The following is a 53,519-nucleotide window of genomic DNA, read 5'->3' on the forward strand; positions in this document are numbered from 1 at the left end:
AGAAGGTTACCGGTTCCCATTCCGATACCCTGGATCAGATGATGGACTTTTTTGAAGTGGTAAACATTTCTCCCCGGAATAGGTTGATGATGCACAGGCTAAAATTGTACAATTTTATACTGCGTAGAATTGATTACATCGCAGAACTGCTTCGGGAACAGGAAAAGTTATACCACAAGCCGACCCACGATATGCTAAAAAGTTTATTTGACGGAACTGCGATGAATAAAAAACAACAGCCAGCCATAGAAGAGCCTAGGTACAAAGAGCGGAAACAAGAGGAATTAGAAAATATTGAGCCTAAAGTTTCTCTGGAAAAATATAACTTGCTCCATCAGGACTTACAACGCGAACGACGAGAGTTTTTGAAAGTTTTAAACAGCATAAGCCAAGTGAAACCACACTTTGGAAAATCCTATTTTAAAATTGAAATGGACACAACGAAGCTTAGTATCCTTAAAAGAAGGTTGGAGAATTGAATTTTTCTTTCATCAGCAATATTTGAGGATTGGTTTTGGACGCATTTTCAAACCTACCAAATTGAGGATTAGTTGGTTTAGCGTTATTATTAGGAAATAAAACAGCTTTAAGTTGTATATTCGAAAATTATCGAAACGCAAAATATACAATATACAAGATGAGTTTTATGATCAGAATAAACATGCTAATATGAAAAATATTGGCTTACTTATTATTTTGCTATCGGTAATAATCTCCTGTGCAAAAAATAATAAGAGCGAAGGATATACTATCAATGGGGCACTTAGGAACTTGCCGGATAGTACTTCCGTAGTAATGTACCTTGATATGGATACCGTTTTGGATTCAACTATAGTAATGAACGAGAAATTTCGATTTAAAGGAAAGATTGAAAGACCACGAAGGGTGATGTTACGGATAGAAAGCACCAAAGAAGGTAGGTTGTTTTGGTTGGAGAATAAAATGATTGACATTACCGGGGAAAAAGGCAATATACAGAACAGTCAAATCGAAGGCTCAACAACCCAAGACGAGGCAGAATTACTTTTATCCCGAAAGGATTCCATTTATGAAAAAATGGAGAGCCTTCGAGATATGATTACCGATGCCAATCGGGATTCACTCTTTCTTGTTCATGAGAAAATGATAGATCAAGAAGTTGAAATTAATAAAGAGTTCATCAAGGATTATCCCAATTCATACGAGAGTATTACTGTTCTAAACGATGGTACCATGCAAAGGTTGGGGCCTCTGGAAACCGGCAAACTTTTTTCCTTAATGAATGATAGCTTGCGTTCCACAAAGGAGGGTAAAACTATAGCGGATTTTATAAAATTACCTGCTAGTCCAAAAGTTGGAGAACAATATGTTGATTTTAAACAAAAGAATATGGAAGGCCAATCGGTTAAATTTTCTGAAGTTATAGGGAAATATACATTACTTGAATTCTGGGCCTCCTGGTGCGGCCCTTGCAGATCATCCAATCCCGAATTGATCCAGCTATATGAACGGTATAAAGACAATGGTTTTACCATTGTGGGAGTTTCATTGGACACCAACAAAGAGAAATGGATAAAAGCCGTTCAACAAGATGGGCTAAACTGGCAAAACCTCAGTGATTTAAAAGGCTTTCACAGTAAACCAGCGGAAGTTTATGGAGTGACCGCCATTCCGGAAAATTTTCTAATAGATGAAAATGGAATTATAATAGCTAGGTATCTTAGAGGGAATAATTTAGAGAAGAAGCTTAAAGAGTTATTGGAGAAATGAGTCATATAAAAGTTAGCACCCCGCTATTGTGATTAAATAATTTCACTTTTCTAATGACAAGGCGTTATAATGATAGGGTTTTTTATCCAGACAATACGGCCGCCCTTAAAGCCATAGAAGACTTGCACCATTAAGAGAAATATTATATCTTAGGATACATAAAAAATGTCCGTTCCGGACTCATATATGATTCTAATGTGTGTCCTGCGGTGCACGCACCATAGCCAAATTATTGTTAGCCATTCTTATATAAATCCAATCCTAAAAATGAAAGCACCACTTCAATCAATTCTAATAGCCTGTTTTGTAGTTTTCATAACTGCTTGTAGTGAAAAAGAAGAAAAAGCGGAAAAATTTACAATCTCTGGGCAAGTAAGTGGATTTCAAGATGGAACTAAATTCTATTTGCGAAATTTGGCCACTGATGCAGTTTTCGACAGCACAACGGTCGAAAAGAACAAGTTTCGATTTGAAGGACATTTATCTAACCCACCAGAACAAATTTGGTTAAATGCAATGGTTGACCAAAAATTTATCTACACAAATTTACTCATTGGCAATGAAGATATTAAGGTCAAGGGAGATATTTCAGATTTTCCTTGGAACGTTGATATTACAGGTTCAAAAATTCAAGAAAATTTTAATTATTTACGGGATATAACGAAAAACTACGATATTAAAAGAGACTCCCTGGTTCAATCATTTATGAAACTTCCGCAGAATAAGAAACAGGAAATAGGTACAGAAATTTGGAGGGAAATTGGAAAGATTGATAGCGTTACTACTGCTCTCAGAATTGATTATGTAAAATCTCATCCCAATACTTATACAAGCGTAATAGAGCTCGGTTATATGAAAAATCAGTTGCCTAAAGATACTATTCAGAAAATATATGATAAATATTCTTCGGAAATTAAAGAAAGTAAATATGCCAAAGTTGTTGAGGTTTTTCTAAGGGAGAATATTTCAGAGGTTGGAGATGAATACCACGATTTTCAAGGTCTAAACCAAAGAGGAGAAAATATAAAATTTTCAGATATCAAAGGAGAATTTACTTTACTAGACTTTACAGCTGCTTATTGCGGACCCTGTATTCAGGCAGCAGATGAATTAGTAGAGATTGATAAAAAATACTCCGATTCATTGACCATTGTCAGTTTTTCCCTGGATCCTAAAAAAGATGTATGGCTAAAATCACTGGAAAGAGACAAAGTAGCTTGGAATAGCATTTGGGATGGAGCAGGCAGATATAGCGAGACATCGATAAAATATGGAGTTCAAGGTATCCCGACTTTTGTACTAATCAATCCAAAGGGAATAATAATTGACAAATGGTCTGGTTATGGAAAGGGTAGTCTTTTAAATCATTTGGAAAAAAACTTATCAAGTAAATAGCAATCCAACGAAAACTAAGCGTTTCCTCGAAAAACATGTCAAGTTTTTTTTGGGCGATCTAATGTCCTCCACTCCCTGAATAACGGAACAAGAATTACTTGTATGCTGTAGATTCCCAGTTCATGATTTCGTCTATCCTGTCATAAAACTCATGATTCCCCCCTTTAAACCTGCCTATTATTCTCTTCTGTTTATCAATAATAAATTTGGTGGAACTAATTAAAAGAGCGCTAAAACTAACATTAATTTCTGAATTTTATTTCGCAATTAGTTTGTCATAAAGAGTCTAAATTTACTATTAATATAGATCTAAGGCTAATTTAAAAGTGAAATTGACCGCAGGTAGCTTTAAATTTATGGAGCATCAGGTTTGATCAAAACATTAGTATTTAGTCAATTAAAGTTAAAAGTTCAGTTGCTTTATGAAAATCGAAATTTACCCGCTTTTTGTTTTTATCAAATATCATCTTAGTAGGAAAAAAAACAATGTTGTAATCAGCTTCAATTTTTGAATTTGCTCCTGCATAAAGGTTTATCCAATCAATTTCATCTTTTTCAGTTGCCCTTTGCCATTTCTTCATTCCGTCATCTACATTAATTGCTATTATTTCAATACCGTGCTCTTTTAACTTTTTGTAATGTGCTTTACTTTCTCTGTTAAATGTTCTGCAAGGCCCACAACCCGACCACCAAAAATCTAAAACCGTGTATTCATTAGCGGAAACTACATCAGATAATCGAATTTCTTCTCCTTCGATATTAGGTAATGCAAAGTCCATAAATTTCTTTCCAAATTTAGCGTCGTTCATTCTTTTTATATGTGAACTTACTACGGTGTAATCTGGTGAACTGGTATAAGACGTATCAATGTTATTAAAATAATTAGTTATAGATTCCTTTTCTTCATCGGCCATATCTTCAAGAATAAAAACAAAATTATTGTCGAACATATTTCTTAGATTATTTAAGCCGATAATTGTATTAGTTTTATCGTTGAACAATTTTTCGTTTACGCGGATTACATTTTTACGAATTGTAGGAAAAGCATATTCTTTCAAACTATCCATAAGCACTTTGTCGCTAGGATTAAAGCTTAATCCATCATAAGCCTTCCAAAACTCGTCTATATTTTGATGATAGTAGCTATTTACCCCACCGTCTTCAAATGAATTGTCTGAAAAATAAAAATTTCCGTCTTTTTCATTTACTGTAGCATTTATTTTTAGGGTGTCATTCGTTAAAAAAACAATGTAGGAGGCATACATCCCATCAAACTCTTCTAACTCCTCATCAAATGCAACTTCCGCTCTTTCCGGATTTGGTAAAGTACCTTTAAATTCAAATTTACCATCCACAATTTCAGAAGTCAGTCTTTTATCCATTCCTAAACTGGGGATGTAGAGACCTAGTTTCTTTCCGTTCCCATTTTTAGCTGTACCCTGAATAACGAACTCAACTTCAGAATTTTCTTTTTGCTCCTCTTTATTTTCTTTTTTACAAGAATTTATAAATACAGAAAAAATTATTAATGTTATGGTAAAAATTTTTCTCATAATCACTGTTGATCAGTTATTAAAACATTAAAATTAACATTAATTTCTGAATAGCTGTTGAGGTACAGGTTTAATCTTTTAAGGATTTGGCTCTAATTTTTTAATCAGAATTTTATTTTAAAGTTAATTTGCTGTAACTTACCAGCAAATTGATTATTATGGCAGTTGAAGATAAAAAAATAGTCAGCAAATCTTTTAATCCAAAAAAAAGTATTCAACGAGCTAGGGCGCGTGGAAAAATAAAAAGACAAAGCTGGACTATAAAAACTCCCGAAGACTCCTATACCTGGAGTAGTAAGATGGATAGAGTATCACTTATAAGAGAAGGCCTACCCTATGAATCCATAGAATTTATTAGTAATAAGTCAAATTTATCTATTAAACAGGTATTGCATTTATTGGATTTACCGCAAACTACTTATAATAAAAGAAAAAAAGATCAACAGCTTTTAAGCGGTAGGGATAGTGAAATTGTTTTGGTGTTAACAGAATTACTTGAATTTGGTCTTACAGTTTTTAATTCTGAAAAAGAAAAATTCCAACGTTGGTTACAAAAGCCTAATATTTCCCTGGGTGGAGCAACGCCTATAAGCTTGTTCGATTCATTGACTGGAATCCAGGAAGTTAAAAATAGTTTGAATAGGCTTGAATATGGAAATTTAGCTTGATGAAGGTATATAGAATAGAAAGAAAAAAATATCTTGACACCACATTAAAAGGAATTGGAGCTGCCCGCACCGAAGGCTACAGGTGGAACAGTCTTAATACATATTTAGTATACTCGGCGGCATCAAGGGCTTTGGCCACTCTGGAAGTCTCTGTGCATCTCGATCTCAACGAAGATTTACCAACAGATAGGTATTACGTGGAAATTGATATACCAGATGATATAGAAATACTTGAATTAAAATATAAGGATTTACCTGAAAATTGGGATGCAAAACCTCCGATTCTCGAAACACAGTTTATAGGCGATGATTTTGTGGCAGACGGCGAAGCTGCGGTTCTAAAAGTACCCAGTAGTATTGTAACGCCTGAATTTAATTATTTAATCAACCCAAATCACCCAGAGTCTAAAAGGATTACGGTAATTTCGAAAAATCCTTTAAAATTTGACGAACGTTTTAAACAAACTAAAGAGAATTAATAAGGGGAAGCTGGTGTCATCTACACTCGATTATATAGAGTGTTTATTTTTCAGATAGCTTATTCCTTACTAACTCTTGAAAATCATTAAAGGAAGAAGAAACAGAAATAATATTTCCTTTACCGTCAATTGCAATATAATTCGGTAAAGATTTTATATCAAAACTCTTTGCAAATTCACTATCAAATTCTTTTGAACCAACATGTAATTTTAAACCTTTTAAATTAAATTTTTCTATTGAACTAATCCATTTATTCTTGTCTTTATCCATTGATACTGATAAAAACACAAATTCATTACTGTTTGAATAGTCTTCTATTAACTTATTCCATTTTGGAAAAGATGAAATACAGGGCCCACACCAACTTGCCCAAACGTCAATGAACATTAATTTATTTTCAAAATCGGATGACTTATAAAGTTTTCCTTTCAAACTTTCTAATTCAAAATCAGGAGCTTTTTTCCCTGCTGAAAATTTCGAAATTAAACTTTCTAATTGCCGTAATTTCTGTTCTAAAATTGGAAGATTTTCATTCGCGTATCTACTATTTTTCAACTTTTCTATTTTTTTCTGAAATTCAGAAAATTTTAAAGGATTTCTAAAAGCTTTTGCATTAGAAATTAAATGATTTATAAAAATTATCTTTTGTATTTTCCTTAAATCTGGATTTTTAAACCAATTATCAATTATAATCATTCCCTTATTTAAATAGAGCTCATAGGATGAAAGATTTTCATCAGGGTTTTCAAATCTAACTACATCCATTATTACGTTGTTTATAAACTCTCGGTAATATTGATTAGAGAATAAACTCTTATCTGAAAAACTCACTTTATCTGAATATGTTAAAGTTTCACTTGAATTCCTATCTGATTTTTGATAAAATTTTAATCGTTTTACAATATCACTTTTTTGGCCGCTCATCCGATAATATAAGTTCGAGTAGATTAAGGAATTTTTCTCTGAAATTATAAAATCTTCTTGATTTATAATTTTTGAATTTTTAAAATACTTTTCCAAATACTTTATTCTCAAATTAGTTATCGTGTCCTGAATTTTATGAAAATTAATGGTCTGATTATTTCCAGCAGCCAATTCGGGATGCTTGTCAGACATTTCTTCATAAAGAGTTACCCAAAAATTTTGTTGATCCAGATAAAATTTAATTAATGAAGCTTGTTCCCCTTTAATTTTTATTAAATCAGGTTCTGAAAAATCCAAAACAATTTTTATTGAACTATCGAGTGTGGTTGGAATAGTTAATCTTACCGGCCTTTCCTCATTAAAAATCAGTGATGAATTAGCTTTTAGAGGTTTATTTTTAATGCTAAAATTTCCATTAATATCTATATTTACAGTGTCAATAATATTTGATATTCCAATTCCGGTAGTGTCTTGAACAAAAAGAGCATAGTCTTTTGAATTGTTCGAAACTTTTCCTTCTATTACAAATTGTTTTTTTTCATTTTGACAAGCCGTTAATAAACAAGAAAAAATTAAGAAGATAATTATGTTTTTCATACGTTGATTTCCATTATACATAATTTAAATAAAAATAACGTTTATTTCTTATATTTATAGAGATGACAGTAATTTTTTCGATGATATCGTTTAATCAATATCATCCATCTTTATAGCGATGCTAAGATGCTAAGATGCTAACCGTAAACTGGAAAAGTTATAAGGCCGCAACTGCAAATCCTGTAGAAAGTTTGAGGTCGGAATAGCTTAAAAGAATTGTAACTTTATACCAATACCAATTTAATATGAAAAAAATATTGCTCATTTTGTTCTTGTTTTTCAGCTTGGCAATGCTTGCGCAGGAAAAAAATAAAAATGTTTCAGTTGAATTGAAAACCAAATATCCAGAATTGCTAAAGAAGTTTTTTAACCTCTATGGAAAATTCAAACCATCTGAAGTGGAAACTGCGCAGTTGTTTACCGGGGTGGACAGCTTGCAAGCTTATTTTGGCACTACATACAGCGACAATAAGGATCGGTTTTACTGGACGGCCATAGCAAATAATGATTCACTTTTGGTTCTCAGGGCTGGGTTTATTTTAGAGAAAACCAGTGAAAACGTTTTTGAAAAGGAAGAGGAAATAGGTTTATATTCCGATCATACCAAAAAGTAAAATATTTCCTGACGTACTATGCAAGTGCCAATTCCGTGAATAGCAAGTGGATTGATGGAAACAAAAAGCCAGTCGATAAATTAACGACTTTTGGCACCGACAAATATAAAATAGGAAACGAGCTTCCCGATATTTCCTTTTTGACCCTGGACGGAGAAGAAAAAAAGATTCAGGATAAAGGTAAAGCCGTGTTCATAAACTGGTGCAACACCGGGTGCGCACACTGTATCACGGAAATGCCGGGGCTTAATTCACTTGTTGAGGATTATGTGTCCCATCCCGGGGTGTTATTGCTGGTCATTGCGCGCAACACATCAGAAGAAACATCAAAATTTTTACAGAGGCGGGATTTTGATTATATGCAGTTTGTAAACGAAATGTCCACGGTAGGATTTTTTGAGCCTTCTTACCCAAAACATTTTATCATCGGCAAGGAGGGTGAAATCCAGTTCTTTGCACAGGGCGGAAGCACCGAAATCTATAAAGAACTCAACTATTAAAACCATATTATGAAAACCAAAAAAGTAAAAACTCTATTGATCTTATTGCTTTTGGCTACCACATTCGGCCAGGCACAAATCATCGATCCTGTAAAGTGGAGCACCCAGACAAAAAAAGTATCGGAAACCGAATACGACCTTATCCTTATCGCCCAGATTGAAGAGTCCTATCATCTCTACTCCCAACACGTACCAGATGGCGGCCCGAGGCCCACCACTTTTATATTTGAAAAAAGCGAGGACTTCAAGTTGGTTGGCAAAATGAAAGAAGAAAAAGGCAAAACGGTTCATGATCCCGTTTTTGAAATGAGAATAAAGTCTTTTGAAACAGAAGCTAAGTTCGTACAGCGCATTAAGATAAAAAACAAGGACAACTTTAAAATTGTCGGCGAAATCGAATTTATGACCTGTAATGACTCCCAATGCATTTTTAATTATGATGATTTTGAGTTTGAGATTTAGAATTTAAAATCTGCTATAAGTGTGATCCCGGCCTTACATAGATGTCTTTTAACCTTTACCACAAATAATGATAAAAATAAACATAAAAGCAATCCTTCTATTATTTCTGGCATTTGGCCTCATTGGTTGTTCAAAAAAGGAAAAAGGAATAATCATAAACGGTAAGATTAATAGAAAGCAGCCAGAAAATATGGAATACACAACACCGATTGAAGGAATGCACAAACCAGTTATCCGTCAAAATTAAAGCAACTGGAAAAAGAAATAAATGAAGCTTATGTGTGGTAATAAATAAGCTTATGGAATAGAACTAGAGATGCCGTTGGGTTAATTTGATTGCAGCCTAGTATCTTTTTGGATAATATGTTGGAAGTGGTTTATCAGGTGCCGCTGTTACGGCCTACTCCTTTCTTTGCAATACCATTCCAGGAGAAGTTTGGCGTGAAATTCTCCTTTATTTATCCAACTATAAATTTGACAGATTACTATTAAAAACAAACTATGAGAAATTCATTTTACTTTTTGCTATGCTTAATATTACTGATTTCTTGTGATAAAATGGAATCGGAAAGCACAATAAAGAACCTTACGGAAATTCATCTGAACTTTAAAGATTACAATCCAAATGAACATAAGGGTTTTATCGATTTAAAAATCGAGAATGCTATCAACCCAATAGAGCAGCAATTAAAAATATCTGATAGTGGAACAGTAACCTATAGCTTTATTAATGATAAAAAAAGAGAGGTGATTTTTAACTATGAAAATCGGGAATTCAGTCTTATTATTTCACCAAGTGAGAAAGTCAAAGCAGAATTAACAATAGAACAATTAGTTGATTGGAAATCAAAATTTACAGGTTTTAATGTGGTTTCAGGAACAAATAGGGGAACAAACAATTTAATTCTTGCCAACACATCTTATTTGGATAGCCTTATCAAACAAGCACCAGATGGGTTTAGCAGGGATGATGGATTAATAGACATTGAATATAAAAACAAGCGGATTTCAGACATGCAAAAGCAGTTAGAATCACTTGACTCATTTCTTTTAAGAAAGAATATCTCCGACCAAACTTTCATCGACTGGAGCAAAGCGCAAATAAGATATAAAGCCGGATATGATTTGAGTATTTATCCTTTTTTTGGTACACCTAACCCAAAAATTGATTTTGAAAACCCATATTTCAGGTTTATTAATGAGGTAAGCTCAAAAGATAGTGACCAATTGAATTACCAGGCTTATTTCAAGTACTTGGAAATGCTTGCTACTTCGATTGTGATTATGAGTAATATTTCCGATAAATATTCAAATCAAAGAGAAATATTAAAAAAAGATTCACCAACTAATTTCCCAATAACCTTTAACCTGATTAAAAAGCGTCAAAAAAAGCATGAAGATGAATTGCTTATGGCCTATGCCTATCGCAGGAACAAAGAAGTGTCTAAGAAATATCAAGACAGTCTTAAAAAATTTGTTAACGATAAATTATGGTCTCAAATAAAACCAAAAGAAACAAGCGGAACATCTGGTATAATCTCACTCATTGAGAATTATGACATCCCAAGAAGCGAAAAAACCGAACTCTTAAAACTTTATGATGATACCAAAGGAAAAGTGGTTTTTCACAATTTTTGGTTTACGAATTGTGCACCTTGTATGGAAGAATTGCCTCATTATAATGACTTGATTTCAAAAACTGATGATAAAGATGTTGAGTTTATTTTTTATGGGGCTTATATGGAAAAAGAGGAATGGATGAGAACCAGAGATAAATTTAAACTAAAAGGAAAACATCATTTACTTACAAAATATCAATTAGCTTTTTTTGAAAGGTACTTCGGTGTCCACGGTTTCCCGCATCATCAACTTCTAAAATCGAATGGTAAAATTGGAGAAAAACTCCCTCTGGGAGTTTACCCAAAACATTTTGATGACATAATCAAATTGATTAAAAAACATCAAGTAGAGAAAAATAACGGCGCCTAATATCCAAAATTTTACAATCTGAATGGAGCAAAAAAATCTAATAAGATAGTGATGTGCAGAAAAAATACCCTGGAAAATCTATATTTTATTGCATTATTTACAGCAAATTTTAAAAAGGAGACAAACTTAGTCATTCTCATATTGAGATTGTCACGATTTGCTCTTCAAGCAAGTTAGCAAAAATGAATTGACCTTCTCACCGAACTGGTACTCAAAAATACTGTAGCTATTCCAGTAACATTTAATCATTATTATTTATAGTTATTTACTTTTATAAATAGTAATAAATTGATTTTTGATGCTATTTGTCACTGTAAACGGTAAAGAAGAAACTTTGATATTATAAACAGTTATTTACAAGTTAAATTTATATTGTAACAGCTAAACTCATAGAATCTACCTAATTATAATTGAAAATATCAAGTGTTCAAGGGTACTGTACTATATTCCTACATATACAATATACAGATAATAATGATAAAATATTGGACTAAATGTGGACTAAAAAACAAAAACAAAAAACCTAACTCACTAATTTTAAGCAAGTTAGGTTTTGTTAAAGTGACCTTGCCAGGATTCAAACCTGGAACCTCCTGAGCCGTAATCAGGTGCGCTATTCAGTTGCGCCACAAGGCCATTATGTTTCGCTTGCACCAATTGGCTTAGCGGCTGCAAATATATTCTTTATTTTAAAAGCTCAAAAATAAAATACAGAAAAAATTAAAAATTTACCAGGATTACGAGTTTCAGGACCAAATATGGGATATTTTAAAATTAGCCGATAATAGTACTGCTGCTTTCTAAAGACACAGGCGAATACATTGAACTCATTTAATTTTATAAAACAACACAAAAGAGCCAGGCTACTCTTTCGTTATACAACGCTGACGCTACCATTGGATTGTCTAAAGCCGTGAAAATTGTAATCCAGAAAATATAACAAAAAATCAATGAGTTTAAATGTGTTGGTAAATTAGCTTAAATCAATTTCAAAAAAAATCAGGGAGTAAAAAAGAGAAAGTATTACCAATCTAAAAACACTAAAAAAGCCGTTCTTTTTAGAACGGCCAATAGCCCAGTTTAGTTATTTTTAGTTTTAGTAAAGATATTCCAGTGCTTTGATATCATTTGAACCAAATTCACCAGACTCTCCAAGTCCGAAGCAAGACAACATCACAGATTCAGGATCTAATCGCATAGGAGTTCCAGGAATATGCACGGCGCCGCTAGGATTTGCAAGTTCCCCAAAACTTGGTCTTCCACAGCTTTCGCGAGTAAACCAATCGGTGTGTCTTAAGCCTAAAGTATGTCCTATTTCGTGAGTAATTACGTGCGTGTTTGTACCAAGGCTAAATTGCTCCATTCCCGAAAAAATTTGTACAAACCCATAAGGGTCGCCATTGCTTGGAAATCCCGCTACCCCACCGGCAGAACCATTAGGATTTTGAAAAATCAAAATATCGGCTGCACTTTGATTAGTACTAAACTCTAAAGTAAAGCTAAGTCCTATTTCTAAATCATTATAATTATCTACTGCCGCCTGTAAAGCATCTTTCTGTTTTTGGGTAAGATTTTGATCATATCCAGTACCCGTCCATCCAACAATATTAATATTTCGCGGTGAACTTACTAAATTATATGTCCTATACTGTTTTGTCGTTATATTACCCGGTTGCATAACATCCAATTGTTCAGCGCTAATGGCAATGTCACCTTCTACGATATAAGATTGTTGTTTGGTACCGTCTGGTAATCTAAATTCAGAAAGCTCAACATCTTCAATATTTAGATTGAGCGCTTTCAACTTAGCCAATACTTCTTTGGATATTTTATCCTGATTTTCTGTAGCTACCGGCTCTGTATTAGAAGTAGTATTATCAATTTCCTCTTGTTGGCACGATACGCTAATAAGACCTGCAGTTACTACCAGGAATAATAGTTTTTTTAATTTCATATTATTTAAAGTTTAAAGGTATAATAAAACTAAACTGAAATATTCCTTTAAACTTAATGAAATTAACAACACAATAATTAATTTATTGAATAAAAACTAATTTTTTAATAATTCTGTAAGAATTTTCCCTATTTGAACTAAACTATTTCTGCACTTAATCCCTCTTCTAATAATTTTGAACACCGGGGTTTAAGATCATCAAAAGTTCCGGTTTTCACTACACATTTACCCTTGTAATGAACCAGGATTGAACATTGTTCTGCTTGTTCTGGTGTATGCTCACAAGCGTATATTAATGATTCAATAACATGATCAAAAGTATTGTAATCATCATTATAAAGTACAATCTCGTTCTCTTTCTGCTCCCTGGTTGTTGTTTTAACCTCTTCTAATACTTCTTCTTTTGTGCTCATTTTATTCAAATAATATGCTTGCTGTAAAATAACAAGATTTTCGTTTTATACTCAACAGAACTTGGTAATAACCTCTTCCTTAATGTCGAAAATTTTCGACACACATTTTAATCAAAATCCATCTAATAAGGGATTTAGGCATGCAAAGATAAAAAAAAGTCTAAAACAACTAAAATGAGAATTTTACCGCTACCCAGTTCTCTCGCTCAAAATGTTCAATATATTCTAAATCTAAGGTCTCACAGGCCTTCTTAATTACCGGAATATCTTCTTCATAAAACCCGCTTAGAAAAAGATTTCCATTAGCATTTAAACATTTTACATAAGTAGGTATATCTCTTAAGAGTATATTTCGATTAATATTTGCGAGAATCATATCATATTTCCTATCCTGCAGCAGTTCCGCACCACCCTCTTCAACGTTTATAGTGTCACACTCATTTCTTGCAATATTTTCCATTGTATTTTGATAACACCAATTATCAATATCTATAGCATCTACAGTTTTGGCTCCTTTTAAATTAGCCAAAATAGCCAACACCCCGGTACCACAACCCATATCTAAAACCGATTTATCTTCCCAATCGTTTTTTAATATATGCTGAATCATCATATGTGTTGTGGCGTGATGCCCAGTACCAAAAGACATTTTAGGTTCAATAACTATATCGAATTCTGTATTGGGTTCTTCATGAAAGGGCGCCCGAACACTACATACTTCATCTACCAAAATGGGAGTAAAATTCTTTTCCCACTCTTCATTCCAATTTACTTTTTCAATGTCGGCTTTAGCATAGGTAATTTTAAATTCTTCAGATTGTAAAATATGAACCCCTGCCAGGAGATCATCTTCAAACTCTTCGGCAGGGATATATGCTATTAGACCATCGTCTTCTTCCACGAAACTTTCAAAGCCTAAATACCCAAGCTCTGCAACAAGTATTTCTGAAGCTGGCTGAAGCGGCTCTATTCTAAACCTAAATTCGAGATAGTTTGAAGACATTCTTAAAACGCATTTACAATTTCAATGAAATCTACTGCTTTTAAACTGGCTCCACCAATAAGCCCGCCATCTACATCTTCTTTAGCAAAAATTTCTTTAGCATTGGCCGGTTTTACACTTCCGCCATATAATATAGAAACATTTTGAGCGATTTTATCATCAAATTTCTCTGCAATATCTTTTCTTACAAAAGCGTGCATTTCCTGCGCTTGCTCTGGGCTGGCAGTTTCTCCCGTACCAATGGCCCAAACAGGCTCATAAGCGAGTACGATATTCTCCCAATTTTCTTTTGAAACCTGGTATAGGCTTTCTTTTAACTGCTTCGCTACCAGGTCAAAATGCTTTTCATTCTTTCTATCTTCCAGCTCTTCGCCAAAACAAAATATAATGCGCATTTCATTTTCTAAAGCAGCATTTACTTTTTCTGCCAGGATTTCATTGGTTTCCCCAAAATGAGCACGACGTTCACTATGACCAAGAATTACGGTATTAATACCAATGCTTTTTAGCATTTTTGCCGAAACTTCTCCTGTAAAAGCCCCATTCTCTGCCTGATGCATGTTTTGCGCTGCTACTTTAATAGGAGTATCCTTAAGCGCTCTAAAGGTTTCATAAAGATTGGTGAAGGCTGGCGCCACCATTACTTCCGCTTCTGGTTCTTTTACCAATTGTGCTTTTAGGTCTGAAAGTAACTCCTGGGTTTCTGCCAGGTCATTGTTCATTTTCCAGTTACCGGCTACAATATTTTTTCTCATAACTTCTTGATTAATTTTACTATAATTAGTGACTTAAATTGGTTGTGTTACTTTTCTTCGGAAATAAATATCCGCTACCTACAAATATATCGATTAGAATAAACATAGCTAAGCTAAAGCTCTTAGAAGATTGGCTTTTTACCAAAAGTTTATAAAATTGAAGTTGTTTGGGTAATAGTTTGTTGTTTGGGGTTTGTTGTTTAATCAATTTAGAAGACTACTCACTGCAACTGCCTACTAAATACTGCAACTACCCAACCGGTTGCCGGGTATCAGTTTGAATTGAGTTAAACCCTGAACCTTGAACCTTGAACCTTGAACTAAATTTACAATTCTATTTCACCTGCGTCAAACCAATGCTTTTTCTGGGTAATGGTGGCATTTTTTAACACCAGGAGTCCGGGGTTTGCTCTAACTATTGTTTGCAGCGCTTTTTTATCGACTTGATAGAATTCAAAGCTCAGCTTGAATTTATCTTTAATCATCTCCTGGTCTGCCTCGTTAGAAGCAGTTAAGCCTACAACTTTATAACCCTTTTCTTCCGCTTCACGAGCGAGCTTTTGCACTTCTATAAAGCCTTCTTCTTCGGTATGGTTTAAATCATAAGCGACTATAAGAAACAGCTTCTCGTTATTTAAAATTTCAGAAGTAATATTTTCTCCTCCAGATTCTATTTGAAAATCCTGAATTGGCGGTATATAACCTTCTTCAATGACTTCGGTTTCCACTCCAATAAATTCCCCGGCTTCATTAGGGTAATTTCCATTGGTAGTTACCGTCACTTCTTCCCCATTTTTTTTAAAGGTCCATTTATACTCGGTAACGCCCTTTGGCGCATCGGCCGGCACCTGCATAAGTTCTTCTATATTATTTCCCACTTTATACGCTCTAAAATCTAAAACCGGTAAATGCATAAGCACGTGGTAAGCGAACCAAAAGCACAGCATAAAAGATAGAAAAATGATCCAGCGATGGCTAATGGGATTCAACACCGGGGTAATCATTTTTCGGTTTACAAAAAGTACCAGGATAAGCAACAATAAAATAACGTCTTTAATAAAGGATTGCCAGGGTGTGAGTGGGATCGCATCTCCAAAACAGCCGCAGTCTGTCACTTTATTAAAATAGGCCGAATAAAACGTGAGGAAAGTGAAGAAAACAATCATAAGCAGTAAGCTCCACACAGTAAATTTGGGGAGATAGCCTATTAAAAGCATGATCCCCAACACAAGTTCAAAAATCACCAGCACTATAGCGATTACTAACGAGAACGGCACGAGAAATTCCAGCCCTAAAACCTCCGGACTAAAATATTCCTGCAGTTTGTATGAAAAACCCAGTGGATCGTTGAGTTTTATAAAGCCCGAAAATATAAACAACACTCCTACCAGTATCCTGGAAATTCTCACTAATAATTTCATCAATCTTTTATTTTAATTCTGAAACCTTAATTTACGTTACTTTTTCTTTAAAAAGAATCATTGCAAAAACCGAGTAATTTATCATATCCTGATAATTCGCTGCTATCCCTTCACTCACCAGGGTTTTGCCCTTGTTATCTTCAATTTGCTTTACGCGCAATAATTTTTGAATAATTAGGTCTGTTAGCGAACTAATGCGCATATCGCGCCAGGCCTCGCCATAATCGTGATTCTTATTCAACATTAGTTCTTTCGTTTCAGTAATTTTCTCATCATAAAGCTGGGCGGCTTCTTCAGCATTTAGATCGGGTTGCGCTACTACCCCTCTATCTAATTGAATGAGTGCCATAACCGAATAATTAATAATCCCAATAAATTCAGATTGTTCATCCTCATCTACTTTTCTCACCTCACTTTCCTGAAGTTGTCTTATTCGTTGCGCTTTTATAAAAATTTGGTCGGTAAGGGAAGGTAACCTAAGGATTCTCCAGGCGCACCCGTAATCTTTCATCTTATTATGAAACAAGCTGCGACAGGTTTCCACTACCAGGTCATACTGTTTTGAGGTATTCTGCATAAAAAAGATCTAATTTGCGTAAATTTCGTGCAAATAATCCAGATACTAAAAATTTCTGAAGAGAAAGGGAGGTGATTTTGGTAGGCAATCGCCAAATGCAGTATTATTTTTATTATCAACTAGAGCTTCTTAATATCAACATACAAGTAGGTTACATCGCACGATAAACCTGCGAAATATTATAAATAAATTGATTTCTACCTAGGCTTCAGAATATTTAAAAACTAGATTAACGAATAAAACACACTATTCATGACTATAAATTGCAAAGGCAAACTCATAAATCTTAATACTCCTAAAGTTATGGGCGTGATAAATACAACGCCAAACTCCTTTTATGCTAAAAGCCGAAAAACTTCAGCAGAAGATATTTTAAAACAAGCTGAAAGCATGTTAGCCGCCGGCGCTACTTTTCTTGATCTTGGTGGTTACAGCACACAACCCGGCGCTCCAACGATTAGCGAAACAGAAGAGATAAACCGGGTGCTCCCAGCCATTGAACTCATTTTAAAGAATTTCCCGGAAGCTTTAATCTCCATAGATACTTTTAGAGCTCAAGTGGCAGACAAAAGTGTAGCAAGCGGTGCGGCGATAATCAATGATATTTCAGCTGGAAGTTTAGATCCTAAATTGATGCAAACTGTAGCAGAGCACCAGGTGCCTTATATCATGATGCATATGCGCGGCACACCCCAAAACATGAAAGAACTAGACACTTACGAAAACCTATTGCAGGAAATTCTATTTTATTTTTCAGGAAAAATCAAGACCGCAAGAAACCTGGGCATAAATGATGTTATTATAGATCCCGGCTTCGGATTTGCTAAAAACCTAAAACAAAATTTTGAATTGCTAAATCACCTGGAGCTTTTTAAAAACCTGGAACTTCCGATTTTGGCAGGACTTTCCAGAAAATCCATGATCTATAAAACTTTGGAAACAACAGCGGCAGAAGCCTTAAATGGTACTACGATTCTAAATACCATTGCTTTAACCAAAGGCGCTTCCATTCTTAGGGTTCACGATGTAAAAGAAGCTGTGGAGTGTGTAAAACTCTTTAACCAACTTCAATCGAATAATTAATTCTTCTGTAAATATAAAATTCAAAGGGTACTATTTGAAAAAGTGTACAATCTACTGTCAAAACTCTATATGCGGGTAAACGGCTTAATCCGGAATTTTCAAAAGATTGAGCTCACACTGCTATACTGCGATTAAGTTTTACCAACATTTTTAAAACTCAAAAATGGCTACAACTAAGTTGATGGCTAACCTGAACGATTAGGGAGATTCATTAAAAATCATCGGTAATGCAGGTTAGAATAATTTCATATTTTCTATTTTTACATAAAACTACGCTAATTTGGATATCATAAATCTTCGCATACTAGATGTTCTGGACATTGTTTTTGTCGCTCTTTTGCTATATTATTTATATAAACTGGTAAAAGGTACTGTCGCAGTTAATATTTTTATTGGTATTGTAATTATCTACCTTATGTGGAGCCTCACGCAATTGCTTCAAATGGAGCTTTTGAGTAGCGTTTTAGGAGAATTTATAGGCGTGGGGATGTTTGCTTTAATTGTTGTTTTTCAGCAAGAGATCAGGAAATTTTTATTAATGATTGGCTCTACTAATTTCACAAAAAAAGGAAGGTTTTTTAGTCAAATAAGATTTATGCAAAAAGACAGTGAAACCAATACTGTTGTAGATATTATCGTAGAAGCTTGTTCGGCAATGGGCGATGTTTATACGGGAGCTCTAATTGTAATTCAAAAAAACACCAATTTAGATTTTGTAAAAAACTCTGGGGATAAGCAGAACATAGAAATTAACCAACCAATCGTTGAATCTATTTTTTATAAAAATTCACCGCTGCACGATGGTGCCATGGTGATAGAAGACAACAAAATCACGGCCACCCGGGTAATCTTACCGGTTTCTAACGATAGGGCAATCCCCTTGAGGTTTGGACTTAGACATCGTGCTGCCGTAGGTATTACCGAAAAAACCGATGCCCTGGCCCTGGTAGTAAGTGAAGAAACCGGGCAAATTTCTTACGTAAAAGATGGGGAATTCGTAATGTTTGAGAGCGACGATGAACTGATTTCAAAAATTAAAAACGACTTATCTTAGCTTGATTATTTCGGTTTAAAGATTACTAAACCTACAAAGCTTCTTCAGCCTTAAATTGCACCTCATACAAATTCTTGTAATAACCATCTGTCTTTTTCAAAAGTTCCTTATGGGTTCCAATTTCCACGATTTCACCGGCATCCATCACCATAATTTTATCGGCTTTTTTAATGGTTGCCAGTCGGTGGGCGATAACAATAGACGTTCTTCCCTCGGTAATTTTATCGGTGGCTTTTTGAATTAGCAACTCGCTGTAAGTATCTACGGAAGAAGTAGCTTCATCTAAAATTAAAACACTTGGATTACTCATATAAGCCCGCAAAAAGGATATAAGTTGACGTTGCCCGGATGACAACATCGCCCCACGCTCTTTTACATTGTATTGATAGCCATTGGGCAGTGTATCTATAAATTCGTGAATCCCAATTTGTTCAGCTGCTTTTTTCACCTCTTCTTCGGTAATATTGGGGTCGCTTAAATTAATATTACTTAAAATGGTATCGGCAAAAAGGAAAACATCCTGTAAAACCACCGCAATTTGATTGCGCAGCGATTCCAGACTAATATCTTTAATATCAATACCGTCAATTAGGATTTTACCCTCGTTTATTTCATAAAATCGGTTTAATAGATTGATCACCGTAGATTTTCCGGCACCGGTCGCACCAACAATTGCCACGGTTTCCCCGGCATTGGCTTTAAAAGAGATTCCTTTTAGTACTTCCTCGTCCCCGGTGTAGCTAAAACGCACATTCTTGAATTCAATATCACCTTTAAGGCTATCTACTTTAGTGGTGCCTAAATTACTAATAGAGGATTCGGTATCTAGAATCCCAAAAACCCTGTTTGCCGCTACCATTCCCATTTGAAGGGTATTAAATTTATCGGCAATTTGCCTAAGAGGTCTAAATAATAGTTGTGATAATTCAATAAAAGCAATAATAACCCCAAGGGTAATGCCGTCGTCGGCTACAGCTCTTAATCCGCCAAACCACACAATCAAACCAATGGTTATTGAGGTAGCCATTTCAGCAATAGGAAAGAAAATTGAATTATACCAAACGGTTCTTACCCAGGCTTTACGGTGTTTTTCATTTATATCTTTAAATTTTTTATACTCCTCTTTCTCACGTGTAAAAAGTTGAACGATCTTCATCCCTGTAATACGTTCTTGCACAAACGTGTTTAAATCGGCAACCTGGTTACGAACATCTTCAAAAGCGACTTTCATTTTCTTTTGAAAAACCCTGGTAGCATACATAATAAACGGAAGTACCGTTAAAACTAACAAGGTAAGCCTCCAGCTTTGGTAAAACATAAATCCTACCACTACCAGCATTTTTAGGATATCACTAATAATCATAAATAAGCCCTGACTAAAAATACTGGCAATTGTTTGAATATCGCTTACCGCCCGGGTCACCAAACGCCCCACTGCCGACTTATCGAAATAAGTCATTTTAAAGTTGAGCATGTGTTTAAAAAGGTTCACCCTAAGGTCGCGCACCACCTCCTGCCCCAACCAATTTGCAAAATATACAAAGAGGAATTGAAAAATAACTTCCAGTATAAGTGCTCCGCCCATTAAGCCCACAAAAAACACCAAATCCTCATAATTCTTTGGGGTAATAGCCTCATCTACGGTCATTTTTAAGAGGTAAGGTCTTAAAACCGCAAAAAATGAAAGTAGGATTGCAGCTAGCGCTACAAAATAAAAAGTTAACTTGTAGGGGTTTGTGTATTTAAGTAAGCGCTTAAATAAATTAAAATCGAATGCGTTACCGGTTTTAGATGCCATTTATTTTTTTACTGTTTCTGGATAAACAACCCGGGTTAGGTAAAGTGCCTTAGCGGGTACCGAAGTACCGGCCCGGCTCCTATCTTTACTATTTATTATTTGGTGCATATTTACTACGGGCTGTTTGTTTAAACCAATTTCCAATAGCGTCCCCACAACTGCCCGCACCATATTCCTTAGAAATCTGTCGGCAGAAATATGGAAAACCAACAAATCATTTTCTCTTTTCCAAATCGCTTTGGTAATCTTGCAATTATAGGTTTTTACATCGGTTTTAGACTTTGAAAAACACTTAAAGTTAGTATAATCCTTTAAAATAGAAGCCGCTTCATTCATTTTATCAACATCCAGTTCATTCTTTAAATAATAACTGCGATCTTCCAAAAATGGATTTTTAGACTGGATTACGTGATATTCATAACTTCTACTTTGCGCATTAAAACGAGCGTGTACGTCACTTTTCACTTCAAAAACATCATTTACCGCGATATCTGCAGGTAAGAGGGAATTCAGTTTAAATAGAAATGCATCTTTTCTCAGGTTTTCTTCGGAATTAAAATGGGCGAAAATCTGACGGGCGTGAACTCCCGCGTCTGTCCTACCGGCACCTACAATAGGTGTTTGCCGCTGAAAAACTATTGCCAGCGCTTTCTCAATTTTTTCCTGGACTGTAACTGCGTTGGGTTGGTTTTGCCAGCCGTGATAAGCCTTACCAAAATATGCCAGTTCTAAAAAATACCTCAACCGAAATCTATATTACTATATTTGCGAACTGCAAAGATAAGGCATTTATTAGAAGCTAAAACTCTTTAACCAGGATAGCTGCTATAGAATTAAATACACTACAAAAGTGATATTTAGGTCTTAGCGACAAAACAAGAATTAATTTTGAAGAAAATATTATTACTAAGCGACACGCATAGCCATATTGACGACCGCATCTTGCATTATGCCGGTGAAGCAGATGAAGTTTGGCACGCCGGGGACATAGGAAACCCTAAAGTCACAGATGCCTTAAAAGCTATAAAACCGCTAAAAGCCGTTTTTGGAAATATAGACGGAACAGAAATTAGAAAGGAATTTCCGTTACACCAGCGGTTTATTTGTGAAGAAGTAGATGTTTGGATTACTCACATTGGAGGCTATCCCGGCAAATATTCGCCGGCGATTAGAGAGCAAATAAGACAGCATCCACCCAAATTATTTATTTGCGGGCACTCCCATATATTAAAGGTAATGAACGATAAAAAATTGGGATTACTACATATGAATCCCGGTGCTGCCGGCAAACAGGGTTTTCATAAAAAACGCACAATGCTTAGGTTTAAGATTGAAAAGAAGAACATTTTTGACCTGGAAGTGATAGAATTGGAGTAATAATTCAGTGGGCAGTGGGTAGTCTCAGTTGGCAGTCCCAGTAAGCAATGTGCAGTTTCAGTGGGCAGTTTCAGTGGGCAGTGAGCAGTCTCAGTAAGCAGTATAGATTCAGAAAATTCGCATCATTGCGATGGAGGTACGACTGAAGCAATCTTTTTATCAAATCACGAACTATCAAAAGATTACCACGCTCCTTCGTCGCTTGTAATGACAGGAGAATTAAGAACAAAGAATAAGTATTGGTGAATTCGCGGCTAACTTTTTAGGCTACTACACTCATTATTTCAACCAATCATACTTATAAAAACTAAAAAACCCGAAGTTTTCACTTCGGGTTTTCACGCACTAATACTACTAAGATGATAGGCTTATCGCAATCGGTCTACAGATTTTACGAGATCTTCGTCCTTTTTAATGGCCTTATTGGCCAAAACAATAAAAACGATAGAAATGATTGGAAGAAACATCCCAATACCCTTCTCTGAAATATCCATTTCTCCGGGTAAACTTAGCGACCAATACACAAACACTCCTAGTAAAAAAAAGTTTAATAAGATATTTAGACGCCCCAGTACAAACTGAAGCTTTCTATTTTTGAACATAAAAATACTCACCAAAGATAACAAAGCTGATGCGAGAAAAGCAATAAAAATTGAAAGATAATCTTCGGCATATACAGGAACCCCTTCAGCATTATTCCAAAGTGGAAATACAAAAATGAGTGCAGCACTAATAATTACAGCTATAAATAAATAAACGCTCTGAATTCGTTGTATCATAACCCCTGATAAAGTTTGCGGACAAAAATAAAGATTCTTTTTAAAATTGTTATTTAAAAAATAAAAATAAAGTCGTATTATTGCAGGAACATTTCGTAACCATTTCAAAACAGGTTACTTAAGTCTCCAAATTTTTTTCGTTTCTTCCTCGAGAAGTTAATAAAAAACCCAAACAAAAATTTATTCATAATTATTCATGTTTGAAATTTCAGAATTAAAAGCAAAAAAGCTTCCTGAGCTTCAGGATATTGCTAAATCTTTAAATGTACCTAAATTTAGGTCGTTAAAAAAATTAGATTTAGTATATCAAATCCTCGATTATCAGGCTGCCAACCCTAAAAAGGCAAAAGAAGCACTTACCAACGACGCTAAAGAGGACACTCAAAAGGTTGAGGAAAGCAAAACTTCAGAAAAACCTAAAACTACTCAAAAAACGGGTAAAGTAGGAAGCAGTAAAAAGCCTTCCAAGCCGGCTGCTATAGCCGAAGACAAGGATAAACATCCTACTAAAAAAGAAAAAACTGCTCACAAAAAAGATGATAACTCATCTAAAACTAAAGAGAGCAAAAAACCAGATCATAAAAGCAAAGACGATAAAAGGTCAGCTTCTTCCAATGGGTCTAAAAGCAACCCCAGGGATGCTAAAAAAGACAATAGAAGCAAAGGCCACCGCGACAATGGTAATCGTGATAACCGCAATCGCTATAAGGATCCAGATTATGAGTTTGATGCTATTATAGAAAGTGAAGGCGTTCTCGATATTATGCAGGACAACTACGGTTTCTTAAGATCCTCAGATTACAATTACCTTACTTCTCCAGACGATATCTATGTATCTCAATCGCAAATTCGTTTATTCGGACTAAAGACAGGAGATACAGTTTTAGGGCAGATAAGACCACCTAAAGAAGGTGAAAAATACTTCCCATTAATCAAGATCAATAAGATTAATGGTTTAGACCCAAAGGTAGTGAGGGACAGGGTTTCTTTTGAACACCTTACCCCGCTTTTCCCAAGCGAAAAATTTAATATTGCCGATAAGCAAAGTAGTCTTTCTACCCGTATTATGGACCTGTTCTCCCCTATTGGGAAAGGACAACGGGGAATGATCGTTTCCCAACCTAAAACGGGAAAAACGATGTTGCTTAAGGATATTGCCAACGCTATTGCAGCAAATCATCCCGAGGTTTATCAAATAGTACTACTCATTGATGAGCGCCCCGAAGAGGTAACCGATATGCAAAGAAATGTGCGTGGTGAAGTTGTCGCTTCTACCTTTGATAAGGAAGCTCATGAACACGTGCGCGTTGCAAATATTGTTTTAGAAAAAGCCAAACGTTTGGTAGAATCTGGGCACGATGTGGTGATCCTTTTAGACTCTATTACCCGTTTAGCGCGAGCTTACAACACGGTGCAGCCCGCTAGTGGTAAAGTATTGAGTGGTGGTGTTGATGCCAATGCATTGCACAAACCAAAACGTTTCTTTGGTGCCGCCCGTAATATTGAAAATGGAGGCTCGCTATCTATTATAGCAACTGCGCTTACCGATACCGGTTCTAAAATGGACGAGGTGATTTTTGAAGAATTTAAAGGTACAGGAAACATGGAACTGCAATTAGATAGAAAGATTGCAAACCGTAGGATTTTCCCGGCCATAGACCTTACTTCTTCCAGTACGCGTCGTGATGACTTACTTTTAGATGATAATGTGCTACAAAGAATGTGGGTGATGCGTAAATATCTTGCCGATATGAACCCGATTGAAGCCATGGAATTCACCAAGGACAGGATTAAACAAACAAAAAATAATGAAGAGTTTTTGATATCCATGAACGGATAAAAATTCCTCTATTTTTTTTAAAAAACCCGTTTAGAAAGTTTTAAAGCTTTTTAAACGGGTTTTTTGTTTCTTCGGAATTTGATTGATAGTTGAGGTTAAGCCCTTCAGTTACGCTTCTCACCCGGTGGTTTGTTTTCTGAGTTTTTTTCACAAAAAAACCCCAACACTTTTTGCCGAGGTTTTTTCTTAGAGCGGGAGACCGGGTTCACTTCGGCTGCGCTCAGCACAGGCTTCTCACCCGGTAATCCGTTTTCCTGACTTTTTTTTCCACAAAAAAACCCCAGCACTTTTGCCGAGGTTTTTTCGTAGAGCGGGAGACCGGGTTCACTTCGGCTACGCTCAGCACAGGCTTCTCACCCGGTGGTTTCTTTTTGTGACCTTTTTCCGCAAAAAAACCCCAACACTTTTGCCGAGGTTTTTTCGTAGAGCGGGAGACCGGGTTCGAACCGGCGACATTCAGCTTGGAAGGCTGACGCTCTACCAACTGAGCTACTCCCGCCTGTGCTGCAAATATAAAGTTTATAGGTTTCAAATTCCAAACGAAATGAACTTTTTTATTATTTCAGCATAATTGTGTTCTGCAAAAGATTTTCGAATTCTTATAGTTATAGAAACTGAAGTCTAAAATCAATAAATTCTTGTTAAATGACTATCTGAAAACATAGTCTTCCAACAAATAAATCTTACTTTTAAATTATAAATAAAATTTCTTAAAATTAGACTTATGAAAGATAAACCCGGCAAAATCCAGGACTTAATAGACGCTAAATTTCTTGAAGAACGAAAAATATTCTTATGGGGTGCTGTGAATGATAAAACAGCTAAACACGTGATAGATCGCTTGCTGTATTTAGATATGCAGGGAGATGAGGATATTCAATTCTTTATAAATAGTCCCGGTGGTTATGTGACAGATGGTTTTGCTATTTACGATACCATGCAGAGTCTAAACAGCCCAATTTCTACTATTTGTACCGGCCTGGCCGCATCTATGGGCTCTATTTTACTTTCTGGCGGGACAAAAGGAAAAAGATTCATTCAGACCCATGGAAAGGTAATGATTCATCAACCTATGGGCGGCGCCCGGGGGCAGGCTTCAAATATTGAAATTCAAGCGAATGAAATTTTAAAAACACGGGAGATTAGTGCCAAAATTCTTGCTGAGAATTGTGACCAAACCGTAGATAAAGTGCTAAAGGATTTTAATAGGGACTATTGGATGGATGCCAAAGAGTCTAAAGAATATGGAATTGTGGACGGACTTTTTAAGAAATAACCATGGAAATACAACATAGGCAAAATGATAAACGGGGAATGTTCTTTGCCCGGGATGAGAAAGGTATTTTTGCCGAACTCACCTACACTAAAAAAGAAAATAATATCCTAACTATAGATCATACCGAAGTGCGCCCGGAATTGGAAGGCCAGGGAATTGCCAGTAAACTACTAGCCCATAGCGTAGAATTTGCAAGGGAAAATAATTATAAAATAGACCCGCTATGTCCCTTTGCCGAAGTTCAATTTGATCGCAATGAATCTTACCAGGATGTAAAGGCTTAAGGTCTTATAATCAGGGATAATTTTATCTTCGTATGAATTTTCAAAAATACCTTCTGTGTATTTGTTTCTTGTGTTTATTTTCCTGTAAAGAAAACAGGAAACCGGGTATTGAAACCTCTAAAAAAGAAGAAGCAGTTGCAATAGAAGAACTAACCTCGGCAACTGCCATTAAGGCTAAAATCCCCCAACTTTCAGAAGCGGTGGGAACTATAAATTTATTACAGCCAGAACTTATAGATTCTGTTTACTCCAACTGCGAATACAAACCTGTCTGGACCCAACGAGCATTTAGAGAGGATCTCTACCGAAGCATTGAAAACGCAAAAGAAGATGGTCTTGAACCAAAGGACTATCATCTTGAGTATTTGAAAAAATCTTTATCCCATCTTTCAGAATTAAGCGAAGAAGAACGCAGTTTACTCGAAATCATTCTTACAGATGCTTTTCTAGGCCTGGCTTCAGATTATAGTTCGGGGAAATTAGATCCTTCTAAAATGTACGAGATTTGGGGAGTAGACAGGAATAAACCAAATCTTCCAGGTTTACTACAATACGGTTTAGACGAACAGGATATTATCGCGGCCGTAGATTCGGTTATTCCGAAGCATCCTGTTTACCTGGGTTTAAAAAAATCACTAAAAGAATACCGTGAACTAGCGGAGAAAGAAAATGAAGTAATCCAAATTTCTGAAAAGGGTGAAAGCATAAAGCCCGGTGAAAAAGATCCCCGGGTCCCGAATATAAAAAAACGTTTAAAAGCATTAGGATTTTGGGACGCCGAAACCACAGACAGCCTTATTATTTATGATGAAAATATAGCTGATGCTGTTATTAAATTTCAGGAACGAAATGGTATTGAAACCGATGGCGTAATTGGCGGCGGCACCATTAAAACCCTTAACAAAACCTATAACGACAGAAAGAAGCAAATCATAGCAAATTTGGAGCGCTGGAGATGGTATCCTCGTGATCTGGGAGACCAATATATTATCGTAAATATTGCCAACTATCGTTTAAGCCTGGTAAAAGATGGAGATACTATTGCCACCCATCGCACCATGGTTGGTACTGAAGCGCGAAAAACACCCGTTTTTTCTGATGAAGTGGAGCATATTGTTTACAACCCCACCTGGACCATCCCTCCTACTATAAAAAGAAAAGATGTAATTCCTTCTGCCGCCAAAGACCCCGGGTATATTAATCGAAAAAACTTTAGCATATTTAATAGACAGGGAGAACGGCTAGATCCACATGAGATAGATTGGACTTCTGCCAAAGTAAAATCCTATACATTTAGACAGGAAGCCGGAAGCTCAAATCCTTTGGGTCTGGTTAAAATTATTTATCCTAATCCTCATTTAATTTACCTTCACGATACCCCTTCAAAAAGTTTATTCAATAAGAATCTTAGAGCGCAAAGTTCGGGATGTGTGAGGGTTGAAGGTGTACTGGATCTAGCAAAGCAATTATTGAGCGACCAGGAGAAATATTCTGAAGAAAAGATTCAGGAGATTCTTGCTTCAGGGAAAACGACGACCATTAAAGTAACCCAAAAGGTACTGGTGCATCATTTCTATTGGACAGCCTGGCGCGAGGCGAATCACACTTATTTCGCGGAAGATATTTATAAACGGGATGCAACTATTTATAAGCTTTTAACCAAAGAGTAATTTAGATACAAGATCGCTTTCGCTGCAAGAAAAAAGAGAAAAGACTAAAATATAACTAACTGATAATCATTATTTTTAATAAGTAATTTTCTTCAACTAACTCTTTTTCATAGAGATTTCGAATAGTATAGGGTTAATTATGAAGTTGCTTTTGGACTTCGCTATTATTAGAGAGCAAGCTCATTAATATTATTTCTACCGAACATCAAGGATTTAGAAAAATAGTTTTTATTTCGAGGCATCCAGATGGCAATCACGATAAATCTATACTATCGAGTAAGGAAGAATTTTGCAAATAATTCTTATCGTTTTTGTGAATATAAACCACCGATTTTTGCTTTATGGTACCAATCACTTCTTTTGCAATAGTATTTGGCACGGCTGGACAACCATAACTTCTTCCTAACCTACCAATGCGATCTATAAAAGAAGCTTCAGCATAATCGGCGCCGTGAATCACTACGTAACGTTTCCGGGCGTTGTTATTAATTCCTTCTTCCATTCCATCAATGAATAAGGAAAGTCCGTTTTTCCCGTAATAGGTTTCAGCAGTTATATAGAATCCTAAAGAACTTTGCAATGAGTTAACGGTGTTGGAAAATTTGGTTGCAAACTCTCCTCCGGTATTTTTTCCGTGGGACACATAGGTGTTAAAAAGCACTTTTTTGGATTCCATATCCAGGATCCACATCCTTTTCTTCTTAGAAGAAAGTTCAAAATCTATTACTGTTAGTATCTTCTTACCTACTTTTCCGCTCTCTTCCAATTGCGTGTAACCTTTTACAGCTTTTTCAAAAACAGGCATTGCAGGAATACTGGTATTGGTACTTGAGAAATCATTGTAAAGGCTGGCCACTTTCAGCTTAAAAGAATTAGCTGCAGGCATTTCCTTTGCAGTAGAAGCGATCGCCTCTACGTTGGAATTAATATTAGTATTTAAATTTTCTGTGGTGGTAAATGCGAAAGAAAAAGTTAAGCCCGCAAAAACCGTCAGAAGTCTATATATCATATAATTTTATTTAAATTAATTTGTTAATTAAGTCCAAATGTAATGCCAACTTACAAAATAAACTTTTTAATTAAAATAATTGAGTTGCAGGAACCAAATTTTAACATTTTAAGCTTTATGAATCTTAAAATCAAACCTTTATATGGTTCCGAGGCTATTCAATTAAACGTCTAAAATTCAAAAAAATTATTCCAAACCAGGCTTTTAAATGTTAAAATTTTAAATAGTGTAATTTTAGAAAAGAATTTAAACAATCGACTTTATTACTGAAATAAATTTAGGATTTCTTCCAGCTACTTATTTATTGTTCTTTGAATTTCACAAAACGACAATTCTTGTTAGCTCAGAAATATATTAAAACGTGCTTTTAGTTAATAACGAAAAGGTTTTCTTAGATTTAATAAAAGATTAGCGACTACCGGCTTAGCTTCCTGTAATTTGTTTTTATCTTTATAGCAAATTCTAATAACTATGAACAAGAAAGTCCTACTCATGATTTTAGACGGCTGGGGAATCACGCAAAACCCAGACGTATCGGCAATTGCTAAAGCCAAAACTCCATTTATGGATGATATCTTAGAGAAATATCCTCACGCTCAACTTCGCACCGACGGAATGAATGTTGGTTTGCCAGAAGGACAAATGGGGAATAGTGAAGTAGGACATATGAATTTAGGCGCCGGTCGGGTGGTTTATCAAGATTTGGTAAAAATAAATATGGCCGTAGAAAAAAATACGCTAAAAGATGAGCCTGTTTTGGAAGAAGCTTTTAGTTATGCGATAAAAAACAATAAACCTATTCATTTTATGGGTTTATTGAGTGATGGTGGCGTTCATTCTCATATAAACCACCTAAAAGGTCTCCTTTCGGCTGCGGAAGACTTTGGGGTTAAAGAAAAATATGTACACGCTTTTACAGATGGTCGTGATGTAGATCCCCACTCTGGGAAAGGTTTTGTAAAGGAAATAGAAGATCACCTTAAAAAAACCAACGGCAAACTGGCCTCGATTATTGGTCGTTATTTTGCGATGGATCGTGATAAACGCTGGGAACGCGTAAAGAAAGCTTACGATCTTATTGTAAATGGAGAAGGCACAAAATCTACCAATCCAGTGGAAGCTATTGAAAAAAGCTATGAAAATGATGTAAGCGATGAGTTCGTAGAACCAATTGTAATGACCAATGATGCGGGGGAACCTATCGCTAAATTGAGCGAAAAAGACGTTGTGATCTTTTTTAACTTTAGAACCGATCGCGGAAGACAACTTACCCAGGCATTAACCCAGGAAGATTTCCCGGAACAGAACATGAAGAAGTTACCACTATACTATGTAACCATTACCAAGTATGATGACAGTTTTAAAGGAGTAAACGTAGTCTTTAAAAAAGATAATATTAAATCTACCCTTGGGGAAGTTCTTGAGTATGTAGGAAAAAAGCAAATTAGGATCGCTGAAACCGAGAAATATCCGCACGTAACTTTCTTCTTTAGCGGGGGCCGCGAAAAGCCATTTAAAGGAGAAAGGCGTCTTATGTGCAATTCTCCCAAAGTTGCAACCTACGATATGCAACCAGAGATGAGTGCTTATGAGATTAGGGATAAAATTGTACCTGAGTTAAAAAACAAATCGGCAGACTTTATTTGTTTGAATTTTGCAAATCCCGATATGGTTGGCCATACCGGTGATTTTGACGCTGCAGTTAAAGCTTGTGAAACAGTAGATGCTTGTGCCAAAGATGTAGCTGAAGCTGCCATGGAACAGGATTATTCAGTTTTGGTTATCGCAGATCATGGAAATAGCGAAACCATGATAAACGAAGACGGAAGCCCAAACACGGCTCATACAACCAATCCTGTACCGCTTATTTTACTGGATAAAGAACTAAAATCCATTAAAAGTGGTAAGCTTGGAAATATAGCCCCGACTATTTTAAAACTAATGGGAATTGAGCAGCCGGAATTAATGACTCAAGATCCACTAATTTAAAAACACCCAATGATCAATAAAGCTTTAATTATTTTCCTTAGCGTTTTTATGAGCGCGGGCAATTCATCACAGAAAGAGACAATTATTAATCAGGAAGGAGACTTAATTGGCGAGTTCTCTCAGGAAAATCTGGAAAAGCAACCTTACTCCTCCTGGTTCACGCCCGGATATGAACAGTACAAACCCAATAAAGAAGCTTTTAAAACAATTAAAAGGCATATTTCAGATTATGAAATTCTTCTTTTTATGGGTACCTGGTGTGGCGATAGCCAATATGAGGTGCCAAAGTTCTATAAGTTGTTGGACCAAGTTGACTATAACAAAGACCATCTAACCAGCATTGGAGTGAATTATTCTAAAAAAGCACCTGGCGACTTAGATGAAAAATATAATGTTCATAGAGTTCCAACCATAATTTTTTTAAAGGATGGAGAGGAAGTTAATAGATACGTAGAATTTTCGGTCGAAAACCTTGAGAAAGATATTGCAAAAATTGTTAGTGAGGAAAGGTATAAAAACCCTTATGCTGAATAAATAAGGAAAAACGAGTATAGCTAAGAAGTAGAAACTTGTTAATTTTGTAAAATGCCTCAATCTTTAACCATAGCCGTAGATTTTGACGGCACTATCGTAGAAAACCGGTATCCTGAAATAGGAAAGCCAATGCTTTTTGCTTTGGAAACTTTAAAGAATTTACAAGAAGAGGGTCATCGTTTAATTCTATGGACTTATCGTGCTGGTGAAGAATTAGAGGATGCTGTTCAATTTTGCGAGAAAAATGGGTTAAAATTTTATGCAGTAAATAAAAGCTACCCAGAAGAAGAATTTGACGAAAATATGAGCCGTAAAATTTTGGCCGATATTTTTATAGACGATCGCAATATTGGAGGGTTGGTAGGTTGGGGTGAAATTTACCAACAACTAAAAAGCAATCCGGAAAATATTCGGCAAAAGCAGAAAAAGAAATTTGGTTTTTTTAACCGATTTTAAAGTAAATATATGATTATTACCAAAACTTCAGAAGAAATTGAAATAATGCGTGAAAGCGCTCAAATTGTTTCAAAAACATTAGGAATGCTTGCGCCACACATTAAACCAGGCATAAGCACCCTGGAATTAGATAAAATGGCCGAAGAATTTATTCGTGATCACGGTGCAGAACCGGGTTTTTTAGGCTTATATGACTTTCCAAATTCTTTATGCATGAGCCCTAATGCACAGGTGGTACACGGTATTCCAAACGACAAACCTATGGAAGAAGGAGATATTATTTCTATAGATTGTGGTGCGCTTAAGAATGGTTTTTATGGAGATCACGCCTATACTTTTGGCGTTGGAGAATTAAAACCTGAAGTAGAAGAACTTTTAAAAGTAACCAAAGAATCTTTATACGTAGGAATTAGGGAATTTAAAGCAGGAAACCGTGTTGGAGATGTTGGTTATGCGATACAAAAATACACTGAAGACAGAGGTTATGGCGTAGTTAGGGAATTGGTAGGCCACGGCCTGGGTGCTACAATGCATGAGGATCCCGAAATGCCAAACTACGGTAAACGTGGCCGGGGTAAAAAATTTATTGAGGGAATGGTAGTTGCCATAGAGCCTATGATAAACCTTGGCACAAAAAGAATTAAACAGTTGAGTGATGGCTGGACCATCCTTACCGCCGATAATAAACCAAGTGCGCATTTTGAACACAATCTAGCGCTTATTGACGGCAAACCACAGTTACTTTCAACCTTCGATTATATTTATGAAGCGCTGGGAATTGAAAGTGACGAAGAAGATGAGTTTAAAACCCAGGTATATGACAAAGAATTTTAGAGGCGAGGTCTGGAAAAGGCTGCATAAGAAGGAATGGAAGGATCATTTTATCTATGATGTTTCTAATTATGGCAGGCTAATAAGCTATGTTCAAAAAGAAAACGGAGAACTAATTAAAGGTGGTAGAACTGGTGGATACACCAGTTTTTCACCCCGCTTGCAAAGCGGGAAACATAAAACTTATTATGTGCACCGTATTGTAGCCGAGCTGTTTTTGGATAAAAAAGAAGATGACAAGTACGTTATTCACAAGAATTTTAAGAAAGACGATAACCGCGTAGAAAACCTGGCCTGGACAACTAAAGAAGAATGGGTAGAGCATCAGCATAAAAGTCCGGGAGTACAGGAGAATAAGCGTAAGAGAAAATTGCGAAAAGTAGTCACCTATTCTAAATTAACCTATGCCCAGGCTGTTATCCTGAAGAAAAAGTTATTAGACCCAAACAGAAAAACCAGGATTAAAGTTTTAGCCAAACAATTTGGCGTTTCAGAAATGCAATTGTACCGCATTAAATCTGGAGAAAACTGGGGAGATATAAAGGTTTAAAAGTTTTATAGTCGAAATCAAGATAACCAAGGACTTTTTGATATATTCATACAACTCCAATTCTGCCTAACGAAGAGCGCTTAATGAAGAAACTCTTTAAACTTGTTTTAAACACGATTCCACGACCTTTGCTCATACGGCTGAGCTATCTTGCCAAACCCTTCTTTAAATTTGCGTTGCGAGGTAATAAATATACCGATCCTATAGACGGGAAAAGCTTTTCTTCTTTTTTACCTTATGGTTATATTAATCAACGAGAAAATGTACTTTCCCCCTCCAGCCTGTCCTTAGAAAGACATCGTTTGCTTTGGCTTTATCTTCAAAACGAAACCGGTTTTTTTCAGGAAAACCTCAAAGTTTTACACTTCGCACCAGAACAGGCTTTTTATAAACGCTTTAGAAAACTTAAAAATATAACATACACAACTACCGATTTAAACTCGCCCCTTGCCGATGTGCATGCCGATATTTGCGACCTGCCATTTCAGGAAAATGAATTTGATTTTGTTTTATGCAATCACGTTTTAGAACATATCCCAAACGATTCCAAAGCGATGCAGGAGCTTTACCGAATTTTAAAACCGGGTGGAACTGCCATACTTCAAATTCCGCAGGATTTAAACAGGGCACAAACTTTTGAAGATGACTCGATCACCGATAGAAAGGAAAGGGAGCGTATTTTCGGGCAATACGACCACGTGAGAGTTTATGGACGTGATTATTTTGATAAATTAAGAAATATAGGTTTCCAGGTGGAAGCCGTGGATTACACTTCAAATTTTTCTTCTCAAGAAATCGATAAATACCGGCTGGCAAAAGGAGAGTTAATTCCCGTTTGTTATAAGTGATTCAAAGCATTATTAACTTTCATCCAGAGCTTCTTCGAAACCTTTGGAAGCATAAACCCTAATACTTTCCTGCGCATCAAGATAGATAAAATAAACATCTACATTTTCTAGTTTTTCCAGCATTTGTAATGATTTCTCATAGCCCAGGGCCATAAATGCTGTTGCATAGGCATCGGCAAGCATACAATTTTCTGCCAGGACAGAAGTGCTCAACAAATCACTGCGTTCTGCCTGTCCGGTTAACGGGTTCACGGTGTGTACAAAACGTTTTCCACTTACACTATCCTGTCTATATTTTCTGTAATTCCCGGAAGTAGCCATAGCCCGGTCCTTCAAACCTAATACGGTCTGGAAAGTTCTTTCTTCTTCAGTTTGTTGAGGGTTATCTATGGCTACATACCATTTAGAGTCTCGCTCTAAGTTCTTACCTTTGGCTACCAGTTCACCACCCAGTTCAATTAGATAATTTTCTATGTTTTTACTATCTAAATACTCTGCCATAATATCTAAGGTATAGCCTTTTGCAATCGCATTGAAATCCAGGAAAATATTGGAGTTTTCTTTCTTAATAGTTTGATTGCTGGTCAATCTCAATTTCTGAAGACCTACAATATTCCGTAAAGAATCTAATTCTTTTTCCTGTAGCTTATTTAGAGGTTTATTGGGGCCGAATCCATAAGCATTGACCAACGTGCCTACAGTGGGATCAAAATAGCCATTACTCTCTTTAAATATCTTTTTAGAAGCTTTAAAAACCGTTCTAAAGTGTTTATCTACTTGTACATCTTCAGCTCCCTTATTTATCCTGGAAATATCAGAATCCTGTTGGTAGGTACTCATGGAAGAATTTATTACTTCAAAGATAGAGTCGAAGGCCTTTTCAGTGTTTATTTCTTCCGAAGAAAAATACTTCACGTGGTATGTAGTCCCTAAAGCAGCACCCTCCTGGGTATATAACCCGGGCTGCTTTTGTTTATCACAGGAAACAAAAAAAAGTATCATAAGGACACTTATAGAAAATAGAATTCTTTTCATGATTTAATCTGAATGATTCTTAGAATTATTGAATAATTTAAAGCGACTAAGTTTAACTAATCCCCGTGACAAAAAACATTAAAAATAAAGTCCGGGGATAATTTGAGGTTAACCCAAACGTTATATCGGTAGTTAAATTTCCTGCCAGCCTTCATAATTCACCACATAATCTTCCCCGTGGCTAACGGGTTTCTCATAATCTTCAGAGTTTGCCAAACCAACTCCGGCATAAAAAGTCCTGGCTTTAAATTTTTCAGCATGATCTTTTATGGATTGAAGAAAGGCAATATCATATTCGCGGGGATTATGCGGGTATTCTATGGCCCTTACAATCACAAAATGCAGTTTTTTATCTTTTAAAGCTACAAACTGGGGATCTTTTTGAAATTCACTATTTACACCCAGAAACTCATAGCCGGAATCTTCCAGCTCCTTCCCAACAATATTCATTGCCAGGTTATGTAATTCCTGATCGTTTAATTTTGACATAATACAAAAATAAAAAATCCCGCTCTATAAAGCGGGATTCTGTTTATTATCCTCCAAAATCATCAAATCTAATATTCTCTGGAGGCATTCCGAAGTCTTCGCCCATTTTTTGAACTGCTTTGTTCATTAAGGGTGGACCACAGAAGTACAATTCTATATCTTCTGGCTCTTCGTGATGATTTAAATAGTTATCTATCACTACCTGGTGAATGAAGCCTACGAAGCCATCCCCATCATCATCTAAACTTTCTTTTACCTTCCAATTATCCTCTTCCATAGGCTCAGAAAGTGCCAGGTAAAATTTAAAATTAGGGAAGTCTCTTTCTAAAGCCCTAAAGTGTTCTGTATAAAATAATTCTCTTTTTGAACGTCCGCCATACCAATAAGTTACCTTTCTACCGGTTTTTAGGGTACGGAATAAGTGATATAAGTGAGAACGCATAGGCGCCATTCCAGCTCCACCACCTACATAAAGCATTTCTGCTTCACTGTGGTTAATAAAGAATTCACCAAATGGACCAGAGATAGTCACCTTATCACCTTTTTTTCTAGAGAAAATATAAGAAGAAGCGATCCCAGGATTCACATCCATCCAATCATCTTTTCCTCTATCCCACGGTGGAGTAGCTACACGAACGTTAAGCATAATCTCACGTCCTTCTGCTGGATAGGAAGCCATTGAATATGCACGTTCAACAGTTTCTGGGTTTTTCATCACTAAAGGACGAAGTTTAAACTTATCCCATTCTGATTCAAACATATCGGGTTTATCATGTTCCTCTGGGTGCGCTGTGATATCCATATCTTTAAAGCTAATCTCACACTTAGGAATTTCAATTTGAATATATCCACCCGCTTTGTAATCCATATCTTCAGGAATCTCAACAACGAATTCCTTAATAAATGAGGCTACGTTGTAATTTCTCACTACAGTAGCTTCCCATTTTTTAATTCCGAAGACTTCTTCAGGAATGGTAATTTTCATATCCTGCTTCACCTTTACCTGGCATCCTAAGCGCCAACCCTGGGCAATCTCTTTACGCGTAAAATGTGGCTCTTCGGTAGGAAGAATAGCACCACCGCCTTCTTCTACGATACATTTACATTGCACACAGGTTCCACCACCACCACAGGCAGAAGGTAAAAATAATTTATTGTCGCCAAGGGTAGAAAGTAAAGTTCCGCCAGAACCTACTTCCATATCCTTTTCACCATTTACATTGATGTTAACCGGACCAGAAGGCGCCAGTTTAGCCTTTGCTCCCAATAACACAGAAACCAATAAAAGGATTAAGGCTAAAAATACAACTATACTTGCTATAATAACTGTCATAATCTTTCTTTTTCGATTATAATTTAATTCCCATAAAACTCATAAAGCCCAAGGCCATAAGTCCTGTAATAATAAAAGTAATTCCCAATCCTTTTAATGGCCCGGGCACGTTAGAGTAGGCAATTTTCTCCCGAATCGCTGCAATAGCGATAATCGCAAGAAACCAGCCAATCCCACTACCAAAACCATAAGTTACGGCCTCGGTAATATTACCAAAGTTCTTTTGCTGCATAAAGAGCGATCCTCCAAGAATTGCACAGTTTACCGCAATAAGTGGTAAGAAAATACCTAATGCACCATATAAGGCCGGGGCAAATTTCTCTACAATCATCTCTACCAGTTGCACCATAGAGGCAATTACCGCAATAAACATAATAAAGCTAAGAAAGCTTAAATCTACATTTGCGTAACTTTCTCCTAACCATTGTAAGGCACCGGGGCGCAATAAATAATTATCCAGCAAATAGTTAATAGGTACAGTAATCGCCAATACAAAGATTACCGCAGCACCCAAACCAACAGCTGTTTTTACAGTTTTTGATACCGCCAGGTAGGAACACATCCCCAGGAAGTATGCAAAAATCATATTTTCTATGAAAATACTTCTAACAAATAAATTTACTAAATCCATAATTAAATTTTATTTAAGCTGTTGTGCTTTTAATTCTCTTCTATCAGTTTACGGTTTCTGGATCTTTGTACCCAAATAAGTAAGCCTACTACTATAAGCGCCATTGGCGAGAGTAACATAAGGCCGTTATTTTCATATCCAAAGGCATATAAACCTGTAGAATCTGCGAGGCTAGCTCCTTTATGTCCTAGAACCTCAAATCCAAAAAGTTTTCCAGATCCCAACAGTTCCCTAAAAAAGGCCACAATAACAAGGATTAATCCATACCCTGCGGCGTTACCAATCCCATCAAGTAAAGATTTGTAAACCCCGTTCCCTAAAGCAAAAGCTTCTAAACGTCCCATCACGATACAGTTGGTAATTATCAAACCAATAAATACCGAGAGTTGCTTACTTACATCGTAGGCGTAGGCCTTTAAAATTTGATCTACTAAAACCACTAAGGATGCCACAACTACCAGCTGCACAATAATTCTAATTCGGCTGGGGATTAGGTTACGCAACATAGATACAATCACGTTACTAAATGCCATTACAAAAACTACTGCAATCGCCATTACCACTGCCGGTTCTAACTGTACGGTAATTGCCAGTGCCGAACAAATCCCCAAAACCTGAACGGTAATTGGGTTATCGTCATCTAATGGATCTGTCAATAACTTTCTATTAGCTTTAGAAAGAAAGTGTTCTTTTTCTTCTGAATTAGATAAGAAAAGAATCATATCTTTCTTCTTAACTTCTTTCTCTTCCTGAGTCTTATTTTTATCTGTAGCCATAATTACTGAATTGCGACTTTAATATCCGTTTGCTTTTTAAAATAAGGTAAATAGCGTTTTAATCTTTCAGAAATCATATCGGAAACCCCGTCTCCGGTAATTGTTGCTCCTGAAATTGCATCTACTTTATTATCATCTTTATCTGAAGGGTCAATATCGCCTTTTACCACAGAAACACCAACTAAATTACCACTGCCATCAAAGATTTTTTCCTCTTCAAAACTTTCTCTAAACCATTCTTTGGTGATCTCGGCACCCAGCCCCGGGGTTTCCCCAAGGTGATCAAAAGTTGCTCCCTTTATTGTATTTACATCATCCTTTAAAGAGATATAACCAAAGATAGCATTCCATAAACCGTTACCTCTTAAGGGAACAATATAATATTTCTTGCCTTCATAATCTGCAACGTATAAAGGAAAAACCTGATCTGAGACTGGCTTTTTAAGCTCTTTAGCCATATCTACCTGGAAAGCATCTGTACCTTCTATAGCTTCCCCATTCTCATCTAAAGTAAGTTCTTCAACGATATACTTATCGTAAAGTTCCTGCGCTCCTGCCCTATCGGTTTCTACGCCAATGGTGGCCAGGATACTTTGCATCTTTTCCTGGCGTACGTTCTCCTTTTGTATAGGCTGTAATGAAGTAGCGGTAAAAGCCAATACAGAGGCCACCACCAAAACCATTATAACAGCAAAAAGAAACGTATAGCCGTTAGTGTTTGTTTTATTTACTGATTTCTCTTCCATAACTATACTGCTGTTTTCACTTGAGCTTTCGCACTATTAATTCTTTTCTTTCTACGTTTTATATTCGCCTGGATAACATAGTGGTCTATAATTGGCGCAAAGACGTTCATCAATAATATAGCAAGCATGATCCCCTCTGGATAAGCAGGGTTAAAGACCCTAATCATAACTGCCAGAAAACCAATTAGGAAACCATAGATCCATTTTCCTTTAAGTGTTTGCGAAGCAGAAACGGGATCTGTAGCCATAAAAACAATTCCAAAGGCCAATCCTCCAATAATTAAATGTTGAAACCAAGGGAAATTAGTAAGGTTATTTCCTTCTACTCCCATTACCGGCAAGGCATTAAAAATTAAGGCCATTGCAGCTGCACCTATAAATCCACTTAAGATAATTCTCCAGCTACCTACTTTAGTTAACACTAAAATTAAAGCTCCTACCAATACACATAGTGTAGAAGTTTCTGCTACCGACCCCGGGATAACCCCAGAGAACATATTCATTGCAGAATAACTTACATCTTCCCCGGAAGCTAATGTTCCAAGAATAGTTTCTCCCGATACACCATCTATTTTACTCGCTTCACTAACCCACACCTGGTTTCCAGACATGTAAGTAGGATAAGCAAAAAACGCAAAGGCCCTGGCCGTAAGCGCCGGGTTTAAAATATTCATTCCTGTACCACCAAAGGCTTCTTTCCCTACCAATACTGCGAAAACCACAGATAAAGCCAACATCCAAAGCGGGAGGTCTATTGGCATAATCATAGGGATAAGTAATCCTGTTACCAGGTAACCTTCGTTTACCTCGTGTCCTCTAAAAACTGCAAAAGCAAATTCTATACCCAGCCCCACAGCATAAGAAACCACAATCATTGGAACAATTTTTAAAGCTCCATGACCAATGGCATCCCAAAAGGTAAAATCACCTCCTAATTGGATAAAGTGTTGGTACCCCTGGTTCCACATTCCAAAGATCAAAGCCGGGATAAGGGCAAGCACTACGGTAATCATAGTTCTCTTTAAATCTACACCATCACGAATATGCGCACCTTTTTGGGTGGTGTGATTGGGGGTAAATAAAAAGGTATCAATCGCATTTACAGCAGGAGCATACTTCTCATACTTTTTTCCCGGTGCAAATGGTTCTTTTATTTTATCTAATTTCTGTCTAATCCATTCCATAATTCTACTGCTTTTTAACCTACTTCAGTAATCATTAAATCTAAACCGAGACGAATCACATCCTGAATCTCCATTTTGGAAGTATTCACATACTCAACCAAAGCAAAATCCTCTGGAGCTACTTCATATATTCCCAGGTTTTCCATTTTTTCAATATCTCCGGCTAAACAGGCTTTTATTAACTGCATAGGATAAACATCCATAGGCAAAACCTCTTCCATCTCACCGGTAACTACCAGTGATCTTTCCTCACCATTCAAATTTGTGGTAGGTTTAAATTTCCTGTTGGGAAATAACCACGATAGCGAAGTTTTGGAATTAGAATGGATGTTGTTATAGGTAAACGGCAACCATCCAAAAGCACGGTATTGATTCCCTTCTGGAATTAAGGAAACTTCATTTGAGAAGAAGCCTATATGTTGATCGTAAGCAATTTTATCTCCAGTGAGCACGCTTCCAGAGATTATGCGAACATCATCTTCTACCTTTTCTATAATATCTGCAACTTCAGCTCCTATAGTAGTAGAAAAATATTTACGATTCTTAGATTCGCTTCCGGTTACAGCCACAGTTCTATCGGCAATAAATTTACCAGTAAGGAACAAATTACCAATAATAGTAACATCTTCAGGACGCACCGTCCAAACTCTTTCGCCCTGATTTATAGGGTCAATTTTATGAATTTGAATCCCAACATTTCCGGCGGGATGTGGTCCTTTTACGTGATGTAACTCCACTCCTTTAATATCCTTTAAATATTGAGCAGAAGAATCATCTACACCGAGATGAACTTTTCCCGGAGTAAGTTTTTGAAGTGCGTTTATCCCTTCCTGAAAAGCAGCTATTTTATCCTTGAGTATAAAACCCATATCTGGAGCCAACGGCCCCGTTGATACTGCCGAGATAAAAATCGCTTTTGGGGTATCTTTAGGATCTGCTACAATATCATAAGGACGCTGGTTAATAAAAGCACCGCATCCGCTTTCCAGAATACGTTCTTTTACCGCTTCTGCATCTGTAGCAGCTGCATCCATTTTACCAAAATCCTTGTAAGTATCGGTTGGATCGGCGTCTATGATCACTTCCATGATCTTACGTTTCTCCCCTCGCTTAATCGTTTTAAGCGTTCCACTCACCGGACTGGTAAAACGCAGTTCTTTGGTGTATTTGGAAAAGAAAATTTCGTCGCCGGCAAGGATCTTAGCGCCCTCTTTTACAACCATTTTGGGCACTAAAGCGTGAAAATCTGGCGGTTTTACCGCATAGGTTTTAGACCTTGGGGCTTTCACCAGGTCTTTTTCCGCTTCCCCTTCTAATCGTAGAGATAAACCTCTTTTAATTCGAATGTCTTTTGACATAGGATGGAGTGTATGTTAAAGTTTTGTTTTTTAAGTGCTGCAAATTTATGAATTTAAAGTGCATTTATCCCAACAAAAGAGACAATTTTAAATATCTACTACTGTTAAATCAAAATGTTAAAAATACCACGCTTATATTTGCAATTATCTTTGTGTACATTTAATTACCTATGAGACATCTAGCAAACCTTTTTTTTATTTGTATTTCCCTCGCTCAACTCCAGGCACAACCCCAGGAAGAACAGGCTTCACCCAATTATATAAGAAGCATTAAACTATCGGGTAGTGAGCAGGAAATCTATGGAAACCCGGCTATTAGACTAGGCGAAACCCTCCAGCTAAGTTTCGATGATATTATTGGCGACGAAGCAAATTATTACTATGTTCTGCAGCACTATAATTACGATTGGAGCCCCTCTAAATTGGTTAAATCTGAATACCTGGAAGGTTTTGATGAAATTAGGATCTCCAATTACAGTAATTCTTTAAATACTCTTCAGCCATATTCCCATTATGAACTAAGCATCCCAAATGAAGACACTCGTGGTTTTAAGGTAAGCGGCAACTATATGATAAAGATTTTTAATACCGAAGATCAACTCGTGTTCTCAAGAAAATTTATGGTTTACAAAACCCTGGTTCAGGTTGGTGTTACTTTAAGACGCTCCCGCGATCTTAATTACATTAACGAAAAACAGGTAGTAAATTTTAGTATAAAATCCCCCGATCTTGTTTTAAAAAACCCCGACCAAAATGTAAAAGTACTGCTTACCCAAAATCACAATCTAAAGTCAGCTATCACAAATATTAAACCGCAGTATAGTCTTGGCAACGAATTGATCTACCGGTATGATCAGGAAACAGCTTTTTGGGGCGGAAATGAATATATTCAGTTTGACAATAAGGAGCTGCGGGCAACCACTATGGACATAGGCAAAATTGGCCTGGAAGAACTCTATCATTATTATTTATTCACAGATAGGACCAGGGCAAATGAAACTTACACCTACAATCCAGATATCAATGGTCAGTTTCTAATTAGAAGTTTGGGAGTAAAAGATGAAAATATTGAAGCCGAATACGCCTGGGTACATTTTAAGCTAGAAAATTATTCAAATCTTAAAGATGGCGAAGTACATATTTATGGTGCTTTTAATAATTTTGAATTAGACGAAAGTACAAAACTCACCTACAACTCCAGGAGTGACTTATACGAAGGTGCAAGACTTTTTAAACAAGGGTTTTATAATTACAAATATGTACTCAAAAAACCAGATGGCAGGATTGACGAAGGTTTTTTTAGTGGAAATTTTGATAAAACCGAAAACACCTACCAGGTTTTGGTATATTACCGTCCTCCCGGCGCAAGATATGACCGCATAATAGGACTGGGAACTTCAAGCTCGAGGAATATCACCAATTAAAATTTCATAGCTATTATTAGTAATATTCCCGGTTAGCAAAAATTTAATATTATTTCCGTCGCTTTTAAAGCCACAATTCTCAAAGGTCTTCCTTTCTTTATTCACACCAAGTTTAAAAGCTTGTTAAAACCTTTGTTAATTAGAAGCTTTTAAACTTAATATTTTATATTTTAGCTTACAGCGCAAGAGAAAGAACAATCGCGCTAAGATTATAAATATGGTACAACAAGTTACTAAGGGGATTAAAATTACGGTTAAAACCAATTTTGAAGGAACTTTTCGTAAAGATACAGGATCCCGCTTTGCCTTTTCCTACCATATAAATATAGAAAATCAAAGTAAAGATTCTGTGCAGCTCACTTCACGCTTTTGGACTATAAAAGATTCTCTTAGCCCCACTGAGATTGTGCAAGGGGAAGGTGTAATAGGTAAAAAACCGGTTTTAAAGCCAGGGGAATCACATAATTACCAAAGTGGCTGTTTACTCAACTCCCCATTTGGTGCCATGAGCGGTCATTATAATATGATAAGTTTTAATTCTACCCGAAAATTTAAAGTACGCATTCCTGTATTTAAACTCAGTGCGCCTTTTGCTTTAAATTAAGCTTCCATTTTACAAAACAAATACAAGTTTTTAAAAGCGCCATTCTTTACGCGTGATTTTATCTTTTTGAAGATCTTCGTAAATAAATTTCAGCACTCCATCCTGGTAAATTATTTGGGAAATACTTTTTGTTTTCAGAAAACCGCGGTCTATAATTAGATCGACCTCCTTATCTCCTTTTCCTGCGGAATGATGAAATTCCCATAAGTTTTCTGCTGAAACATCTTTTTTCTGCTGAAAATCATCAAACCAATTTTCCCTTAGCTTTTTCATTTCTGAAGAATAAAGTGGCGAAGAAGACCAGATTTGCGGTTGTTGCTCAAGTTTTTTAAAATGCTTTTTACTTCCGTCCCAAACAAATTCAGCAAAAAACATTTCCTTAGACCAATCGACGATAATTACGGTAAACTCTTCAATATCTTTCAACTCATAATCCTGAATTTCCTTTTCAATATCTTCAGTAATCAACCAATCCTTTAAAACCAGGCCACGACTTTTTCTATATTTCGGCTTACGTTTATGCGGTTCAAAACCTCCATTCATAAGGCACAATACTCGTTTTTTGCTACTGGCACCAATCCAACTTCCACCGCCAACCGAATCTTTGGGAAAAAGTAAGCGGGTATTCCCTTCAGTATAAAAACTGGGAACATAAGTTTCCCTTTCGGTAGCTTCATCCCTATTAGAGGTTAATATAAATCCGCCTTCCCGGCCTGAACTAGTTATTAGACTTATAATGCACATAAAATTTTCTTAAACCGATCGCTTAATTTACAAAAATAGTTAAGCTTTAGTGAATGCAGTACAAGAAGCATTCAAAATCGTCTAATTTTTTTACCTTTATACCTAAGATAATTGAAAACCAAAAAAAATATATAAATAACTATGGGAAAAGGATTTTTTCACGTTCCAAAAGCAGTTAACGAACCTGTAAAAACTTATGCTCCTGGGAGTCCAGAGCGCGAAGAAGTTTTACTCACTTACAAAGATCTTTACAACTCCAATATGGAGGTTCCACTTTATATTGGATCTAAAGAAATAAAAACCGGCGATACGAAAGATATTCGTCCCCCACACGACCACAAGCACCAGGTTGGCACCTACCACATTGCCGAAAAAAAACATATTGAAGAGGCTATTGATGAAGCTATAAAAGCCAGAAAAAAATGGGCTAAATTAGAATGGGAACAAAGAGCTGCCATCTTTTTAAAAGCAGCAGATCTTATTGCAGGACCATATAGAGCGCGAATTAACGCGGCTACTATGATTGGTCAATCTAAGAACATTTTTCAGGCAGAGATAGATTCAGCTTGTGAGCTATGTGACTTTTTACGTTTTAACGTAGAGTATATGGCAGAAATGTACGATGAACAACCCAACTCCTCCGACGGGAATTGGAATCGTATAGAGTACAGACCTCTCGAAGGATTTGTTTACGCAATTACCCCATTTAACTTTACTGCTATTTCCGGAAACCTTCCATCAAGCGCAGCCCTTATGGGGAATGTGGCACTTTGGAAACCTAGTGCCAGCCAGATGCTTTCTGCGCAGGTAATTATGGAAGTATTCAAAGAAGCCGGTTTGCCAGATGGAGTTATAAATATGGTAATGGGAGACCCAGAAATGATTACCAATACCGTATTGGATAGTCCAGATTTCGCTGGAGTTCACTTTACAGGTAGTACCAACGTATTTAAAGGTATATGGGGTAAAATTGGAAACAACATCAATAAATATAAAACCTACCCAAGAATTGTTGGAGAAACAGGTGGTAAAGACTTTATTGTAGCCCACCCTACTTCCAATCCTAAACAAGTTGCTACAGCAATTTCACGTGGTGCTTTTGAGTACCAGGGACAGAAATGTAGTGCGGCTTCCAGGGTATATCTACCGGAAAGTCTTTGGCCAGAGATTCAGGATCTCTTAAAAGAAGACCTGGAGTCTTTTAAAATGGGATCGCCAGAAGATATGAGCAACTTTATAAATGCCGTAATTCACGAAGGAGCTTTCGATAAGCTTGCAGGCTATATAGACCAGGCAAAAAAGGATAAGGATGCTGAAGTAGTTATTGGTGGAAATTATGATAAATCTGAAGGTTACTTTATCGAGCCAACAGTTATTGTTGCCAAAGATGCACACTACACCACAATGGAAACCGAATTATTTGGCCCTGTGGTTACAATTCATGTGTATGACGATAAAAATTATACCGAAGAAAAATGGCGCGACCTACTTGAGACAGTAGATAACACCAGTATCTACGGATTAACCGGAGGTGTATTCTCTGGAGATCGTTATATGACAGCAATCGCAACCGATATGCTACAAAATGCAGCCGGAAACTTCTATATTAATGATAAACCTACCGGAGCAGTAGTTGGCCAACAACCATTTGGCGGCGCGAGAGGTAGTGGTACTAATGACAAAGCCGGTTCTAAAATGAACTTATTGAGATGGACCTCGGTAAGACTAATTAAAGAAACTTTTGTTCCCGCTACAGATTACAGATACCCATTTTTAGGTGAATAATCACTTTAGAGTTTAAAATTTTAAAGCCGCGTGATGTTTCACGCGGCTTTTTTATTGGTTAATAACTCTCGTTAATAAAGCTATTATAATTTTGTAATATTTATCTTACATTATTCTACATTAAAAGACCCTATTAGTCTTTTATCTGATTTTTAGCGCATTAAATCCTGAATAAAAATTAATTTTTTGTTAAAAAGTAATATTTTTATGTAATTTTACGGCATCAACATCTAGTTGCCTATGGGTAAAATTACTCCCCGGATTATCTTTTTTTTACTTTTCAGTTGGTTTTTAACAACCACAGGCTTTACGCTGCCTAATAACAACTATGGTCCGCAACTAAATTTTCCCAAACAAGAATATAAAAAACAATCTTATTTCATTGGGTTCTCTTTAAACGAGGCCCCTTCAATTAGTGCTCCGGCAGATATCAATTCGGTTAATGAGCCCGGTAATTGTTACGCTTTAAAATCTAAGATCAACCTGGGAAGTGCAACTGTTGAAGGCACCGCTAACAGTGCGACCAATGATGCGCCCTCCCAATTTTCTGTAGGAGCTACAACAGTAACCTGGAGCGTTACCGACGATTCGGGAAATACCGCTACCGATACCCAAATCGTAACTATTGCCGATAATGAAGACCCAAACATTTCGGCCCCGGCTGCTAAAACATTTTATACAGATTCGGGGAAATGCTCCGCTTCAGGAATAAACCTGGGTACTCCTTCTTCTACTGATAACTGCGGAATAAACAACATTAGCAATAACGCTCCAGGTGTTTTTCCTGTTGGGAATACAACTGTCCAATGGACTGCGACCGATAATTCAGGAAACACTAAGACAGTTTCTCAAACTATTACTGTATCTGACAACGAAAAACCGGTCATTACCCACAACGGAAATAAAAACTCAACTACCGATGCAGGGGAATGCGGAGCAAGCATTTCAGTAAATGCAACAGCTAACGATAATTGCAGCGTAGGAAATCCCAGTGGAAAACGCAGCGATGGAAAACCGCTTACTGCTCTTTATCCGGTAGGAACCACCACGATTACCTGGGCGGTTACCGATGCCAATGGGAACACCGCAAATTTCGTTTCACAAACTATTACTGTAACCGACGATGAAAAACCGACTATCACGCACAATGGAGATCAGTCGGTTAATAACGATGCGGGAGAATGCGGAGCAAGCCTTTCAGTAAGTGCAACAGCTAACGATAATTGCAGCGTAGGAAATCCCAGCGGAACGCGCAGCGATGGAAAACCGCTTACCGCCCTTTATCCGGTTGGAACCACAATTGTTACCTGGACGGCTACCGATGCAAACGGAAACACCGCAAATCAAGTTTCACAAACTATTACTGTTACCGACGATGAAAAACCGACTATCACGCATAATGGGGATCAGTCTGTTAATAACGAGGCGGGAGAATGCGGAGCAAGACTTTCAGTAAGTGCAACAGCTGACGATAATTGCAGCGTAGGAAATCCCAGCGGAACACGCAGCGATGGAAAACCGCTTACTGCTCTTTATCCGGTAGGTACCACCACTATTACCTGGACGGTAACTGACAATGCAAACAACACAAATACGGCAACTCAAACGATTAATGTAATAGACAACCAAAAACCCGTGCCACCTATCCTAGAAGATATAACCTGGGGCTGTGAATACACCGTGGAAGCTCCGGTAGCCGTGGATAATTGTGATGGGGAAATAATTGGAACACCAAACCGCACTACCAGGTTTACTGAGTCTGGGACAATTATCTGGACTTTCACCGATACCGCCGGCAATTCTTCCACCGTGGAACAAACTATTACCATTAATCAAATAGAGCTCGAAGTAAAAACCACAGATATCCTCTGTAATGGTTTTGCAACAGGAGAAGCTGAAGCTATTGTGACCGGTGGGGTTGGCCCTTTTACCTACGATTGGGGAGCATTGGGGAATGGCACTAACAAGGACGGGTTAAGTCCTGGGACTTACCAGGTAAGCGCAACCGACGTTAATGGCTGCAAAGCTTCTACTAACTTCAGCATAAAGGAGCCGGAAACTTTTATTGAAATAAATAATATCATTATTAATGAAGGCTGTTATAACCAGGATGATGCCCAATTAACAGTAGATGCATCTGGAGGAACGGGCTCTCTTACCTATCTTTTAAACGCTAGTGATATCACCTCCAACGGGAAGGGTGTTGCCAATAATTTAGCTTCAGGGAATTATAGTCTTGAAGTTGTTGATGAAAACAATTGTAGTACAACAGATACTATTAACATCAATAATCCCGAGCAACTTATAATTACCGATATCGTCACTACGGAAACCAATACCTTTGGTTCTGCTACCGGCACGGCTACAGTAATTATAGAAGGAGGAACCCCCAACTTTACTTTTCAATGGTCTAACGGACAAACCGCACAGACGGCGAAAAACTTAAAAGCCGGGGATTATTCGGTAACAGTTACAGATGCTAATGGATGTCAAGATACCCAGACTGTTACGGTAATAGATCCCTTGAAAGCGGTTATGCTCCCCACTTCGAGATGCTTAAATGATGACGGCGGATTAAGGACATCAACTTTCGAAGTAGATACCGTGCAGGGAGGAATTCCGCCATATACCTATAAATGGGATTTTGGTGGTGAAACAAATGGAGGCACTACTGTGGCCGATGATAATACCGCCACGGGAGAAGGAGTACATGTAGTAAACTATGTAAGTTCTGGCACCTACGAGGTGAGTTTAACAGTCACAGACGATGTAGGGAACCAGTTTACCGAAATTTACAACCACTACGTGGGAGAGTGTTTTGAAGCTTGTGGAAAAACCAACAATATAGACTTTGTACTGGACAGTTTCTTTATAGGCAAAGAAGATGGAACCGCACTACAGGGTTCGGAGTGTGCAAGTTATTCGGGAAAAAAATATATTTATCTTAAGATCGAAAAAAATTCCAATGCCTACAATCCCTCGGTCGAATTTATTTATACCATCTCACAATCGGGGGAATTTATTTCTGAAGAAAGGATAACCGGTTGCATCGATATAGGTAACAACAAAATTCCTTCTTTATTCAGGATTGGGGAAGTACAGACCTGGGATTGTGGAAATGCGATTAACCTGGAAAGTTTTTATATGGACTGGACCAATAACCCTAAAAAGAAATGTGGGGATGTAAGGAACAGGATGTGTGTTTCCACCAATGAAAACAGCGAAATATATTTTCCTTTATCTGCCATTGCCGAAACAACCAATATTTTTTGCAACGGAAGTGACAATGGTATTATAAAACTCATTCCTTCCGGTGGCGTGGGTGCCTATCAATTTACATTAACCCATACCAGCACGGGGGCAAATTATGGTCCCCAGACCAGTGGTCTTTTTGAAAACCTGCCTGCGGGAATTTATACCGCCACAGTGAGTGATGATAAGGAAACTTACACTTTAAATAATATCGAAATTACCCAACCCGAAAACCCTCTGACTCTGGTTGAGACAAGCCAGACCAAGCTGGTATGTTTTGGCGGAAGCAATGCTACGGCTACCGTAGAAGCTTCTGGAGGAACGGCACCTTATACTATTGTTTGGGACCACATAAGCCAAACTTCTACCGAGACTACCGGTACCGCCACCAAACTTTCTGCCGGTATCTATTCAGTAAACGTTGTGGATGACAATGGTTGTGAAGAGACCATCGAAATTACCGTAGCGGAACCAGAACAACTAATAGCAGATGCAGGAGCGGACCAAACCCTGGAATGCGGAGTAAACCAGGTCCAGCTATTTGCTGTTTTTGATGATTATTTTAACCCCAGAACCGGCGAGCAGGAATTTGGGGAATGGAAAGTTGTTAACGGGCCTTCGGGAGCTGTCTTTGCCGACCCTGAAAACCCAAACACAATTTTTACCATAATAACCACCGGGAAATATACTCTAGAATGGATCCTCCCCTGTGGTAGTACAGACCGGGTAGAAATCACTTTTAGCAATTGCAGCACCATAGATTTTGATGGGATAAATGACTATATAGATTTTGGTGCCAATTTTAACCTTTCCGGCGATTTTACCCTGGAAGCCTGGATAAAACAGGACCCGAATGCCTCTACCGGGGTACAAACTATTTTATCTAAGCGGGACAATGCCAACCTGGGAAGCGGTGGCTACGATTTGATTATTGAAAATAATATCCCAAAATTTAGATGGAATACTTCTGAAATTAGTTCAGCTTACCCCATCGGTTCAAATCGCTGGTACCATATCGCAGTAGTAAATGGAGGTTCCAATGCCGGTTTGTATGTGGATGGATTAGCGGTTTCTCCTGAAAACCAATCCCCAGGTACGCCTACCGCCATTGAATCCCGCTTTTTAATTGGTGCCATGAACGATAGCACTTCTGCTCCCCTTCCCACTAACTTTTTTCATGGCTGGATAGAAGAAGTGAGGATATGGGATACATCTTTAAATTTAGATCAAATTAAATTTATGATGAACCAAAGGATTAAAGATAACGGCAACGTACGCGGGGAAGTTATCCCCTTAGATGTTCCCAATAATTTAACCTGGGCTAATTTAAAAGGTTATTATCGGTTAATTACCTCGAAAGCTACCAATGGTATTACTAAAAACATTATTAATAATGCTATTGATGGACGTTTAAAAAATATTCAATCTACCCAACAGAATACCGCCCCGTTACCTTATATAGCTATTAACGATGGGGAATGGAGCACTATAGCCAACTGGGAACAACCACAGGTTTGGGATATTCCCAATAGCCCCGGAATCAACGGGGAAAATATCAATTGGAATATTGTAAAACTAAATAAAAAAAACCTCACCAATGCTCCTACTTCAGATAATTCCAACAGCATTACCCTATTAGGATTATTGGACGATGGCGGTTCGTTAAAAATGAAAGGAGAGAACAACTCTTCCGGAAACGAACTGCGCATTACCCATTATTTGGAGCTAAACGGAAATCTTGACCTTAACGGGGAATCCCAGTTGATTCAACCTGAAGGCAGTATCCTTACGGGTTCAGGTTATCTTACCCGTGACCAGCAAGGTACGGCGAGTAGTTATAATTACAATTATTGGAGTTCTCCGGTAGTTTCCAATACAGGAAACCAAACCTATAGCATTGCATCTGTAATGCACGACGGAACAGATAAAGGTGTTCCAAAAAAACTGGATATAGGACCTGCCGGTAATGTAACTTATGCAGACGGTACCGCTACTAACCCAAGAAAAATTAGTGGACGTTGGTTGTACAGTTTCCTCGGAAATTCAAATGATTATAGCGATTGGAGTTACATTGGAAAAGACGGGAAATTAGCTGCGGGTGAAGGTTATACCATGAAAGGGACTTCAGGAAAAGCAGAAATAAAAGACCTTCAAAACTATACTTTTAAAGGCTTCCCAAATAATGGAAATATTAAAGTTGATGAAATTAAACCCGGGCAAAACTATCTGTTAGGAAACCCCTACCCTTCTTCCATAAGCGTAAATGAATTTATCTTAGACAATATAAAAGACAGCGGTGGCCGAAACACTAAAAATCTTTTAAATGGTGCTGTTTACTTTTGGGATCATTTTGGAGGACAAACACATACTTTACGCGAATATGTAGGCGGTTATGCCGTGCGTAATTTAATAGATGGAGTACCGGCAATATCTACAGATTCCCGAATAGATGCTAACGGAAAGAAAAGCAACAAGCGGCCTGGAGCCTATATTCCCGTAGCCCAGGGATTCTTTGTTAACACCACGCCCGATCCTCAAATGGGGGAAGTGAATAGTTTCGATACCGGGGAAATCATCTTTAAAAACAGTCAGCGGCGCTTTAAAACCGAGCGTGCGGGAGAAGGTCTCTCCTTCTTTATGCAAACCAGGAGTGCTGTAAATTTAGCAGAAAAAGCCAGTGAAGAAAAGAAGGACGAACGTGCTAAAATTAGACTTGAATTCATTTCACCTACCGGTTATCACCGCGAGATTTCTGTAGGGGTAGATGTGAACACCACTGCGGGATTTGACCTTGGCTATGACGCGCCTCTAATTGATGAAGGTCCCGAAGATATGTATTGGGTCATTGGCGAGAGCAAATATATTATCCAGGGAGTACCGCATTTTAATTTAGACCAGGTGCTGCCAGTGGGACTTACTATTGCTGAAGAAAAAGAGTTTACCATAGCACTGGGCGAGTTAGAAAATTTACCCGATGATGTGGAGATTTTCGTAAAAGACAATATCGACACCACCTATTATAACCTTAGAAAAGACGCTTTTAGAGCCAGTCTCTCTACCGGGAAACACAGTGACCGATATAGCATTGTTTTCCAGGATAAAACCGAAATAGAGGAAGAAGAAGAAATTGATCCCGAATCACCTGAAATAGATGACGCCACTTTAAACTTCCATTATCAAATTGACAACCGAAAATTAATCATTAATAACCCTGAATTACTGGATATAGAAAATGTGATTATCTACAGCCTTACCGGCCAGCAAGTTTTGCACTATGACGCAATCCCTCCTGTTAAAACCACAGCATTAAAAATAGAAAGACCCTTAAGTTCCGCTGTTTATATCGTAAAAATTATTACTGCGGACAGCGAACTGTCCAAGAAGGTGATTATCAGGAATGATTAATCAGTAGGCAGGGTTCAGTAGGCAGTCGCAGTTGGCAGTATTCGGTGACAGTATTCGATAGGCAGGCAGAACAACACGATAATGTGGTGATTAGGGATTCGAGAATGGTTAATTAGGGAATTATTAAGGAGTTGATTTAGTACAATCTACATTATACAATTCACAATAATCCTGGTTCAAGGTAAACACTAAACAACAACCAGGAGATTGCCGCGCTCCTTCGTCACTATCATTGACGTATTTATGTAACCAACTGTTTTTCAGAAAGTTCATATCCGAGTTTTCTTGCTATTTTCAAGATATTTCGTTGTTTTTGTTCGA

Annotated in this window: 48 protein-coding genes and 2 tRNA genes; 27 read left to right on the top strand and 23 right to left on the bottom strand. The window is 37.0% G+C overall.

Annotated features, from left to right (window positions below):
* From BUA71_RS17675 to BUA71_RS15540, 3 genes are all read left to right on the top strand, one after another.
* A partial coding sequence (locus tag BUA71_RS17675) for a BfmA/BtgA family mobilization protein (protein ID WP_072881406.1) occupies positions 1-479 on the top strand: 479 nt, incomplete at its 5' end.
* Between the two features lie 190 nt (positions 480-669).
* Entirely contained in the window at positions 670-1,749 is a 1,080-nt protein-coding gene (locus BUA71_RS15535) for a TlpA disulfide reductase family protein (RefSeq protein ID WP_072881408.1), read from the top strand.
* Positions 1,750-2,016: 267 nt separating this feature from the next.
* A complete protein-coding gene (locus tag BUA71_RS15540) occupies positions 2,017-3,144 on the top strand; it encodes a TlpA disulfide reductase family protein (RefSeq protein WP_072881410.1) in 1,128 nt (375 codons plus the stop codon).
* A 389-nt stretch (positions 3,145-3,533) separates the two neighbouring features.
* Here the strand turns inward: BUA71_RS15540 and BUA71_RS15545 are convergent, their stop codons facing one another.
* A complete protein-coding gene (locus BUA71_RS15545; protein ID WP_072881411.1) occupies positions 3,534-4,697 on the bottom strand; it encodes a TlpA disulfide reductase family protein in 1,164 nt (387 codons plus the stop codon).
* Positions 4,698-4,855: 158 nt separating this feature from the next.
* On the opposite strand from BUA71_RS15545, the gene parS reads away from it, so the two are divergent.
* Together parS and BUA71_RS15555 are read left to right on the top strand one after the other, a co-directional pair.
* Positions 4,856-5,365 (top strand): type II RES/Xre toxin-antitoxin system antitoxin, encoded by a 510-nt coding sequence (gene parS / locus BUA71_RS15550; RefSeq protein ID WP_072881413.1) that lies wholly within the window; start codon positions 4,856-4,858, stop codon positions 5,363-5,365.
* Positions 5,365-5,844: an RES family NAD+ phosphorylase gene (locus BUA71_RS15555; RefSeq protein WP_072881414.1), complete on the top strand. Its 480-nt coding sequence runs from the start codon at positions 5,365-5,367 to the stop codon at positions 5,842-5,844. The genes parS and BUA71_RS15555 overlap by 1 nt, the downstream gene beginning before the upstream one ends.
* 43 nt (positions 5,845-5,887) lie before the next feature.
* Here the strand turns inward: BUA71_RS15555 and BUA71_RS15560 are convergent, their stop codons facing one another.
* The gene (locus tag BUA71_RS15560; protein WP_175545975.1) at positions 5,888-7,366 is read right to left on the bottom strand and encodes a TlpA family protein disulfide reductase; all 1,479 of its coding nucleotides are present in this window, start codon (positions 7,364-7,366) and stop codon (positions 5,888-5,890) included.
* 245 nt (positions 7,367-7,611) lie between these two features.
* Between BUA71_RS15560 and BUA71_RS15565 the strand changes: the two genes are divergently transcribed.
* The 5 genes from BUA71_RS15565 (at position 7,612) to BUA71_RS15585 (ending at position 10,931) form a co-directional block, all read left to right on the top strand.
* A complete protein-coding gene (locus tag BUA71_RS15565) occupies positions 7,612-7,980 on the top strand; it encodes a hypothetical protein (protein ID WP_072881416.1) in 369 nt (122 codons plus the stop codon).
* 35 nt (positions 7,981-8,015) lie between these two features.
* Positions 8,016-8,480, top strand: a complete 465-nt coding sequence (locus tag BUA71_RS15570; protein WP_072881417.1) for a TlpA family protein disulfide reductase — start codon at positions 8,016-8,018, stop codon at positions 8,478-8,480.
* A 9-nt stretch (positions 8,481-8,489) separates the two neighbouring features.
* Complete coding sequence (locus BUA71_RS15575; protein ID WP_072881418.1) at positions 8,490-8,942, top strand: protein-disulfide reductase DsbD domain-containing protein; 453 nt, start codon at positions 8,490-8,492, stop codon at positions 8,940-8,942.
* Between the two features lie 67 nt (positions 8,943-9,009).
* Positions 9,010-9,189 (top strand): hypothetical protein, encoded by a 180-nt coding sequence (locus tag BUA71_RS15580; protein WP_072881419.1) that lies wholly within the window; start codon positions 9,010-9,012, stop codon positions 9,187-9,189.
* Positions 9,190-9,443: 254 nt separating this feature from the next.
* Complete coding sequence (locus tag BUA71_RS15585; protein WP_072881420.1) at positions 9,444-10,931, top strand: TlpA disulfide reductase family protein; 1,488 nt, start codon at positions 9,444-9,446, stop codon at positions 10,929-10,931.
* Positions 10,932-11,493: 562 nt separating this feature from the next.
* On the opposite strand, the gene BUA71_RS15590 is transcribed toward BUA71_RS15585, so the two are convergent.
* The 7 genes from BUA71_RS15590 to BUA71_RS15620 form a co-directional block, all read right to left on the bottom strand.
* Positions 11,494-11,567 (bottom strand) — tRNA-Arg (locus BUA71_RS15590).
* A gap of 460 nt (positions 11,568-12,027) precedes the next feature.
* Entirely contained in the window at positions 12,028-12,885 is an 858-nt protein-coding gene (locus BUA71_RS15595; protein ID WP_072881421.1) for a M57 family metalloprotease, read from the bottom strand.
* Between the two features lie 137 nt (positions 12,886-13,022).
* Positions 13,023-13,298, bottom strand: a complete 276-nt coding sequence (locus BUA71_RS15600; protein WP_072881422.1) for an ATP-dependent Clp protease adaptor ClpS — start codon at positions 13,296-13,298, stop codon at positions 13,023-13,025.
* A 169-nt stretch (positions 13,299-13,467) separates the two neighbouring features.
* Positions 13,468-14,301, bottom strand: a complete 834-nt coding sequence (gene prmA, locus BUA71_RS15605) for a 50S ribosomal protein L11 methyltransferase (protein ID WP_072881423.1) — start codon at positions 14,299-14,301, stop codon at positions 13,468-13,470.
* Positions 14,302-14,303: 2 nt separating this feature from the next.
* On the bottom strand, positions 14,304-15,056 hold the full coding sequence (gene tpiA, locus BUA71_RS15610; RefSeq protein ID WP_072881425.1) for a triose-phosphate isomerase: 753 nt from the start codon (positions 15,054-15,056) through the stop codon (positions 14,304-14,306).
* A gap of 326 nt (positions 15,057-15,382) precedes the next feature.
* Positions 15,383-16,477 carry a BT_3928 family protein gene (locus BUA71_RS15615; RefSeq protein ID WP_072881427.1) on the bottom strand — a complete coding sequence of 365 codons (1,095 nt, stop codon included), beginning with the start codon at positions 16,475-16,477 and terminating at the stop codon, positions 15,383-15,385.
* A gap of 31 nt (positions 16,478-16,508) precedes the next feature.
* Positions 16,509-17,054: a DUF1599 domain-containing protein gene (locus tag BUA71_RS15620; RefSeq protein WP_072881429.1), complete on the bottom strand. Its 546-nt coding sequence runs from the start codon at positions 17,052-17,054 to the stop codon at positions 16,509-16,511.
* A 252-nt stretch (positions 17,055-17,306) separates the two neighbouring features.
* Between BUA71_RS15620 and folP the strand changes: the two genes are divergently transcribed.
* Both folP and cdaA read left to right on the top strand, forming a co-directional pair.
* Complete coding sequence (gene folP / locus BUA71_RS15625) at positions 17,307-18,137, top strand: dihydropteroate synthase (RefSeq protein ID WP_072881431.1); 831 nt, start codon at positions 17,307-17,309, stop codon at positions 18,135-18,137.
* 280 nt (positions 18,138-18,417) lie between these two features.
* Complete coding sequence (gene cdaA, locus BUA71_RS15630) at positions 18,418-19,191, top strand: diadenylate cyclase CdaA (RefSeq protein ID WP_072881433.1); 774 nt, start codon at positions 18,418-18,420, stop codon at positions 19,189-19,191.
* A 31-nt stretch (positions 19,192-19,222) separates the two neighbouring features.
* Here the strand turns inward: cdaA and BUA71_RS15635 are convergent, their stop codons facing one another.
* Both BUA71_RS15635 and truA read right to left on the bottom strand, forming a co-directional pair.
* Positions 19,223-20,989, bottom strand: a complete 1,767-nt coding sequence (locus BUA71_RS15635) for an ABC transporter ATP-binding protein (protein WP_072881436.1) — start codon at positions 20,987-20,989, stop codon at positions 19,223-19,225.
* The gene (gene truA / locus BUA71_RS15640) at positions 20,990-21,733 is read right to left on the bottom strand and encodes a tRNA pseudouridine(38-40) synthase TruA (RefSeq protein ID WP_072881438.1); all 744 of its coding nucleotides are present in this window, start codon (positions 21,731-21,733) and stop codon (positions 20,990-20,992) included.
* A gap of 144 nt (positions 21,734-21,877) precedes the next feature.
* On the opposite strand from truA, the gene BUA71_RS15645 reads away from it, so the two are divergent.
* Positions 21,878-22,366: a metallophosphoesterase family protein gene (locus BUA71_RS15645; RefSeq protein WP_072881440.1), complete on the top strand. Its 489-nt coding sequence runs from the start codon at positions 21,878-21,880 to the stop codon at positions 22,364-22,366.
* Positions 22,367-22,734: 368 nt separating this feature from the next.
* Here the strand turns inward: BUA71_RS15645 and BUA71_RS15650 are convergent, their stop codons facing one another.
* Entirely contained in the window at positions 22,735-23,145 is a 411-nt protein-coding gene (locus BUA71_RS15650; RefSeq protein WP_072881492.1) for a DUF4293 domain-containing protein, read from the bottom strand.
* Between the two features lie 196 nt (positions 23,146-23,341).
* Between BUA71_RS15650 and rho the strand changes: the two genes are divergently transcribed.
* On the top strand, positions 23,342-24,985 hold the full coding sequence (rho, locus tag BUA71_RS15655; RefSeq protein ID WP_072881442.1) for a transcription termination factor Rho: 1,644 nt from the start codon (positions 23,342-23,344) through the stop codon (positions 24,983-24,985).
* A 426-nt stretch (positions 24,986-25,411) separates the two neighbouring features.
* On the opposite strand, the gene BUA71_RS15665 is transcribed toward rho, so the two are convergent.
* Positions 25,412-25,484: transfer RNA gene (locus BUA71_RS15665), tRNA-Gly, on the bottom strand.
* Between the two features lie 225 nt (positions 25,485-25,709).
* Between BUA71_RS15665 and BUA71_RS15670 the strand changes: the two genes are divergently transcribed.
* The 3 genes from BUA71_RS15670 to BUA71_RS15680 are packed head-to-tail and all read left to right on the top strand — an operon-like array spanning position 25,710 to position 28,215.
* Positions 25,710-26,261 (top strand): ClpP family protease, encoded by a 552-nt coding sequence (locus BUA71_RS15670; protein ID WP_072881446.1) that lies wholly within the window; start codon positions 25,710-25,712, stop codon positions 26,259-26,261.
* Between the two features lie 2 nt (positions 26,262-26,263).
* The gene (locus BUA71_RS15675; protein ID WP_072881448.1) at positions 26,264-26,545 is read left to right on the top strand and encodes a GNAT family N-acetyltransferase; all 282 of its coding nucleotides are present in this window, start codon (positions 26,264-26,266) and stop codon (positions 26,543-26,545) included.
* Between the two features lie 32 nt (positions 26,546-26,577).
* On the top strand, positions 26,578-28,215 hold the full coding sequence (locus BUA71_RS15680; RefSeq protein WP_072881450.1) for a L,D-transpeptidase family protein: 1,638 nt from the start codon (positions 26,578-26,580) through the stop codon (positions 28,213-28,215).
* Positions 28,216-28,468: 253 nt separating this feature from the next.
* Here the strand turns inward: BUA71_RS15680 and BUA71_RS15685 are convergent, their stop codons facing one another.
* Complete coding sequence (locus tag BUA71_RS15685) at positions 28,469-29,224, bottom strand: murein L,D-transpeptidase catalytic domain family protein (protein ID WP_072881452.1); 756 nt, start codon at positions 29,222-29,224, stop codon at positions 28,469-28,471.
* Positions 29,225-29,695: 471 nt separating this feature from the next.
* Here BUA71_RS15685 and gpmI point away from each other — a divergent pair, with 471 nt between their 5' ends.
* The 6 genes from gpmI to BUA71_RS15715 all read left to right on the top strand — a co-directional run bounded on the left by gpmI (position 29,696) and on the right by BUA71_RS15715 (position 34,432).
* Positions 29,696-31,213 carry a 2,3-bisphosphoglycerate-independent phosphoglycerate mutase gene (gpmI, locus tag BUA71_RS15690; RefSeq protein WP_072881454.1) on the top strand — a complete coding sequence of 506 codons (1,518 nt, stop codon included), beginning with the start codon at positions 29,696-29,698 and terminating at the stop codon, positions 31,211-31,213.
* Positions 31,214-31,222: 9 nt separating this feature from the next.
* The gene (locus BUA71_RS15695; RefSeq protein WP_072881456.1) at positions 31,223-31,747 is read left to right on the top strand and encodes a TlpA family protein disulfide reductase; all 525 of its coding nucleotides are present in this window, start codon (positions 31,223-31,225) and stop codon (positions 31,745-31,747) included.
* A 51-nt stretch (positions 31,748-31,798) separates the two neighbouring features.
* A complete protein-coding gene (locus tag BUA71_RS15700) occupies positions 31,799-32,203 on the top strand; it encodes a BT0820 family HAD-type phosphatase (protein ID WP_072881458.1) in 405 nt (134 codons plus the stop codon).
* Between the two features lie 9 nt (positions 32,204-32,212).
* Positions 32,213-33,037, top strand: coding sequence for a type I methionyl aminopeptidase (gene map / locus BUA71_RS15705; protein ID WP_072881460.1), 825 nt, complete (start codon positions 32,213-32,215; stop codon positions 33,035-33,037).
* The gene (locus tag BUA71_RS15710; protein ID WP_072881462.1) at positions 33,021-33,584 is read left to right on the top strand and encodes an HNH endonuclease signature motif containing protein; all 564 of its coding nucleotides are present in this window, start codon (positions 33,021-33,023) and stop codon (positions 33,582-33,584) included. The genes map and BUA71_RS15710 overlap by 17 nt, the downstream gene beginning before the upstream one ends.
* Before the next feature lie 83 nt (positions 33,585-33,667).
* A complete protein-coding gene (locus BUA71_RS15715) occupies positions 33,668-34,432 on the top strand; it encodes a methyltransferase domain-containing protein (protein ID WP_072881464.1) in 765 nt (254 codons plus the stop codon).
* A gap of 12 nt (positions 34,433-34,444) precedes the next feature.
* Here the strand turns inward: BUA71_RS15715 and BUA71_RS15720 are convergent, their stop codons facing one another.
* The 8 genes from BUA71_RS15720 to BUA71_RS15755 all read right to left on the bottom strand — a co-directional run bounded on the left by BUA71_RS15720 (position 34,445) and on the right by BUA71_RS15755 (position 41,984).
* Positions 34,445-35,467, bottom strand: coding sequence for an FAD:protein FMN transferase (locus BUA71_RS15720; protein ID WP_072881466.1), 1,023 nt, complete (start codon positions 35,465-35,467; stop codon positions 34,445-34,447).
* 132 nt (positions 35,468-35,599) lie between these two features.
* The gene (locus tag BUA71_RS15725) at positions 35,600-35,956 is read right to left on the bottom strand and encodes a Na(+)-translocating NADH-quinone reductase subunit F (protein ID WP_072881468.1); all 357 of its coding nucleotides are present in this window, start codon (positions 35,954-35,956) and stop codon (positions 35,600-35,602) included.
* Positions 35,957-36,002: 46 nt separating this feature from the next.
* Entirely contained in the window at positions 36,003-37,289 is a 1,287-nt protein-coding gene (gene nqrF, locus BUA71_RS15730) for an NADH:ubiquinone reductase (Na(+)-transporting) subunit F (RefSeq protein WP_072881470.1), read from the bottom strand.
* Positions 37,290-37,305: 16 nt separating this feature from the next.
* Positions 37,306-37,920 carry an NADH:ubiquinone reductase (Na(+)-transporting) subunit E gene (gene nqrE, locus BUA71_RS15735; RefSeq protein WP_072881472.1) on the bottom strand — a complete coding sequence of 205 codons (615 nt, stop codon included), beginning with the start codon at positions 37,918-37,920 and terminating at the stop codon, positions 37,306-37,308.
* Between the two features lie 29 nt (positions 37,921-37,949).
* Positions 37,950-38,696, bottom strand: a complete 747-nt coding sequence (locus tag BUA71_RS15740) for an NADH:ubiquinone reductase (Na(+)-transporting) subunit D (protein ID WP_072881474.1) — start codon at positions 38,694-38,696, stop codon at positions 37,950-37,952.
* Positions 38,697-38,698: 2 nt separating this feature from the next.
* The gene (locus tag BUA71_RS15745; protein ID WP_072881476.1) at positions 38,699-39,442 is read right to left on the bottom strand and encodes a Na(+)-translocating NADH-quinone reductase subunit C; all 744 of its coding nucleotides are present in this window, start codon (positions 39,440-39,442) and stop codon (positions 38,699-38,701) included.
* A 2-nt stretch (positions 39,443-39,444) separates the two neighbouring features.
* Positions 39,445-40,626, bottom strand: a complete 1,182-nt coding sequence (locus tag BUA71_RS15750) for an NADH:ubiquinone reductase (Na(+)-transporting) subunit B (protein ID WP_072881478.1) — start codon at positions 40,624-40,626, stop codon at positions 39,445-39,447.
* A 14-nt stretch (positions 40,627-40,640) separates the two neighbouring features.
* Entirely contained in the window at positions 40,641-41,984 is a 1,344-nt protein-coding gene (locus BUA71_RS15755) for a Na(+)-translocating NADH-quinone reductase subunit A (RefSeq protein ID WP_072881480.1), read from the bottom strand.
* Positions 41,985-42,154: 170 nt separating this feature from the next.
* Here BUA71_RS15755 and BUA71_RS15760 point away from each other — a divergent pair, with 170 nt between their 5' ends.
* Both BUA71_RS15760 and apaG read left to right on the top strand, forming a co-directional pair.
* Positions 42,155-43,408, top strand: a complete 1,254-nt coding sequence (locus BUA71_RS15760; protein WP_072881482.1) for a type IX secretion system plug protein — start codon at positions 42,155-42,157, stop codon at positions 43,406-43,408.
* A 217-nt stretch (positions 43,409-43,625) separates the two neighbouring features.
* Complete coding sequence (gene apaG, locus BUA71_RS15765) at positions 43,626-44,012, top strand: Co2+/Mg2+ efflux protein ApaG (protein ID WP_072881484.1); 387 nt, start codon at positions 43,626-43,628, stop codon at positions 44,010-44,012.
* A 30-nt stretch (positions 44,013-44,042) separates the two neighbouring features.
* Here apaG and BUA71_RS15770 read toward each other — a convergent pair whose 3' ends face one another.
* Positions 44,043-44,756 carry an NRDE family protein gene (locus tag BUA71_RS15770; protein ID WP_072881486.1) on the bottom strand — a complete coding sequence of 238 codons (714 nt, stop codon included), beginning with the start codon at positions 44,754-44,756 and terminating at the stop codon, positions 44,043-44,045.
* A gap of 141 nt (positions 44,757-44,897) precedes the next feature.
* Here BUA71_RS15770 and pruA point away from each other — a divergent pair, with 141 nt between their 5' ends.
* Positions 44,898-46,541, top strand: a complete 1,644-nt coding sequence (gene pruA / locus BUA71_RS15775) for an L-glutamate gamma-semialdehyde dehydrogenase (RefSeq protein ID WP_072881488.1) — start codon at positions 44,898-44,900, stop codon at positions 46,539-46,541.
* A gap of 240 nt (positions 46,542-46,781) precedes the next feature.
* A complete protein-coding gene (locus tag BUA71_RS15780) occupies positions 46,782-53,198 on the top strand; it encodes a LamG-like jellyroll fold domain-containing protein (RefSeq protein ID WP_072881490.1) in 6,417 nt (2,138 codons plus the stop codon).
* Positions 53,199-53,519 lie beyond the last annotated feature (321 nt).

Source organism: Salegentibacter echinorum, assembly GCF_900129445.1.
Lineage (GTDB): Bacteria > Bacteroidota > Bacteroidia > Flavobacteriales > Flavobacteriaceae > Salegentibacter > Salegentibacter echinorum.

What these genes read in the sequence shown, in the direction of transcription:
- BUA71_RS15535 (WP_072881408.1), top strand. Translation starts at nt 670, where the DNA reads ATGAAAAATATTGGCTTACTTATTATTTTGCTATCGGTAATAATCTCC.
- BUA71_RS15540 (WP_072881410.1), top strand. Translation starts at nt 2,017, where the DNA reads ATGAAAGCACCACTTCAATCAATTCTAATAGCCTGTTTTGTAGTTTTC.
- BUA71_RS15545 (WP_072881411.1), bottom strand. Translation starts at nt 4,697, where the DNA reads ATGAGAAAAATTTTTACCATAACATTAATAATTTTTTCTGTATTTATA.
- parS (WP_072881413.1), top strand. Translation starts at nt 4,856, where the DNA reads ATGGCAGTTGAAGATAAAAAAATAGTCAGCAAATCTTTTAATCCAAAA.
- BUA71_RS15555 (WP_072881414.1), top strand. Translation starts at nt 5,365, where the DNA reads ATGAAGGTATATAGAATAGAAAGAAAAAAATATCTTGACACCACATTA.
- BUA71_RS15560 (WP_175545975.1), bottom strand. Translation starts at nt 7,366, where the DNA reads ATGAAAAACATAATTATCTTCTTAATTTTTTCTTGTTTATTAACGGCT.
- BUA71_RS15565 (WP_072881416.1), top strand. Translation starts at nt 7,612, where the DNA reads ATGAAAAAAATATTGCTCATTTTGTTCTTGTTTTTCAGCTTGGCAATG.
- BUA71_RS15575 (WP_072881418.1), top strand. Translation starts at nt 8,490, where the DNA reads ATGAAAACCAAAAAAGTAAAAACTCTATTGATCTTATTGCTTTTGGCT.
- BUA71_RS15580 (WP_072881419.1), top strand. Translation starts at nt 9,010, where the DNA reads ATGATAAAAATAAACATAAAAGCAATCCTTCTATTATTTCTGGCATTT.
- BUA71_RS15585 (WP_072881420.1), top strand. Translation starts at nt 9,444, where the DNA reads ATGAGAAATTCATTTTACTTTTTGCTATGCTTAATATTACTGATTTCT.
- BUA71_RS15595 (WP_072881421.1), bottom strand. Translation starts at nt 12,885, where the DNA reads ATGAAATTAAAAAAACTATTATTCCTGGTAGTAACTGCAGGTCTTATT.
- BUA71_RS15600 (WP_072881422.1), bottom strand. Translation starts at nt 13,298, where the DNA reads ATGAGCACAAAAGAAGAAGTATTAGAAGAGGTTAAAACAACAACCAGG.
- prmA (WP_072881423.1), bottom strand. Translation starts at nt 14,301, where the DNA reads ATGTCTTCAAACTATCTCGAATTTAGGTTTAGAATAGAGCCGCTTCAG.
- tpiA (WP_072881425.1), bottom strand. Translation starts at nt 15,056, where the DNA reads ATGAGAAAAAATATTGTAGCCGGTAACTGGAAAATGAACAATGACCTG.
- BUA71_RS15615 (WP_072881427.1), bottom strand. Translation starts at nt 16,477, where the DNA reads ATGAAATTATTAGTGAGAATTTCCAGGATACTGGTAGGAGTGTTGTTT.
- BUA71_RS15620 (WP_072881429.1), bottom strand. Translation starts at nt 17,054, where the DNA reads ATGCAGAATACCTCAAAACAGTATGACCTGGTAGTGGAAACCTGTCGC.
- folP (WP_072881431.1), top strand. Translation starts at nt 17,307, where the DNA reads ATGACTATAAATTGCAAAGGCAAACTCATAAATCTTAATACTCCTAAA.
- BUA71_RS15635 (WP_072881436.1), bottom strand. Translation starts at nt 20,989, where the DNA reads ATGGCATCTAAAACCGGTAACGCATTCGATTTTAATTTATTTAAGCGC.
- BUA71_RS15650 (WP_072881492.1), bottom strand. Translation starts at nt 23,145, where the DNA reads ATGATACAACGAATTCAGAGCGTTTATTTATTTATAGCTGTAATTATT.
- rho (WP_072881442.1), top strand. Translation starts at nt 23,342, where the DNA reads ATGTTTGAAATTTCAGAATTAAAAGCAAAAAAGCTTCCTGAGCTTCAG.
- BUA71_RS15670 (WP_072881446.1), top strand. Translation starts at nt 25,710, where the DNA reads ATGAAAGATAAACCCGGCAAAATCCAGGACTTAATAGACGCTAAATTT.
- BUA71_RS15675 (WP_072881448.1), top strand. Translation starts at nt 26,264, where the DNA reads ATGGAAATACAACATAGGCAAAATGATAAACGGGGAATGTTCTTTGCC.
- BUA71_RS15680 (WP_072881450.1), top strand. Translation starts at nt 26,578, where the DNA reads ATGAATTTTCAAAAATACCTTCTGTGTATTTGTTTCTTGTGTTTATTT.
- BUA71_RS15685 (WP_072881452.1), bottom strand. Translation starts at nt 29,224, where the DNA reads ATGATATATAGACTTCTGACGGTTTTTGCGGGCTTAACTTTTTCTTTC.
- gpmI (WP_072881454.1), top strand. Translation starts at nt 29,696, where the DNA reads ATGAACAAGAAAGTCCTACTCATGATTTTAGACGGCTGGGGAATCACG.
- BUA71_RS15695 (WP_072881456.1), top strand. Translation starts at nt 31,223, where the DNA reads ATGATCAATAAAGCTTTAATTATTTTCCTTAGCGTTTTTATGAGCGCG.
- BUA71_RS15700 (WP_072881458.1), top strand. Translation starts at nt 31,799, where the DNA reads ATGCCTCAATCTTTAACCATAGCCGTAGATTTTGACGGCACTATCGTA.
- map (WP_072881460.1), top strand. Translation starts at nt 32,213, where the DNA reads ATGATTATTACCAAAACTTCAGAAGAAATTGAAATAATGCGTGAAAGC.
- BUA71_RS15710 (WP_072881462.1), top strand. Translation starts at nt 33,021, where the DNA reads ATGACAAAGAATTTTAGAGGCGAGGTCTGGAAAAGGCTGCATAAGAAG.
- BUA71_RS15715 (WP_072881464.1), top strand. Translation starts at nt 33,668, where the DNA reads ATGAAGAAACTCTTTAAACTTGTTTTAAACACGATTCCACGACCTTTG.
- BUA71_RS15720 (WP_072881466.1), bottom strand. Translation starts at nt 35,467, where the DNA reads ATGAAAAGAATTCTATTTTCTATAAGTGTCCTTATGATACTTTTTTTT.
- BUA71_RS15725 (WP_072881468.1), bottom strand. Translation starts at nt 35,956, where the DNA reads ATGTCAAAATTAAACGATCAGGAATTACATAACCTGGCAATGAATATT.
- nqrF (WP_072881470.1), bottom strand. Translation starts at nt 37,289, where the DNA reads ATGACAGTTATTATAGCAAGTATAGTTGTATTTTTAGCCTTAATCCTT.
- nqrE (WP_072881472.1), bottom strand. Translation starts at nt 37,920, where the DNA reads ATGGATTTAGTAAATTTATTTGTTAGAAGTATTTTCATAGAAAATATG.
- BUA71_RS15740 (WP_072881474.1), bottom strand. Translation starts at nt 38,696, where the DNA reads ATGGCTACAGATAAAAATAAGACTCAGGAAGAGAAAGAAGTTAAGAAG.
- BUA71_RS15745 (WP_072881476.1), bottom strand. Translation starts at nt 39,442, where the DNA reads ATGGAAGAGAAATCAGTAAATAAAACAAACACTAACGGCTATACGTTT.
- BUA71_RS15750 (WP_072881478.1), bottom strand. Translation starts at nt 40,626, where the DNA reads ATGGAATGGATTAGACAGAAATTAGATAAAATAAAAGAACCATTTGCA.
- BUA71_RS15755 (WP_072881480.1), bottom strand. Translation starts at nt 41,984, where the DNA reads ATGTCAAAAGACATTCGAATTAAAAGAGGTTTATCTCTACGATTAGAA.
- BUA71_RS15760 (WP_072881482.1), top strand. Translation starts at nt 42,155, where the DNA reads ATGAGACATCTAGCAAACCTTTTTTTTATTTGTATTTCCCTCGCTCAA.
- apaG (WP_072881484.1), top strand. Translation starts at nt 43,626, where the DNA reads ATGGTACAACAAGTTACTAAGGGGATTAAAATTACGGTTAAAACCAAT.
- BUA71_RS15770 (WP_072881486.1), bottom strand. Translation starts at nt 44,756, where the DNA reads ATGTGCATTATAAGTCTAATAACTAGTTCAGGCCGGGAAGGCGGATTT.
- pruA (WP_072881488.1), top strand. Translation starts at nt 44,898, where the DNA reads ATGGGAAAAGGATTTTTTCACGTTCCAAAAGCAGTTAACGAACCTGTA.
- BUA71_RS15780 (WP_072881490.1), top strand. Translation starts at nt 46,782, where the DNA reads ATGGGTAAAATTACTCCCCGGATTATCTTTTTTTTACTTTTCAGTTGG.